Annotated in this window: 52 protein-coding genes and 1 pseudogene (2 of these 53 only partly in view); 21 read left to right on the forward strand and 32 right to left on the reverse strand. The window is 53.7% G+C overall.

Annotated elements, in window-relative coordinates:
• The 7 genes from LU684_RS08350 to LU684_RS08380 all read right to left on the reverse strand — a co-directional run.
• Positions 1–211 carry the 5' portion of an efflux RND transporter periplasmic adaptor subunit gene (locus tag LU684_RS08350; RefSeq protein WP_095116299.1) on the reverse strand. Its footprint begins 1,253 nt before the window's first position, so the window shows 211 of its 1,464 coding nt (coding positions 1–211); the start codon lies at positions 209–211; its stop codon lies off the left edge, out of view.
• The gene (locus tag LU684_RS08355) at positions 208–1,458 is read right to left on the reverse strand and encodes a TolC family protein (protein ID WP_095116301.1); all 1,251 of its coding nucleotides are present in this window, start codon (positions 1,456–1,458) and stop codon (positions 208–210) included. Before LU684_RS08355 ends, LU684_RS08350 begins: the two co-directional genes overlap by 4 nt.
• Before the next feature lie 86 nt (positions 1,459–1,544).
• Positions 1,545–1,892 (reverse strand): hypothetical protein, encoded by a 348-nt coding sequence (locus tag LU684_RS08360; protein ID WP_095116303.1) that lies wholly within the window; start codon positions 1,890–1,892, stop codon positions 1,545–1,547.
• Positions 1,893–2,034: 142 nt separating this feature from the next.
• Positions 2,035–2,973 carry a CDF family Co(II)/Ni(II) efflux transporter DmeF gene (dmeF, locus tag LU684_RS08365; protein ID WP_095116305.1) on the reverse strand — a complete coding sequence of 313 codons (939 nt, stop codon included), beginning with the start codon at positions 2,971–2,973 and terminating at the stop codon, positions 2,035–2,037.
• A 7-nt stretch (positions 2,974–2,980) separates the two neighbouring features.
• A complete protein-coding gene (locus LU684_RS08370) occupies positions 2,981–3,256 on the reverse strand; it encodes a metal/formaldehyde-sensitive transcriptional repressor (protein ID WP_095116307.1) in 276 nt (91 codons plus the stop codon).
• Positions 3,257–3,336: 80 nt separating this feature from the next.
• Positions 3,337–4,746, reverse strand: coding sequence for a heavy metal sensor histidine kinase (locus LU684_RS08375; protein ID WP_095116308.1), 1,410 nt, complete (start codon positions 4,744–4,746; stop codon positions 3,337–3,339).
• Complete coding sequence (locus tag LU684_RS08380; protein WP_060519766.1) at positions 4,746–5,423, reverse strand: heavy metal response regulator transcription factor; 678 nt, start codon at positions 5,421–5,423, stop codon at positions 4,746–4,748. The genes LU684_RS08375 and LU684_RS08380 overlap by 1 nt, the downstream gene beginning before the upstream one ends.
• A gap of 165 nt (positions 5,424–5,588) precedes the next feature.
• Here LU684_RS08380 and LU684_RS08385 point away from each other — a divergent pair, with 165 nt between their 5' ends.
• The 6 genes from LU684_RS08385 (at position 5,589) to LU684_RS08410 (ending at position 10,646) form a co-directional block, all read left to right on the forward strand.
• A complete protein-coding gene (locus LU684_RS08385; protein ID WP_060519770.1) occupies positions 5,589–5,795 on the forward strand; it encodes a co-regulatory protein PtrA N-terminal domain-containing protein in 207 nt (68 codons plus the stop codon).
• Between the two features lie 181 nt (positions 5,796–5,976).
• The gene (locus LU684_RS08390) at positions 5,977–7,965 is read left to right on the forward strand and encodes a copper resistance system multicopper oxidase (RefSeq protein ID WP_232894453.1); all 1,989 of its coding nucleotides are present in this window, start codon (positions 5,977–5,979) and stop codon (positions 7,963–7,965) included.
• Positions 7,966–7,979: 14 nt separating this feature from the next.
• Positions 7,980–8,303: a hypothetical protein gene (locus tag LU684_RS08395; RefSeq protein ID WP_095116312.1), complete on the forward strand. Its 324-nt coding sequence runs from the start codon at positions 7,980–7,982 to the stop codon at positions 8,301–8,303.
• Positions 8,293–9,408 carry a copper resistance protein B gene (locus LU684_RS08400; protein ID WP_095116314.1) on the forward strand — a complete coding sequence of 372 codons (1,116 nt, stop codon included), beginning with the start codon at positions 8,293–8,295 and terminating at the stop codon, positions 9,406–9,408. The genes LU684_RS08395 and LU684_RS08400 overlap by 11 nt, the downstream gene beginning before the upstream one ends.
• A 10-nt stretch (positions 9,409–9,418) precedes the next feature.
• Positions 9,419–10,201: a c-type cytochrome gene (locus LU684_RS08405; RefSeq protein WP_095116316.1), complete on the forward strand. Its 783-nt coding sequence runs from the start codon at positions 9,419–9,421 to the stop codon at positions 10,199–10,201.
• The gene (locus LU684_RS08410; RefSeq protein ID WP_177434965.1) at positions 10,191–10,646 is read left to right on the forward strand and encodes a DUF411 domain-containing protein; all 456 of its coding nucleotides are present in this window, start codon (positions 10,191–10,193) and stop codon (positions 10,644–10,646) included. Before LU684_RS08405 ends, LU684_RS08410 begins: the two co-directional genes overlap by 11 nt.
• A gap of 115 nt (positions 10,647–10,761) precedes the next feature.
• Here LU684_RS08410 and LU684_RS08415 read toward each other — a convergent pair whose 3' ends face one another.
• From LU684_RS08415 to LU684_RS08435, 5 genes are all read right to left on the reverse strand, one after another.
• Positions 10,762–11,034, reverse strand: coding sequence for a hypothetical protein (locus tag LU684_RS08415; protein ID WP_269803271.1), 273 nt, complete (start codon positions 11,032–11,034; stop codon positions 10,762–10,764).
• Positions 11,035–11,234: 200 nt separating this feature from the next.
• Positions 11,235–11,882, reverse strand: a complete 648-nt coding sequence (locus LU684_RS08420) for a hypothetical protein (protein ID WP_095116318.1) — start codon at positions 11,880–11,882, stop codon at positions 11,235–11,237.
• A 197-nt stretch (positions 11,883–12,079) separates the two neighbouring features.
• The gene (locus LU684_RS08425; RefSeq protein ID WP_095116320.1) at positions 12,080–13,423 is read right to left on the reverse strand and encodes a transposase; all 1,344 of its coding nucleotides are present in this window, start codon (positions 13,421–13,423) and stop codon (positions 12,080–12,082) included.
• Between the two features lie 2 nt (positions 13,424–13,425).
• Positions 13,426–15,426: a transposase gene (locus tag LU684_RS08430; protein WP_232893800.1), complete on the reverse strand. Its 2,001-nt coding sequence runs from the start codon at positions 15,424–15,426 to the stop codon at positions 13,426–13,428.
• Positions 15,423–16,382, reverse strand: coding sequence for a hypothetical protein (locus LU684_RS08435; RefSeq protein WP_232894454.1), 960 nt, complete (start codon positions 16,380–16,382; stop codon positions 15,423–15,425). Before LU684_RS08435 ends, LU684_RS08430 begins: the two co-directional genes overlap by 4 nt.
• Positions 16,383–17,001: 619 nt before the next feature.
• Between LU684_RS08435 and LU684_RS08440 the strand changes: the two genes are divergently transcribed.
• Together LU684_RS08440 and LU684_RS08445 are read left to right on the forward strand one after the other, a co-directional pair.
• A complete protein-coding gene (locus tag LU684_RS08440) occupies positions 17,002–18,645 on the forward strand; it encodes a TnsD family transposase (protein ID WP_232893844.1) in 1,644 nt (547 codons plus the stop codon).
• 137 nt (positions 18,646–18,782) lie between these two features.
• The gene (locus LU684_RS08445; RefSeq protein ID WP_095116326.1) at positions 18,783–19,175 is read left to right on the forward strand and encodes an antitoxin Xre-like helix-turn-helix domain-containing protein; all 393 of its coding nucleotides are present in this window, start codon (positions 18,783–18,785) and stop codon (positions 19,173–19,175) included.
• A gap of 36 nt (positions 19,176–19,211) precedes the next feature.
• Here the strand turns inward: LU684_RS08445 and LU684_RS08450 are convergent, their stop codons facing one another.
• A complete protein-coding gene (locus LU684_RS08450) occupies positions 19,212–20,471 on the reverse strand; it encodes an abortive infection family protein (RefSeq protein ID WP_095116328.1) in 1,260 nt (419 codons plus the stop codon).
• A gap of 199 nt (positions 20,472–20,670) precedes the next feature.
• Here LU684_RS08450 and iteA point away from each other — a divergent pair, with 199 nt between their 5' ends.
• Both iteA and iteS read left to right on the forward strand, forming a co-directional pair.
• Complete coding sequence (iteA, locus tag LU684_RS08455) at positions 20,671–21,849, forward strand: anti-phage ATPase IteA (protein ID WP_095116330.1); 1,179 nt, start codon at positions 20,671–20,673, stop codon at positions 21,847–21,849.
• Positions 21,800–24,079, forward strand: coding sequence for a S8 family anti-phage peptidase IteS (gene iteS / locus LU684_RS08460; protein WP_095116332.1), 2,280 nt, complete (start codon positions 21,800–21,802; stop codon positions 24,077–24,079). Before iteA ends, iteS begins: the two co-directional genes overlap by 50 nt.
• Before the next feature lie 50 nt (positions 24,080–24,129).
• Here the strand turns inward: iteS and LU684_RS08465 are convergent, their stop codons facing one another.
• The gene (locus tag LU684_RS08465; RefSeq protein ID WP_095116334.1) at positions 24,130–25,275 is read right to left on the reverse strand and encodes a TniQ family protein; all 1,146 of its coding nucleotides are present in this window, start codon (positions 25,273–25,275) and stop codon (positions 24,130–24,132) included.
• A gap of 558 nt (positions 25,276–25,833) precedes the next feature.
• Between LU684_RS08465 and LU684_RS08470 the strand changes: the two genes are divergently transcribed.
• The 4 genes and pseudogenes from LU684_RS08470 to LU684_RS08485 all read left to right on the forward strand — a co-directional run bounded on the left by LU684_RS08470 (position 25,834) and on the right by LU684_RS08485 (position 30,008).
• Positions 25,834–26,466, forward strand: a complete 633-nt coding sequence (locus LU684_RS08470) for a hypothetical protein (RefSeq protein WP_197888184.1) — start codon at positions 25,834–25,836, stop codon at positions 26,464–26,466.
• A 36-nt stretch (positions 26,467–26,502) separates the two neighbouring features.
• Positions 26,503–26,673 (forward strand): annotated as a pseudogene (locus tag LU684_RS08475) (pirin family protein); the annotation flags it as partial.
• The gene (locus LU684_RS08480; protein ID WP_197888186.1) at positions 26,673–26,924 is read left to right on the forward strand and encodes a hypothetical protein; all 252 of its coding nucleotides are present in this window, start codon (positions 26,673–26,675) and stop codon (positions 26,922–26,924) included. The pseudogene LU684_RS08475 and the gene LU684_RS08480, both read left to right, overlap by 1 nt.
• Positions 26,925–28,313: 1,389 nt before the next feature.
• Complete coding sequence (locus LU684_RS08485) at positions 28,314–30,008, forward strand: DUF262 domain-containing protein (RefSeq protein WP_232894455.1); 1,695 nt, start codon at positions 28,314–28,316, stop codon at positions 30,006–30,008.
• A 438-nt stretch (positions 30,009–30,446) separates the two neighbouring features.
• Here the strand turns inward: LU684_RS08485 and LU684_RS08490 are convergent, their stop codons facing one another.
• Positions 30,447–31,364: a hypothetical protein gene (locus LU684_RS08490; RefSeq protein WP_197888188.1), complete on the reverse strand. Its 918-nt coding sequence runs from the start codon at positions 31,362–31,364 to the stop codon at positions 30,447–30,449.
• Between the two features lie 766 nt (positions 31,365–32,130).
• On the opposite strand from LU684_RS08490, the gene LU684_RS08495 reads away from it, so the two are divergent.
• Positions 32,131–32,316 carry a hypothetical protein gene (locus tag LU684_RS08495; RefSeq protein WP_232894460.1) on the forward strand — a complete coding sequence of 62 codons (186 nt, stop codon included), beginning with the start codon at positions 32,131–32,133 and terminating at the stop codon, positions 32,314–32,316.
• Between the two features lie 297 nt (positions 32,317–32,613).
• Here the strand turns inward: LU684_RS08495 and LU684_RS08500 are convergent, their stop codons facing one another.
• Positions 32,614–32,847 carry a hypothetical protein gene (locus LU684_RS08500; RefSeq protein WP_028700093.1) on the reverse strand — a complete coding sequence of 78 codons (234 nt, stop codon included), beginning with the start codon at positions 32,845–32,847 and terminating at the stop codon, positions 32,614–32,616.
• 44 nt (positions 32,848–32,891) lie between these two features.
• Entirely contained in the window at positions 32,892–33,674 is a 783-nt protein-coding gene (locus LU684_RS08505) for a DUF4238 domain-containing protein (protein ID WP_028700094.1), read from the reverse strand.
• A 216-nt stretch (positions 33,675–33,890) separates the two neighbouring features.
• On the opposite strand from LU684_RS08505, the gene LU684_RS08510 reads away from it, so the two are divergent.
• Positions 33,891–34,571, forward strand: coding sequence for an Abi family protein (locus tag LU684_RS08510; RefSeq protein ID WP_051564722.1), 681 nt, complete (start codon positions 33,891–33,893; stop codon positions 34,569–34,571).
• Positions 34,572–34,861: 290 nt separating this feature from the next.
• Here LU684_RS08510 and LU684_RS08515 read toward each other — a convergent pair whose 3' ends face one another.
• Positions 34,862–35,074: a hypothetical protein gene (locus tag LU684_RS08515; protein ID WP_141745126.1), complete on the reverse strand. Its 213-nt coding sequence runs from the start codon at positions 35,072–35,074 to the stop codon at positions 34,862–34,864.
• Between the two features lie 454 nt (positions 35,075–35,528).
• Here LU684_RS08515 and LU684_RS08520 point away from each other — a divergent pair, with 454 nt between their 5' ends.
• Together LU684_RS08520 and LU684_RS08525 are read left to right on the forward strand one after the other, a co-directional pair.
• The gene (locus LU684_RS08520; protein WP_141745125.1) at positions 35,529–36,362 is read left to right on the forward strand and encodes a TniQ family protein; all 834 of its coding nucleotides are present in this window, start codon (positions 35,529–35,531) and stop codon (positions 36,360–36,362) included.
• Positions 36,363–36,561: 199 nt separating this feature from the next.
• Entirely contained in the window at positions 36,562–36,954 is a 393-nt protein-coding gene (locus LU684_RS08525) for an antitoxin Xre-like helix-turn-helix domain-containing protein (protein ID WP_028700012.1), read from the forward strand.
• Positions 36,955–37,007: 53 nt separating this feature from the next.
• Here the strand turns inward: LU684_RS08525 and LU684_RS08530 are convergent, their stop codons facing one another.
• The 3 genes from LU684_RS08530 to LU684_RS08540 all read right to left on the reverse strand — a co-directional run bounded on the left by LU684_RS08530 (position 37,008) and on the right by LU684_RS08540 (position 38,123).
• Positions 37,008–37,244 (reverse strand): hypothetical protein, encoded by a 237-nt coding sequence (locus LU684_RS08530; protein ID WP_028700013.1) that lies wholly within the window; start codon positions 37,242–37,244, stop codon positions 37,008–37,010.
• Between the two features lie 130 nt (positions 37,245–37,374).
• Positions 37,375–37,659, reverse strand: a complete 285-nt coding sequence (locus LU684_RS08535; RefSeq protein ID WP_028700014.1) for a helix-turn-helix domain-containing protein — start codon at positions 37,657–37,659, stop codon at positions 37,375–37,377.
• Between the two features lie 137 nt (positions 37,660–37,796).
• Positions 37,797–38,123: a type II toxin-antitoxin system RelE/ParE family toxin gene (locus LU684_RS08540; protein WP_028700015.1), complete on the reverse strand. Its 327-nt coding sequence runs from the start codon at positions 38,121–38,123 to the stop codon at positions 37,797–37,799.
• Positions 38,124–38,980: 857 nt separating this feature from the next.
• On the opposite strand from LU684_RS08540, the gene LU684_RS08545 reads away from it, so the two are divergent.
• From LU684_RS08545 to LU684_RS08555, 3 genes are all read left to right on the forward strand, one after another.
• A complete protein-coding gene (locus LU684_RS08545; protein WP_028700016.1) occupies positions 38,981–39,658 on the forward strand; it encodes a DNA adenine methylase in 678 nt (225 codons plus the stop codon).
• A gap of 111 nt (positions 39,659–39,769) precedes the next feature.
• Positions 39,770–40,759 (forward strand): AAA family ATPase, encoded by a 990-nt coding sequence (locus tag LU684_RS08550; RefSeq protein WP_028700017.1) that lies wholly within the window; start codon positions 39,770–39,772, stop codon positions 40,757–40,759.
• A 188-nt stretch (positions 40,760–40,947) separates the two neighbouring features.
• Complete coding sequence (locus LU684_RS08555) at positions 40,948–43,272, forward strand: S8 family peptidase (RefSeq protein WP_028700018.1); 2,325 nt, start codon at positions 40,948–40,950, stop codon at positions 43,270–43,272.
• A 68-nt stretch (positions 43,273–43,340) separates the two neighbouring features.
• Here LU684_RS08555 and LU684_RS08560 read toward each other — a convergent pair whose 3' ends face one another.
• The 11 genes from LU684_RS08560 to atpA form a co-directional block, all read right to left on the reverse strand.
• The gene (locus tag LU684_RS08560) at positions 43,341–44,837 is read right to left on the reverse strand and encodes a TnsD family Tn7-like transposition protein (protein ID WP_070087353.1); all 1,497 of its coding nucleotides are present in this window, start codon (positions 44,835–44,837) and stop codon (positions 43,341–43,343) included.
• Positions 44,838–44,860: 23 nt separating this feature from the next.
• Positions 44,861–46,285 (reverse strand): ATP-binding protein, encoded by a 1,425-nt coding sequence (locus tag LU684_RS08565; RefSeq protein WP_028700020.1) that lies wholly within the window; start codon positions 46,283–46,285, stop codon positions 44,861–44,863.
• A complete protein-coding gene (locus LU684_RS08570) occupies positions 46,282–48,447 on the reverse strand; it encodes a Mu transposase C-terminal domain-containing protein (protein ID WP_028700021.1) in 2,166 nt (721 codons plus the stop codon). The genes LU684_RS08565 and LU684_RS08570 overlap by 4 nt, the downstream gene beginning before the upstream one ends.
• Positions 48,440–49,327: a TnsA endonuclease N-terminal domain-containing protein gene (locus tag LU684_RS08575; RefSeq protein WP_042132612.1), complete on the reverse strand. Its 888-nt coding sequence runs from the start codon at positions 49,325–49,327 to the stop codon at positions 48,440–48,442. The genes LU684_RS08570 and LU684_RS08575 overlap by 8 nt, the downstream gene beginning before the upstream one ends.
• A gap of 257 nt (positions 49,328–49,584) precedes the next feature.
• Entirely contained in the window at positions 49,585–51,420 is a 1,836-nt protein-coding gene (glmS, locus tag LU684_RS08580; protein WP_023048578.1) for a glutamine--fructose-6-phosphate transaminase (isomerizing), read from the reverse strand.
• Positions 51,421–51,423: 3 nt separating this feature from the next.
• Complete coding sequence (locus LU684_RS08585) at positions 51,424–52,200, reverse strand: DeoR/GlpR family DNA-binding transcription regulator (RefSeq protein ID WP_016489907.1); 777 nt, start codon at positions 52,198–52,200, stop codon at positions 51,424–51,426.
• A gap of 190 nt (positions 52,201–52,390) precedes the next feature.
• The gene (gene glmU / locus LU684_RS08590; RefSeq protein WP_060519796.1) at positions 52,391–53,758 is read right to left on the reverse strand and encodes a bifunctional UDP-N-acetylglucosamine diphosphorylase/glucosamine-1-phosphate N-acetyltransferase GlmU; all 1,368 of its coding nucleotides are present in this window, start codon (positions 53,756–53,758) and stop codon (positions 52,391–52,393) included.
• Positions 53,759–53,879: 121 nt separating this feature from the next.
• The gene (locus LU684_RS08595) at positions 53,880–54,299 is read right to left on the reverse strand and encodes a F0F1 ATP synthase subunit epsilon (protein ID WP_016489909.1); all 420 of its coding nucleotides are present in this window, start codon (positions 54,297–54,299) and stop codon (positions 53,880–53,882) included.
• A gap of 43 nt (positions 54,300–54,342) precedes the next feature.
• The gene (gene atpD, locus LU684_RS08600; RefSeq protein ID WP_016489910.1) at positions 54,343–55,719 is read right to left on the reverse strand and encodes a F0F1 ATP synthase subunit beta; all 1,377 of its coding nucleotides are present in this window, start codon (positions 55,717–55,719) and stop codon (positions 54,343–54,345) included.
• A 27-nt stretch (positions 55,720–55,746) separates the two neighbouring features.
• Positions 55,747–56,607: a F0F1 ATP synthase subunit gamma gene (gene atpG / locus LU684_RS08605; protein ID WP_016489911.1), complete on the reverse strand. Its 861-nt coding sequence runs from the start codon at positions 56,605–56,607 to the stop codon at positions 55,747–55,749.
• Positions 56,608–56,655: 48 nt separating this feature from the next.
• Positions 56,656–57,671: the 3' portion of a F0F1 ATP synthase subunit alpha gene (gene atpA / locus LU684_RS08610; protein WP_012274911.1), read on the reverse strand. Its footprint extends 529 nt past the window's final position; 1,016 of the gene's 1,545 nt are visible here — the last part of the coding sequence; its start codon lies beyond the right edge, outside the window — the gene reads right to left on this strand; it ends in the stop codon at positions 56,656–56,658.

The following is a 57,671-nucleotide window of genomic DNA, read 5'->3' on the forward strand; positions in this document are numbered from 1 at the left end:
TGGGCACGAGCGGCATGTCCATGAAGGGTGATTTTCCGGGCGCCGGGAAGTGCTGCTGGGGATACATCGGGTCATACCAGTACAGCGCTTTTTTTTCCTCACCTACTGGCTGCGATGGGGAATACGCACCTCTTCCACCTAGCCAGAAGCCAGCGCCAATCCCAATAGCTAGGGCAGCAGCCACGAGCAAACCAATCGACCTATTCCTCATGCCCGCACCTCTCCATAAACGAAATGCAGACGCGCTGCTGTTGCCGCCAACTGTCCTTGCAGGTCCACATCCTGTAGCAGTGCTTCCACACGCTGCCGGCGTGCCGACAGCACTTCACTCAACGGAGACTTACCGGCGCGGTAGTCCGCCAGAGCGAGGCGTACCCGGTCCTCGGCCAGAGGTAGAAGCGTTTCGCGACTGCGCCGCACTGCCCGTTGCAAGCGGTGGTACTCGGCAAGGTCTGTTTCAAGCTGGGCTTGATGCTCGCGCAGGGCAGCGTCCTGCTCATCCTCCAGTTGTCGAACTTGTGCGCGTCGTGCCGCAATCATCGGGTCTTGCCGTGAGCTGCTGAACAACGGCAACTGGAAGCTGACCTGCAGGCTGACCATGTTGCTGAAATCCGGGCCACGGCGCTGATAATCCACCCCCCAGGACCAATCCGATTTCTTCTCCGCCTGAGCCTGATGTACCTGGGCTTGAGCCTCGCGTGTCATGGCGTTGTAGGTATTGAGCTCCGGATGGGCATGGACGGAGTGCAGGTATTCAGCTGCGTCTACAGGCCAGACAGGGAACGTCGGCGCGCCTACTTCGGCGTCCTGCCCAATCCAGCGCTTCAGCGCGGCTCGCGCCTGAGCTGATTGACTCAACAGAACGTCTTTCTGCTCGTCCAGCTGCGCGGCTTCTTGCTTGGGAGCCAGCGTATCGGCGGTGGAGCCTGCACCACCGGCCAGGCGGGCCCGCACCGTGGACGCCAGCAGCTGGTTTTCTTTGTAGAAGGCGTCGAACTGTTCAAGCTTTCGCTGCACGGTGTATGCAGCCACCCAAGCCTGGGCGGTTGCCGCCCGAACCTTGAGCCGTTCGAACACCGCCTCGGCATCGGCTCGCTCGACCGTGGCCTGCGCTGTCTCTATGCGAGCTTTGCGTTTGTCCCGGTTCGGTACTTCTTGGGACAGGCCAACCACCTGCATGGTCATGAAGTCTCTGTTCATGCTCCAGCGGTCGGTGCCTTCAATCGGCAGGTTCTGTACCCCGAGATTCAGGCGCGGATCGGGTAGTTCGCCCGCTGGAATGACTGCGCTGCGCGCAGCTGATGCCTGCTCCTGGCGGGCCTGTAGAGAGGGAGCGTTGCGTTCAGCCAGTTGCAGCGCCTCATCCAGCGACAGCGTTGCAGCCTGTGCCGAGACAGCCGGCAGCAGTATGGAAAGGACGGCCGTGGTTATCCGTCCCTGAAAACGTTGGGGAGTCATGAAAATGATTCCTCGAAAGATCAGCGCCCAGGCGCGTGCCATCGCCCCGCTGCTAGGCGGAACGACGGTGTGAAATTAAGAGGGAATCAGACGCGGGGAGGCCGCCATGGATCGGGGGGAGAGCCTGTTGCTATGCCTACCGCGTAGGTATCGGCAGGTCGTGGCTTGGCAAAGGTCAGCCCAGGCGTCAGGAAGCTGAGCTGTACGGTACTGGCAGTCCTGCACTCCTGGCCGACCTTGCAGGATTTGGCATGATCGCCAGTCTTACCCAGGTCGTGGTCCTGGCAGCAGTCATGGTCCATACCCGCCATCATTTCCATGCCGATGGCCTGCATTGGGCAAGGTTCAGTCGCCGAATCGACGCCCGCCATCCCGTTAAGCGGAAGCGCCACGATAAGCATCAGGATGGTGAGCAGTCGAATGAACCGATTCATGATGGGCGAGTATAGGTTACCGGGATGAGTTCAGCATTAAGGGGTTGGGGCTGCACTAACCAATCGTTTTGAACCAGTGGCGGCGCTTATGCCTGTGCTGGATGAGTGATGACTCCGTACAGCTTCGCCCATAACGAACGCCCTAACTCGCCGCAGCCCTATATTCCACCGTGAGATGGGCCACTTCATGAACAGGCGTCAGTGCTGCACGAATATCGTCGGCTGTGAAATCTAATGAGCCGGTTACGCTGACAATTGCCGCTCGGGCTTCAGGCCCCACCCTCCACACATGGAGGTCTGTGATCTGTAGCTTGCCGGAATGACTAAGTAATCCCCGAATTTCCTCGGCAACATGGTTGTCCGTCTTATCAAGCAGTACGGACGCCGTGTCTTTCATGAGGGACCACGCCCATCTTGCTATTACGACAGCGCCCACGAGCCCCATAACCGGATCAAGCCACACCCAGCCAAGAAACTTGCCTGCGAGCAGCGCGACGATTGCAAGGACTGACGTCACTGCGTCCGCAAGTACGTGGACGTACGCTGAACGTAGATTGTTGTCTTCGCCATGCATGTGGCCGTGAGGTCCATGCGAATGACCATGCGAGTGGCCGTGTCCATGATCGTGATGATGGCCCCCACCAGCCAGAAGCAAGGCACTGACGACATTCACAATCAGACCGGTGATAGCGATCAGAGTCGCCGTTCCAAACTGCACCTGGGTCGGCTCAAAAAGACGCAGTACCGACTCGATACCGATGCCTAACGAGATCAAACCAAGAATCAAGGCCGAGGCGAAGCCTCCGAGATCACCCACTTTGCCTGTGCCAAAACTGAAAATGGAACTCTCAGAATGCTTGCGGGCATAGGCGTACGCCGCAGCTGCAATTCCTAATGCTCCTGCGTGCGTTGCCATATGGAAACCATCTGCCAACAGCGCCATTGAGCCTGTGATATGTCCAGCGGCGATCTCACCTACCATCATGACGACGGTAAGCAGGACTACCCACAAGGTGCGCTTGGCATTGGCGTCGTGAGCAACGCCAAGAAAGTTATGGCTGTGTATGTATGTGGTGCTCATGCGTTTCTCACTTTGAATATCGGCGTATTGCTTCAAGAAGCTCTTCAAGACCTTGTGCTCGTTCCTGGTCAGTCAGGCCAGCCTTCGCTACATGTTCCCGAGCATGGTCCTCGATGATTTCGTCAAGCAGTCCGTTTATCGCCCCACGGGTTGCGGCAACCAAATGCAGGGTCTTTGCGCAATCGGCTTCGCCATCCAACGCACGTTCGATTGCTTGGACCTGTCCAGCGATACGTTTCACGCGCTTGAGCAGTTCATCCTTCGCCGCCTTTGTGTGAGCCATACCATACCCCCCTACCCTATAGTGGGGCGCATGATGAAGATTCGGATCTGAGAAAGCAACGGCCCGTTCAACTTACACGACTAGCTGCACATGCTTCGAGGCGATGAGCTTTCCTGGTCGATTGGGAAGCTGAGATGGAATTCAGTTGTGCCATTCGCTGAATCACACCACACCCGGCCCTTATGGGCTAAGACAATGGAACGCGTAATCGCAAGGCCCAAACCAACATTGGTAGGGGTTCCCTCCCGCCTGGCAGGGTCGGCCCGATAAAAGCGGTCGAAGATTTTTCCGATATGTTGGGGATCGATGGTGACTCCGCTGTTACGTACGGATAGCGTCACGGTTTCAGGTGTTTGCTCGATCTGCACTGATATCTCGTTGCCTTCCGGGGTGTAGCGCAACGCGTTCGATAAAAGGTTGGAAAGCGCTCGGTCAATCATCAGGCGATCGCCACGAACCTCGCCACGACCTTTGAGGGTCAGCTGAATGCCACGGTCCTCAGCCAGGAACTGGTAGTACTCAAACAGCTTGGATACGAGCTCGGAGAGTTCCACATCGATCTGCTCGGGCACGATCAGACCGTTATCCGCCTTGGCGAGGAACAGCATGTCGTCGATCATGCGCGACATGCGCTTGAGGTCTTCCAGGTTCGAATAGAGGTTTTCCTCATAAGCATCCAAGTCACGCTTCTTGGTGAGCACCACTTCGGTATGGGTCAGAAGGTTGCTGACTGGCGTTCTCAACTCGTGAGCGATATCGGCAGAGAAGTTGGACAACCGAACGAATGCATCCTCCAACCGTCCCAGCATCCCGTTGAAAGACAGGATGAGCTCCTGAAGCTCCAGCGGTACGGGCTCCAGCGGAATGCGTTCGCGGAGTGATCTTGCCGACATCCCGGTCGCCACTTTGGTGATTTGCCCAACAGGCCGAAGCCCACTCTTGGCCACGACCCAGCCCAAGCCTGCGCTCACAATCGCGCTGATCACCAGGCCAATTCCGAACCACCATTGTAGGGTGACAAAGAAGTGGGCATGAGTGGTGACATCGAGCATCAGCACGGCCGTCACCGGTTCCGGCTCGCCTGCAATGGTCAGCTGGGCGGTAATGCCGCGAAAGTTCTGCGATTCATCCTGCCATTCCCAGACCGCACCCCGGTGCGCCTGCTCGAATCGCTGAGGAATTTGGGAGGCTTTGGGGTCTGAAAAAAGGACCGTACCATCAGCCTTGGTGATTTTCGCCGACAAATCCTGATGTGCGCCGAGCAATGCCCGCAGCTGCTGCTCCTGATCGTCGAGCCCGCCTCGCGCTGCTGAGATGGACAGGATATGACGCGTTGACTCCAGCTTTTCGGAAAGCGCCTGCTCATCCAGCATCCGGAAATGGTGCTGACTGAGCCCGTAGAAAGCCACCCCGGCAACCACCAGGACAGCAGTCACCGCGAACATGAACATCAGGGTCAGTCGCTTGACGAGCGATGATTGCGGGCGCATCACTCCGGCACATCCATCATGTAGCCCATGCCTCGGGCGGTATGGATGAGCTTTGGCGCGAAGTCGTCATCAATCTTGGCCCGCAGTCGGCGAATCGCGACCTCGATCACGTTGGTGTCACTGTCGAAGTTCATGTCCCAGACCTGAGAAGCGATCAGCGACTTGGGGAGCACCTCGCCGCGTCGGCGCATGAGCAGCTCCAGCAGGGAAAACTCCTTTGCGGTAAGGTCGATCCGCTTGCCGTTTCGCGTAGCTCGACGCTTGAGCAGGTCTACCTCAAGGTCTGCCATCTTCATGGTGGTTTGAGCAGCACCACCGTTGCCTCTGCGCAACAACGTGCGAACCCGAGCCAGCAGCTCCGAGAACGCAAAGGGCTTCACCAGGTAATCATCAGCGCCCAGTTCCAAACCTTTCACGCGGTCGTCTACGCCGTCTCGGGCCGTCAAGAAAAGGACCGGCACATCCTGACCCGCCGCACGGATCTTGCGCAGGACATCCCAGCCATCGAGCCCCGGCATCATCACGTCGAGGATCAGCAAGTCATACGCTTCGCTCTGTGCCTGTTGCAGGGCGTCAGTGCCTGTCATCACCCGGTCAACGGTGAAGCCAGCTTCTGTCAGGCCTTGCTGGAGGTAGACACCGGTTTTCGGCTCATCTTCGGCTACGAGTAATTTCATCTGCTCTCATCCACGCGGGGTGCATCTCCAGTTTGCAGGAAAAAAGACGCCCAACCAGAAGCTGACGGAAAAGTAATGTCGAGATCAGTTTTCTGACAGCACCGCGAAGCTAACTTGACCCTGTACCTGACGCCATGAGGCGCAGAACCCACTGAGGATCTCCAGATGAACATGGTCAAAGCAATTGTGATGGTCGTTACCTTCGGCATGGCAGGCATCGCCCTAGCAGAGGGCGGCGCGGACCGGACCTTTGCGCGGATGGAAGCGGCTCGCCAAAGCTCCATGCAGGCATTCCAAGTTGCGCAGGAGAAGAAAGAGCAGGCGCCAGTTGCCGCCCAGTCCAGCAAGCATGCCGGCCACGAAAGCTGCTGATCCGAGCTTACAGAAATGTAATCACCCCGGAATCTGAACTATGGCAGTTTCAGACTACGGCCTCTCATCAGCCTCGCGCAGTGACGAAAGTCTACGAGACTGGTGAGAGCTCCAATGAACCCAAGGGCTGCCCCATCGAGCAGCCTGGATATCAGCGATCTACCTGACTGGACGCAACGGCATGCAAAGCAAAACCACGAGACGATCTTTCGTCAAAGGCCTGGCCGCTACCGGACTTCTGGGTGGGCTCGGCATGTGGCGCGCGCCGGTCTGGGCCGTGACCAGCCCTGGCCAACCGAACGTGCTGAGCGGCACGGACTTCGATCTGTATATCGGCGAACTCCCCGTCAATATCACGGGTGCAGCTCGCACGGCCATGGCCATCAACGGCTCGGTGCCAGGGCCGATACTGCGATGGCGCGAAGGCGACACCGTGACGCTGCGCGTACGCAACCGGCTGAAACAGGACACCTCCATTCACTGGCACGGCATCATCCTGCCCGCCAACATGGACGGTGTGCCGGGCTTGAGCTTCCACGGCATCGCTCCCGATGGCATGTACGAATACAAGTTCAAGGTCCACCAGAACGGCACTTACTGGTATCACAGCCACTCAGGCTTCCAAGAGCAGTCCGGGGTCTATGGGGCGTTGGTGATCGATGCCAAGGATCCGGAGCCGTTTGTGTACGACCGTGATTACGTCGTCATGCTCAGCGATTGGACGGATGAAGACCCGGCGCGGGTGCTCTCCAAACTCAAGAAGCAATCTGACTACTACAACTTCCACAAGCGCACAGTTAGCGACTTCGTTGACGATGTGAGCGAAAAAGGCTGGTCGGCCGCTGTAGCGGATCGGAAGATGTGGGCTGAAATGAAGATGAGCCCCACCGACCTCGCTGACGTGAGCGGGTATACCTACACCTACCTCATGAACGGCCAGGCTCCGAACGGTAACTGGACGGGTATCTTCAAGCCCGGCGAGAAGATCCGCCTGCGCTTTATCAACGGCTCGGCCATGACCTATTTCGATGTCCGGATTCCTGGGCTCAAGATGACGGTTGTGGCTGCCGACGGCCAGTACGTCAAACCCGTATCGGTCGATGAGTTCCGGATTGCAGTTGCCGAAACCTACGATGTCATCGTCGAACCTGAAAACGAGCAGGCCTATACGATCTTCGCGCAATCCATGGACCGTACCGGGTACTCCCGAGGCACCCTGGCAGTTCGTGAAGGCTTGCAAGCGCCCGTGCCGGAGGTAGATCCACGCCCGATTATCGCCATGAGCGATATGGGCATGGACCACGGCAGCATGGGCGGAATGGATCACGGCGGCATGGCTGGCATGGACCAGGGGAACATGGCCGGCATGGATCACAGCAAGATGGCTGGGATGGATCATGGCAGCATGGCCAGCATGGCCAGCATGGCCAGCATGGCCAGCATGGACCACAGCAAGATGGCTGGGATGGACCATGGCAGCATGGCCGGCATGGACCATGGCAGCATGGCCGGCATGGACCATGGCAGCATGGCCGGCATGGACCACAGCAAGATGGCTGGAATGGACCATAGCAACATGGCCGGCATGGATCACAGCACGATGGCTGGGATGAGTCATGAGGGCATGGCCGGCATGAGCGGTGCAATGCAGAGCCATCCGGCTTCCGAGACCAACAACCCGTTGGTCGATATGCAGACCATGTCGCCGACCCCGAAGCTGAACGATCCGGGAATTGGCCTGCGCAACAACGGACGCCGAGTGCTGACCTACGCCGATTTGCGGAGCACCTTCATCGATCCCGATGGTCGAGAGCCTGGACGCACAATCGAACTACACCTTACCGGCCACATGGAGAAGTTCGCGTGGTCGTTCGACGGTATCAAATTCTCCGACGCTGAACCGCTGCGGTTGAAATATGGCGAGCGTCTCCGCATCACCTTGGTCAACGACACCATGATGACTCACCCCATCCATCTCCACGGTATGTGGAGTGATCTGGAGGACGAGAACGGCAACTTCATGGTTCGCAAGCACACCATCGACATGCCACCTGGCTCAAAACGAAGCTATCGCGTCACCGCAGATGCCTTGGGACGTTGGGCCTATCACTGTCACCTACTGTTCCACATGGAAATGGGCATGTTCCGAGAAGTCCGTGTGGACGAATGAACTGGAGATTTGAAATGAGCAAACCAATGAAACGAAGCGCCTTTTTCCTCTCCGCTGCGATGGTCGGCATGTTGGCTGTTTATGCCCCGTCGTCGTGGTCTAGCGACAACCATGATCAGCATTCCCAGAAATCCACCGAGGCCGGTAAAACCAAAGGTTCGCAGGACAAGCAGGGTCAGGGGATGAACCATGAAGGCATGGACCATGGGTCCATGGAAGGTATGGACCACGGCTCGATGAAGAGGATGGACCATGGCTCGATGGAAGGCATGGACCACGACAAAATGATGGAATCGCATGGCAGCGACAAAGCTAAGGCAGGGAAAGATGGTCAATAGCTTTGGGCGGCCTTCGCTGTTGGCCCTGACTGTTTCAATTGGCATGCTGGGCGTAACGCCCAGCTTCGCCGCTGAAGAAATGGATCACTCGGGCATGGATCATTCGAAAATGGGGCACGGTTCCATGCAAATGGATGCTGCTCCGTCCGAATCGATGCCGGCGATGGATCACAGCAAGATGCGGGGGAGCAAACAGCAGAAACAGCCTGCCCCTGTTGATCACAGCCAGATGGGTCATGCTCAAAGCCAGAGCAAATCCAGGCCGGTGGACCATAGCAAGATGGACCACAGCAAAATGGGCCATGGAAACATGAAGGGCATGGATCACGGTTCGATGAAGGGCATGGACCATTCCCAGATGAATCATGGTTCAGCGACTTCTCCGACCACAACGAGCCGCACGCCGATTCCAGTGCTCACTGATGCCGATCGCGAGGCAGCCTTTCCCCCTTTGGGTGGCCACCAGGTGCACGACAGCGGAATCAACAGCTTCTTCCTGTTGGACCAGCTCGAATACCAGGACGCCGACGAAGGCAGCACGCTGGCCTGGGACGCTTCGGGCTGGGTAGGCGGCGACATCAATCGACTCTGGGTTCGCTCGGAAGGCGAGCGCACCAATGGAGTAACCGAAGACGCTGAGCTGCAACTGCTATACGGGCGCTCGGTCAGTCCTTGGTGGGACGTGGTCGCCGGGGTCCGTCAGGATTTCAAACCGGAATCACCGCAGACCTGGGCAGCCTTTGGTATTCAGGGCATGGCCTTGTATGACTTCGAGGCCGAAGCTACGGCGTTCATCGGCGAGAACGGCCAGACTGCTGCGCGTCTTGAGGGCGAATACGACATCCTGCTGACCAATCGCTTGATTTTGCAGCCCACGGCTGAGGCGAACTTCTATGGCAAGAACGATCCTGAGCGCGGTGTTGGCTCGGGTCTGGCCAATACCGAAGTCGGTCTGCGTCTACGGTATGAAATTGTCCGCCAGTTTGCCCCGTACATAGGCGTTACCTGGAGTCGCTCCTACGGCAACACCGCTGACTTCATCCGAGACGAGGGTGGAGATGTTAATGAGGCACGCTTCGTTGCCGGTATCAGGATGTGGTTCTGAGAATTCCAACATGAAAAGAACAATTACAACGCTGCTTGTGGCCGGTGCTGTCGGAAGTGCTGCGGTACTGGGCACGGCGTATTTCGGCTTGGTGAATGTCGGCGCCGATGATCCTCACTTCCCGGCTGTCCATTCGTTTCTCGCCATGGCTCGCGACCGGTCGATTGAGGTTCGAGCGCGAGACATTGAAGTGCCTGACCTGAAGGACGCCGCATTGATCAAGGCAGGCGCAGGCAACTACAACGCCATGTGCATTGGGTGCCACCTCGCCCCTGGCGTTGGGAAGACAGAACTTAGCCAAGCGCTATACCCGTCGCCACCTGACCTCACCAAGGTGGGTGTCGGAGACGATCCGGCTGCCGCATTCTGGACGATCAAGCACGGCATCAAAGCCACCGGCATGCCCGCTTGGGGCAAGAGCATGGGTGACGAGTACATCTGGGGAATCGTCGCGTTCCTGGATCAACTTCCACAGATGAATCCCGAGCAGTACAAGGCTTTGGTGGCCACGAGCGGTGGACACCAGCACGGCGGCGGTGAAAGCGATATGCATAACCATGAAGGCCAGCACGGCGAGAGCGGGCATGCCGAGCATGGCGATCACGACGAAGCGGCAGACGACGATCATGCCCAGGCAGCTCACGACCATGAAGCTGCACCCGCAGGCGCCGCCCAAGCGGCAGATCATCACGGTGACCACAATGCGGCCGAAGCCCATTCGGACGCCCACCCGAAATCGTCAACAAAGATGCATGTTCACAAAGACGGTAAGGAGCACACTCATGCCAACTAACCGGATACTCGTTCGGCTAGCCGCTATCGCTGGGCTGCTGGTGGCCTCGGCGGCCTACGCCGCCGAGCCATTGTCCATCGACGTCCACCGAGATGCGAACTGTGGTTGCTGCAAGAAGTGGATCGCGCACCTGGAAGCCAATGGTTTCAAAGTGACCGACCATGTTGAGACGGACATGAGCGCAGTGAAACAGAAGCTGGGCGTAGCGCCACGGTTGGCGTCCTGCCACACAGCCGTGATTGATGGAAAGTTTGTTGAAGGTCACGTGCCAGCTGAGCAGATTCGAGATTTCAAGGAGCGGAACGATCTGGTCGGGATCGCCGTGCCAGGAATGCCAGCTGGATCCCCAGGCATGGAGGTTGATGGCGTAAGCCATGCCTATCAGGTTATTGGTTTGACCAAAAACGGCGAGGACCTAGTAGTCGCCAACTATCCAGCCAAATAACGAACCAACGATGAGGACGGCAGTATGCTGACTGCCGTCCCATATATCCCCGCTAGAAAGCTTCATCAGCTCAACACGACGACACAGAGGGCCTGCAAAGCGTAGCTAATCAGATTCACAGCGCTCGCGGACAGGCTTGAGTACGATATCGCCGTTGATAAGCTTGATGGAGAGTCTGTCGCCCGTCGTGACCCCGAACCCGGTGAATTTCAGCCAGGCATGAAAATCCAGTCCCAGGGAAAAAGCGGATCTTCTCGCGGGTCGCCAGCTCTACCTGTGCAACACCGGCAAGCTCATAGGCAATCTGAACAGCCGAGTTCGCAGCTCCCGCAACGACAACACGCTGGCCGGCAAAGGCCTCAGGTATTCGATAAGCTGAGCTATGCAGACAGCGTACTGAAAAAAGTTCTCCAGCCTAGGAATATCAGGCATGAAAGGACGGCTGAAGCCCCCTGATGCCACCATCACAGCACGCGCAGGGAAAGTCGCTCCGTTGGCGGTGCGAATCTATAATGCATTGTCCTTCTGTACGACCGCCACCATACGGTTGCTGCAGCGGCCACCAGCTTTCTAAACCTACAGGGAGCGCTACACGGGCTTATCTTCTTTTTCCAGACGACTGACCATAGGAGAAAGCGAGATAACGGCTCGCAAGCCCTCATGATCGCCATCAGACCATGCCAGATCCTGTAAATCGTTGAGCGCGCCCTGCGTTGGAATTGACTGAAGAGCTTGCGTCGTCGGGTGGTACACGAAGGCGTAGAGACCTTTCTCAATCGCCCTGGAGACATGGCGGTGCCAATTAAAATTGCCGCCATCTGTCATCGTGTCCGCTGCCAGAAAGATGTCGTAGTACTGAACGATGTAGTTGAAAAGCACCTTCTGCGAAATATCGCGAAGAGCTAGGGAATGACGCCTATTCGCCGATCTCCAGACCAAGTTGCGCGCAAGGAGTCGGTTACTGACTCCTGGGACACACACGAGCGTGACCTTATCGTAAAAGGCTACTGATAACTCAATATCATCGACCAGGGCGATTTCGAACTCATTCTTTGCCGGTCCGAGCCGATGGTCAACTCGAACCAAACGATACCGAGGGTCAGCCCTAAGACCTGCTTGCTCATTGATCTCGCGCATCCCATCAGCCGCTGTGAGCGCGGTGTAGAAAGCAGAATTGTCAGCTGTGCCCGTAAGAAACGCTGAGAGAGCACTACGCTTTTGAGCTGAAAGGGACATATCGCCTTCTCTGTGAGAGCTATCGTCAGTGACCGACAAGCTATCCGGTGACCTAGGATTCCACAATCGTTCGAGGGGGATAGAACCTGCTTTGCCCCAAAGCTCCCCACCGGGGAGCCAGGTGATCAAGCACTACCTCTGGGCTTGATCACCCGAACACGGCAAATGGCTGGCCACCCTATAGTTGGTGGAATCCCTCAGCGCGTTTGCCGCTTCGCAGGCTGTTGACTCCTGCATTCATATTCGAAGTACAGTTTTCTCTGTTCCTCCTCAGTCAGCTTTGCTGCAGGCGGCCTCCGAGAGCTCTTGCTAGGCCTTCTGTCACTAGGCTCAACAATTTGCGCCTTCGCGGCGCGCTCTGCGGCGTTGAGGGCAGAATCGAAGATCGTTTCGGCCACCTGTCTATCTCGCTCGGCAATGGCCATCTGTGCAACGCTACTCGTATAAGCCGTCGGCAGATCAAACGGGCACCACAAATCGGGGCGAGACTTCTGCAATCGTCGTTCGCCTAATGCCAAATTATGGAGAGCTTGGACATCGCCCGCATTGGCGGAAAACTCCGCAGAACGAAAGGCGCTACCGAGGTCATCCATTTCAATCCAGGCTCGACCAGATTTTCGACTTTCGATGTATGCCTGCTTCAGTAGATGCACCGCGATCCGTTTAATCCCGAATGTGTATCTATGGAGCTCTGCGGCGAAATCTCTTCCTCGGGTGCGGATATGGCCGCCGCTGACCCTGACGCACTCATTTGCATATGCCTTCCAGTCCTTACTGCCAACCTCGTCGGGCAGCATGATCCGAGGTTCGGGGAGTAAACGCTGCTTGTCCTCATTGTTGCGTTTGAAGAGCTTATGCCCAAGACTGAAGTTCGATACGAAAACTGCTGGCGGGCCTATTCGCATCAATGTCAGCAAAATAGTAACAATCCTCGCTATACCTAAACCTAAACTGATGTGCTGAGTTTCATCGAGCAACAGCAATGAAACTATATCCCTGTATGCACGGCGCCGACACTCAAGCAGTAGCCTGTCAAAATTACCACTTTTGCGATCTGAGCCTCCAAACAAAAACCACAAGAGCAAGCTCTTGCCGCTTTCCTTTCCTTCCGCACTTGCGTACCAGTAGGATTCTAGATTGAGTGCCCCGTCAAAGTATGGCGAATGAAACTGAGATGGCGCCGGCATTACTTTTTTCAAAGCATCAATTGTTCGACTCTTACCCAATCCCGCCAAACCCGTTAGGCATATTGGTACAACCTCCGTTATGGGAGGAGTATAAATCTTCGCTTGGTGCTCGGCCTCACTTGGACAAACATAGCAGTGATGCATAAACGCTCGGCTAACCATTTCATGTATAAAATCCAGGGAAAATTGATTAGGTATGAACGATTGCTGCAACGCATCGGCTAGCAATGTTGCCGCCAAAAATGGCTCCGCGCTAGATAGCGAAGAAACGGGATCAGGCTTCACAGTAATCGCTTTCCGGACAAATTCATTATCCATAGCGAAAATGAAGCGTTCTTGCAGTGATCCGTTCATCTCTACTTCCCTCGGCTTCTATCGAAATCCGATTTATCACGCTTTGAAGCTTCGCTTTTTGTCGGCTTTCCCTTTATACGCTTAACTGCCTGCCAATCCTCTCCGGTTTCATGCTTGAAAGCGTCCCGCTGGACCTGCTGCAACGCCGCTCTCTGCTCCATTAATTTAGCGACTTCAGCGCGCCTGAGACCATCAATTTCTTGTAGCTTACGCAAGGAAATATTTCTTTCTCCCTCAAGGGTTCTAATAGTGCTTACCATATCAAGCTCGTACAAAACACCGTTTAAATCAAGCCAAATATGGCGAACACACATGGTAAGCACGTAGACACTTGTTTGTATCACTGAGTCTTTTGATACTCGGTCAAAAACCCCTGTAGCTTCAAGTTCGGGCGACCTGTATTTTCGGCCATAAAAATACACGGCGTCTTGCTTGATGGTTGCAGGATGCTGAGCTAGGAAGGATCTAACGGCAGTTTCGAACTGCATCCCGATAGATGAATCACGCCCGCGTCCACTCCAATAGTTCCAAACCCCGATAGGAGTGGCCTTTACTCCCGCCAGAATCAGGGCCTCCTCCATTCTACCGGTAGCATCAGACCCTAGATTGTCCTCCAACACCTGCCTGATCTCCCGCCTGGCCATGGTGACGAAATTCAGTTTGCTTTGGACAACTACCGGCTGCTCCAGATCCCTTTTATCCCGAGGGTGCGATGACTCGACAGTCGATTTCGATTGACCCGAAAATACCGGAGTAAGCTCAAGTTCACCAAGCCAGTTAACCTGTGGTTCGATATCATAGTTTGCACCGGGGCCTCTATCAAAGACGACGCTACCGGATAAGCCCTCGCAAGGCCAGTGTTGGGGCGCGATCTCAACGCCAAAAAGCTCACAGAATTTGACCTTATTCAAAGCCATGGAGAATAAACACATCCGGTAGGATTCCATGTTTTCCTTACCTTCGGAAAATCCAATTCCGACGATGGCTCCTGATACACCGCACACTGCGCGAACGACACAAAAGGAATCAACTACACTACCTTCAGTCAGGCCGCTTAATTTCTCGCTAATATAATATCCATCGAATTCAGAAAGCTGATTTACATTAATAAGCTTTTCTGAAAAACTTCCTTTATCACCTGCCCTGGCGCGCGCCTTATTTGCACCTTTCTGCGCGATTTCTCGCTTTCGTACGCTGAAATATTTTCTAATCCAATATTTGATCTGTGCGGGGGACGGGAAAGGAAGGCCCTCGGGATGACGAAAAATGTATTCCCCTGATTTTTCAATTGCACGACACCCAAATTCATTGATCAATATTTCACGTCGAATTCTATCCCAACTATGGGATGGCGATGTAAATCGCACATATCCTGAGCATATTTTCTTCTGCATTTGCAAATCGCAGGGATACCCTGCCTTTTTGCCAAAAGGCGAAGGCCGTCCAAGTTTTACCATTCGATTGGGTCCCATCCTGTCCCACCTACCTGTAGAGTGAGTTCGTGGCATCAACGCCCACTTGTTACGTCCAAACGTAATGTAAGCGTAGAACCACAGACGTAGCCGCGCGGCATTCTGTCTAGGGATGGAGGCATTGGCGCGAGCGTTGATCACGGCGTTGGGGTTCTTGCTGATGAGAATGTTTTGGGCGTCGCGAACTAGATCAGCAATCGCCAGAAAACGACGGTTAACCTTTTCGTCATAAGACTCCTTGGCAGAAACACGGCACTCCTCTAGATGGGATATGGCTACGCCTTCGATACGTTTCAGCCAGGGCGGATACTTTTCTACCACTCCGGTTTCCTGAAGTAATCCGATCTCTAGTGCTTCTTCGAATTGCGTTGAAGTTAAAGTAATCAGAACCGGAACAGGCTCTTTGCCAACGATGAACTCTATTAGCCGAGCCTGGTTGTGTCTTGGGTCATTCACAAGAAAATAGTAAGTAATACCTTTGCAGAGTTCTCCAAATCCTTCGGGTGCGATCAGCTGAGTACCGGTGATCATGATACTTGCTCCGTAAAAAGCGAGTCGTATACCTGCAGCAGATCCTCCCCCTCTGTTTCCAGTGGGTGATCAATGAGGATTGGCTGGAAAAAATTAACCTTCAACCTTCTTTCCCAAATATCCTGATAAAACCGCGCCGTAAACTGGTCTGGAGCACCCCAACGTTTACTAAATTTAGAAATCACCATAAAGGCGGGCTCACCCTTAGCGATGAATTCTTTGACCTCGGCACTGAAGTCGGCCAGCAGTTCAGCGGGGTGGGACAGCGACAAGCCATGCATCGGAAAAATCAGGGCAAGATTGGCCTGTACTGTAGGTGCAATGCTGTCCAAAGACGCTTTCACCGTCCTGATGCCAGCGCTCGCGTAGTAAGCGGCCTCCAGTTCAGCGCGTCCTACCGCGTAATCTCGATCTTTCCGTTGCTGGGCCGGAGTCTTCAGGCTGGACAGACGCCGCTCACCGAAAGCCGCGCCTTGATCCTTGATCGTCCAATTCACAGCGTAAGGGACGCCATTGGCACCCAGGAAATAGAGGAGTAGGTCGCCTTGGTAAGGGAACGGCAGCCTGCGCCAGACACCTCCAACTCGCACTGTTACTTCGAAATGCTTAAACCCGATTTCCTTGGCGATGTCTAATGTCCCACGAACAGACGGCGGGAACCTACCCTTCATAAGCGGATGGCCACTCAGCGGGTGGCGAGCTGCATATGGCGAGAGCATTCGTTGCTCATGCATATCAAACAAGCTTGGAGCGTGCAGAGCGAGCTGAATGAACACACGCTCAGGGTTGGACATCGCATGGATTGCACGATTGAGTTTTCGGCTGTTCAGACGCGAGATACGAGACTTTTTAGGAGCTTCTCGTGGAAGCGCCAACGTCGAAGGGACGTACTGATCGCCCCACTGAAAGTCTCTTTGTCGACTCATGATGAGGGCGAATTGCTGCTGCCTGTTCATGTTTTTCTTCCCTTTGTCATGGGGAAAGCAGCCGCAGCGCTGACTGGGGATAATTTGTCAGGACTGCAGCAAACCCTTGTCAGTCGGGCATCCGCCAGCACCTTGCGCTGTGGATAACGCCAACTTTCTTGTGGATGAACGAAGTCGTGCGGGACTTGACGTCCCACATGCAAGGGATAGACAATGGAAGGGTCAGGGTTCGAAAACTGACTTATCCACAGAGACCCCAGGTCGCACTGGGGTCTTTGTCTACCTGACTTCTAATAGCTCTCTTGGCTAGCTTCTAGATGTCATGTGATCTCCTATCATTTGAAAAATGGCGGTTTGCGTGGATCGCCGGCCGTGATGCTGGCCATTGCGCCGCTTCTGTACAACTGGCAATAGTACCGCTGCATTTTCCCGCCTGACAATAAAAAGTTGGTAACTGGATTAATTACTTGAAGCGGATGCCGTTTGTTTTTTGACCTTGCCCTCATGCAACCTCGAAGCAGGGCTAATATATAATTCTGAGAATTATATAATGAGCTAATGATTATCATTCCCTGATACTTCTTGCGAACCGCGACAGTGCCTACTATGCTAATCGATAAAATTAATGTATTGAGCGGTGGTGAAAGCCATGGTGCGATTTGCATTAAATTGGCTCGAAGACGAAACATTCTTCAGCATCTGCAGCAGGCAACATGCGTACCTTTGCAGCATTGACTCAGCCGCTACTTGTGAATGGCTATTCGGCACTTACAAAGGATATGTTCACGACCTTAATTACAACTTGGGTGCTTTAAATAAATTTACCACTAATTGGGGTACGCCTGAATCCATCATAAATGATCATACCATTGCTCCATTTTTCTTTCCTTATCAATCTCTGGAAAATGTGCTTGCTGCAAAGGAAACACTTTTAGGCCCGAGATTGGGATCATTGAAGTACCGCCTCGGCTTGCTAACAAACCGCTTCGGTGCAGAACACCCCTTAAAAGCGTGCATTGCATGTATGGTATGCGACCGTATACGTGTCGGCGTGGCCTACTGGCATCTATCTCATCAGTATCCAGGGGTAACAATTTGCCCTGTGCACGGTTTGTATCTCCGAGAAAGTACAAAGAATAGACAGTGGTCAGGTCAATTCGAGTGGTTACTGCCAGGAGAAGAAGATCTCTTGCCAGCACCTCGAATTGAAACGACGGCCGCGACCCGGAAAGTGCTGGAAGATCTTGTCGAGGCTATCATCGCCTTAGCAAGTTTCGGATGTCAGAGGATTTTTGATCCAAGCGCTGTCAACGCTGTGTACAGGACAGCGTTGGCTCAGTACGGTGAACGCAGTTCTGGACAGGAGGCAGCTGCCAGTGCGCTTTGGCTCCACATCAAAGGGCTTCATGCCTACCAACCATTCAGTTGCATGCCTAGAAGCCCCGAGGAGGCCCTCACATTTTTGAGGGGTCTTGTGCGCAGCCCACGGGGGCACGTCCACCCCTTGAAGCACCTCACGCTAATCACCTGGCTGTTTGGATCTCTCGGGGCTTTCATCAAGTTACACGACCAGATAGTAAATTCTAAGACGCCATCCACAAATGTTTTGTCAGGCATTGTTAATTCAGATAAACGTGTCATAGAGATAAACTCCTCCTCAGATAGGACATTGATAGCGGCTAGGCGCCCAAAGATTTTAAAAAAAGATATCAGAGCTGCGATCTTACTCAGCCTGTCCCAGGGTCAATCAAAATATAGCTTGTGCGAGGGTTTCGGTATAACGATATCGACTCTTAATAAACTGATACGATCAGAGCCATCAGTAGCTAACGCATGGAAAGAAAAAACTACATCTACAGAGAGGTTGAAAAGAAGGTCGATCTGGGAAAATACGGTTAAAGGATTCTCAAAGGATAGCGCGAAGAAAATTAGATGCCGTGTCCCGTCAGTCTATGCTTGGCTTTACCGCAACGATAGGGAATGGCTGAACAGTAGACTTGGAGAGCTACCAAACGGGCGAATTGGTAATCACTCTGCCGTTGATTGGAGCAAGCGTGATCAGCATTTGCTAGAAGCTCTAAAATCAACCGCTGACTATTTGTTGAAGTCTCATGAGCTTCCATTGAAGAAACAGCAAATTTATTTGGCACTTCCAAGGCTGGCCAGCGCTTTGCAAAAAAGACAAGCCTACGAGCTAACCCGATCTTTTCTCCAAGCGATCACCGCGTCAGCTCCAATAGACAGTGGGAGTGCTTCGGCTGGTTGCGGCACTGAAGCCCTCCAGTCCTCATGATCCTCCGCATCCATTTCCAGATGGCCTGGACTGGTGAGAAGATGGGCAAGAAGCTTATGGTGAGGAAACCGGTCCTCATGATCAGCTAGTCCAACGGCGGTTTGGCCTGTAGATAGGCGGCAATGGAGAGATTTCAAATGACGGGCGCCAATGCTGAGCTCACTCAAAATCAGTTGGCCGTAGGGTTAAGGGCAGCCCTGCGAATTCTTGATGGATGGAACGCGACCGCCGAGCAGGTCCGAAGCATTCTTCGCATATCCATCGCGACCCGCCAGAGGATCTCACGGGATTCCAGCGCCAGCGTACGCCTAGATCTGGATCAGCAGCAGCGAATCAGCTTGGTGCTCAACATTCATGCCTCATTGCGAGCGGTCTTTGCAAATCAAGAAAACGTTCAAGGATTCCCACTCCTGGAGAATGCCAATGACTTCTTCGAAGGACGTTCTCCCCTGGAAGTGATGGCCCAAGGGGACATGATCTCGCTTTATGAGACCTACAGACGAATTGAACATCTGCACCAGTCGAGCTGAACCTAACCGGTCAGCCCCTTGGACCGCCTACTCAGTTCATGCTTTCTCGGCGTTTTCCGTGTGTTCCCGGTACCGGTGCGTCTCGGACACAAAATCGATAAACGCGACGGCAGCCGCAACAGCCAGCCGAGCGTGTCTCGGCTGGAGACCGCGATACTGGCCATCCTTTCCGTGTCCCGTCCCATACAGACCTCTCAGCTGAGTCAGATTGCTCGTGATCTGCGTGAGGTTGCGCAGGATCAGTCGAACGTTCTCAGCCCCTTTTGCAGCATCACTCACACCCTCAGGTACAAGTTGGAGGGCTTTGGTGAGCTTCTTCGTCAAATCGCCCATGTCATCTGACTTGGTGAAGGCAACGCTACGCTTCGTGAGAATCGACTTGCAACAGGTCTCCACAAGCTCTTTGGCTGTACCGATCGCCAACTCTGGATCAGTATCCACGGCGAGCTCAAGACGTTCGATTTGCTTAGCCATCCAGCCTGCATTCAGTGCGTCTGCGACAGCTTTAGCACGGAGTACCGAGCGGCCGCCATTGTGCTCCAGAGACCGAAAGGCAAATCTCGGTCGGCCAGCAATGAGCTCAGCCTGGTACAACTCCCATCCGGCGCCCTTCAGTTGATCATTGAACTGCTCCGCCAGTTTAATCGCGTCATCTCGATTGGGGCGTACCACGGGATGGACCATTTCACACAGAAAGCGCAGGAAGTGATCGGCACTCCCTTCAGCCAAGCGGAAGCGACTGTCGCTGTAGATCCAGTCGTTTTCCCAATCGTCGTTGTTACAGCGATGCTGCCAGATATCGCCAACAGCATCCTTATAACGGCTATCCGTAGAGGGCATTTCTTCCAGGTCATACAACCGGCTCAAAAATTCCACATCGTTGAGCCGCCCGCTCCAGTCGACATCATCCAAGCGCAGACCATCCAAGATGTTTTGTCGCACCTTTTTAGGCAGTTCTGACTGGCTCGAAGACCGCCAATCAGCGCGGAACTCCCTGTCTGGGACGATCACTGCAGAGTAGCAATCACTCTCCTGATGCTCGGTAACGGTCCGGAGCTTGGCTGTAATCTGTTCTTCCAGCTGGTTGCGTTTCCCGCCAAGGCGAGCATAGTCCGAGGCAGGCATCTTGAACTGGATGTCCCAATAGTCGGTTCCGCCGTTCCAATTGTCATACCCCGTCTGCTCCGCTGTGGCGGGGTATTTCTGCACGATCTCGGCAGCATCATCCGCACCATCTGCTCGCAAGAGAGCGTGTACGGTCGCCAGTAGCGGCTCGATTTGGTCGTTCTGCTCCATACCTGCCTCAAAAAAGCCAATCCCATTGGCATTGCTCGCCAGGCCGTAACCCTAGGGCGCCGCCACTTTACGACAGAAAATCAAGATTCCACATGTCACTATAGTGAATCAGAAGCACAGTAATGCGAAACGATTTTGACCAGATACGCTACACTCACGCCGAAATCCGAAACAGATAACCCTTTGAGCGAATCATCCCGTGGAATACCTCTCAGAAATCTTGAAGATCCTGGACGGAGCTCTCAAGGCGAATGCCAGCATGGCCTCGAATTATGCCGGCCTCCTGGCAGACAAACTGGAGAGTGACGGCGACAAACGACAAGCCCGAATGATCAGAGAGCGCCTTGCAAGGGCTCCTGCAGCGCTAGCCAGTGCCCAAGATGCTGCCCATGGTTTCAGCTTCTCGAACCTGCCTACAGATGGTGAAAGCCATCTGCATACGGTGGACGTAAGCACCCCTGCGCTTGATAAAGGCTCGTTGCTGCTGCCCAGTGCTGTCGAGAATCGAATCCAGGAGTTTCTGTCAAATATCCGCCGATACGACGACCTTGCACGCGTGGGCGCTGCCATGCCGAGCCGCTTGCTGGCATACGGCCCGCCCGGTACGGGAAAAACTAAGCTTGCCCGGTATATCGCCGGCCACCTTGAATTGCCACTGCTAACGGTCCGGTGCGACACGCTTGTGAGTAGTCTGCTGGGACAGACCAGCCGGAACCTCCGTAGGGTGTTTGAGTACTCCCAGCAGCGCCCCTGTGTACTGTTCCTAGATGAGTTCGATGCCTTAGCGGGGGCTCGGGGGAACGAGCGTGACGTCGGGGAGCTCCAGCGAGTGGTGATCGCACTGCTGCAGAACATAGACGCCATCCCAGAAAGCACCATTCTGGTCGCTGCAACCAATCACGATCAGTTGCTGGACCCAGCCATCTGGCGCCGTTTCAGTTTCCGAATTCCTATGGCTGAGCCTGATCTGGCATTGCGCCGAATGCTGTGGAAACAATACCTGGAGCCGTTTAGCGCCGAGCAGTTGGATCTGGATGTCCTGGCTCAGCTGTCTGACGGAATCACAGGGGCAAACATTGAACAGGTCTGCCTCGATACCAAGCGCGGGGCTGTTTTGTCGAACGCATCAAGCGTCGATGAAAACCAACTCATCCGACGCCTAGGTTTAAATCTTGCACTTACTGGTGGCCGAGTGCTATCTACTGTCGAGTCAGAAGTTCGGTGGCTTAATGGATGGGCACCAAAGTACTTTTCCCTGAGAACATTGGGAAGGCTGTACGACCTGTCGACTAGGCAAATCACGAAGATCCTCAAGGAGGAGACCAGTAGTGGCCCGCAAGAACACGTCCGCGCAACCGCTGTTGAATGCGAGGGTTGAGAATCCGTTCATACATGTCCCGTTCCAGCCTGGGGATCTCTCGTCAATTGAGGGTGGCGGTGGCGGTGGTGGCAAAGAGCTCGTAGAGGTCAACGCCGCTTACCGTCAGGCACTTTCAAGAACACTCGCAGGTGCTTCATCGGCGCTCTCCCGCGAGCAGGTGCTTCATCCCCAAGCTTTGACGCACCTGGTACTCAAGCTGCGGGAAAAGGGAATCGCAAAAACCCACCGCCCCATCTTGGTCGCAGAGGAAGCGAAGCTACAGCCGGCTGGCCATGGTCAGATTGACGAGATGCTCGTTGGGGCCTCTGCCAACAGTCTGGACGTGTTTGATCGTGTGATCCTGCACCGCGACACCAAGAAAATTCGATCCCAACTGAGTGTGATCGAATCCATTGAGCCTTGGGATCGCCAACGACGAAACCCGGAAGGAAGCCACCGGCTCCTGGAAAATGGTCGTGCCGTTTTGCGACTCTTCCAGTACCAACAGGGCAGCTTCAACGCGTTCAATTACGAGACCTTAGTGCGGATTTTGAAGTCCCTATCGCTGCCGTTCGTCCAAATCGACCAAGGACGTGGCCTGCCGATATTTGGCATTCGAGACCTGGACAAGATCCAAGACGATGCTCTTGAGCAGATACTGGATTTCCCTGGCATTCGAACAATTTACGCGGAAAAGCTTTTCCTTCCCGTTACAACTGTCCAAATGCCTATGAGCGGCGCGGTAGCCACCCAAGCTCAGCCAACTCCACAACCCGTCACGCTGCCCACGGTGGCCGTCTTCGACTCCGGTGTGAGCTCGGATGCGAAGCTGATTGAGCACTTCGTCAAATCGAGAGACCCCTACGTCCTACCTCCAGACACCAATTATGAGCATGGAACAGCGGTAGCCTCTCTGGTCGCCGGAGGGGCATTCTTCAACGATAAGCACGCTTGGATCCCAACAACGCCAGCATACGTACACGACGTCTGTGCGTTGGAAGTTTCTGGCTCTTACATGTCCGATCTGGAGCTGCGGCTTCAGTCGGCCGTGAAAAAGCGCCCGGATGTGAAGGTATGGAACATATCGATTGGTGGTGAGGCTTGCGACGACAGCCAATTCAGTGACATTGCCATGGCGTTGGACCAACTCAGCGATAAGTACCAGGTTCTCTTCGTAGTAGCTGCCGGCAACTACAACGACCTCCCTCGGCGTGAATGGCAAAAGTTTTCGACGCTAGCTGACCGTATTTCGAGTCCAGGGGAGTCGGTTCGTGCATTAACTGTGGGTTCTATCTCCCACATTGATGCTGCGGGCGCGCTCAGCGCTATTGGCCACCCGGCACCTTACTCGCGTTGTGGTCCTGGCCCTGTCTTCACTCCGAAACCAGACATCACGCATGTGGGCGGAGGAGTACATGCTCCGTGGAACGCCGGCTCGGCTAGCCTCAAAGTCTTGTGGCCCGACAATCAGCTGCGCTTGGGTTTTGGTACGAGTTACGCGGCCCCCCTCGCATCGTGCATGGCAGCCCACGCATGGCAAGCTGTGGCTGGGCGTCCATCGCTAAATCCGTCGCCTTCGTTGGTCAAGGCATTAATGATCCATGCAGCGCAACTCTCTTCGCCTGATTACGATTCTTACCATCGCCGATATCTAGGTGCAGGCCGCCCTGAAGACGTACTCAAAGCCCTTTACGATTCAGACGACAGTTTCACCCTCGTTTTCCAGGCGAATCTGGTACCGGGCAACATGCGCTGGCGGAAAACACCTTATCCGATCCCAGATGTTTTGATTGAGGACGGAAAATTTCGGGGCGAGGTGATCATCACGGCGGCATATGCCCCCCCACTGGACCCCAACTCGGGCAGCGAATATGTGCGCGCTAACGTTGAGTTGAGCTTCGGTGCGATAACGGGAGATACCATCCAAGGCATGGTTCCAATGGACAGCGATGAAGGCCAGAGCGGATATGAGATCGCTCAAATTTCCGCTGGAGGTAAGTGGTCGCCAGTGAAGGTGCATAGGGCAAAATTCCCCAACGGCACAGCGGTCCTGCAATGGGGATTACAGGCAAAGGCTCGACTACGTGCATACGAACCCGAGCTAACAGAGGCGTTGCCGGTCAACATAATCGTAACTTTGCGATCACTGGATAGAGATCCAAAGGTACGCGCGGCAGGACTCAAAGCGCTGAGCCAGTGCAACTGGGTCCATACTCCTCTACCTGTTCGCGTACCGATTCGAGTGTAGAACATTGGCTGCCTGCACTAGGCGTCGCAGCGGGTGAAGGCTTGCGGCGTCTATTTTATGATCCCGACAGCTCGCGCTTTTGCTAAACCGATCTTGGGAATGCTTGGCGAAGCAGCGACGGTGGTATTCCGCTGCGATGATCCTTCATGAATGGACAGCGGGGTGTTGCAGCAGGGATAGTGCTTGGATGTAGGCCAAGGCCAACCTACCTGGACTACCACGTCATCCAACACAATGCGCGGGGTGGACCAAACCCCCAAACCCTGGACATAGTCTTCTTCTACAAAGTGGACATACTTTGTGTCCTCTATCCGATAGCTGCTCCAAAGCGAATCAGTGCATCGAGCGCTCCCCGCTAGGGACATTAATTCACGTTCGAAATCGTCATAGCTGTCATAGAGCGCCACGACAGCATGAATGAATAATGCTGTGATGGTCCCAGCTCGACTTTCAAGGCTCGGTGATGGCACATCGGCGAACCCCTTTACAAGATCGCTCATGGTCGAGGCTATCGCCTGCATTTTTGACCTTTCCTCGCCACTGAGCTGCGGGCTCAAAGCGGTAGCCTTATCCAGCAGCACCTTGGCGGCATGCAAACCAGAGATGATATGGGGCGACCTGCACAATCGCTGGTACACCTCAGCACGCTTGAGCGCCAATGGGTCGTGGTTAGCAACAACTTCAGCTTCGGCGAGATGCCGGCCGCCGCAAGTGCGCCACATCACATCAAGGTCATGATCTATGCGAGTGAACAACTTACCGCAAAAAGGACAATCCCTAAGCAAGACAGCGTTGTGCTTGGGGCACACCGACACCTTTGACGCGCCATAGCGCCTCCAGTATGAAAACCCATGGATCTTGAGGTCTTCCCTAACGCATTCAGGGCAGAAGGAAGCATCCCATTCACTGAAGTGCTCCCCCTCAGAAAGGTACTGAGTGCCTGAGTAGGCAAAATCCCAGTCACTTTTGATGACGTGGAACGCTGCGTTCAGCGTGTGATTGTGAACAAGTCGATTGAAACCATAGCACCCAGGCCAGCCGATGGCTGCTGCGAGCCTTCTCACTTCGGCCGTCTTTATCACATGACGGGTACGCAGGGCTTCGAAGATCTCTGCCTTGGGCTCGGCCCAAAGGAGCAGCAGGTTCCTTCTCACATATGACGGAAGAGTTTCATCAGGCAGAATCGAGAGGTGCATGTCAAAACGCCAGTATCAGGTAGGGAGGGGTCACGCGGGGAGGCTGGTGTAACCGCTCGATGAAGGGGAGCAAGCGCTTCCCCCTCTACCGGCGACAGTTTTAATTCTTCGAAAACCGTTTTAATTCAACAAAACCACTTTTTTGTCTGGAAACAATAAAGATTGTCACAGCCCCACCCCAATTACGCGGGCTGGCGGCGCTTCACGTAGCGAAGCCGCACAAAAAAGGTTGTCACAAAATCGACGAAAACCCAAAAAAACGGCCCCACTGAAAACAATAAACGTTGTCACAAGCCGACTAAGATCTCAGTTCACACCTTAGGAAAGCTCAAGAGGTCCATTCCAATAGCCCCCGTGAGGGGGCGGAACCGTGCATTTTCTAAAGGGGTAACAAGGGAGGATGGTCTAAATTCTAGTCTGCACCTACGACCAGGTGAATGCCTCCAGAAACCTCAACCTGTGAACAGCGCCGTGATTGTGTTCGTCACGAGCCTTTGTAGAGGCTTTGCGTTTCCGATAGCTTTAATAACTGGAATTAGCTCTCAGCGAGACGCCGCCATGCCCCTTGTCGCCCGAGAGCACACTGCTCTTACAAGTCTCCTCACGCGCACCGCAGATAATGCCGCTTTCTACGCGGTGCTTACGGGGGCTGACGCCGTGCGCGACATCAGTGAGAAGATGGGTTACTGCGATGAGCCCAGATACCGACTGATCCGCGTTGATCGTCGGCTGGATAAGGCGGGTGACAACGAGTTCGAGATCGCCCTGGTGGACGATGCCGAAAAAACAGTGGCCTATTACGACAAGGTCACGCTCCTGCATTTTCCCAAAGTCAGTAGCCGATACGTTGCGCGAAACCAGGTCTGGCGATCGGCAGCCATGCGTCATTCCCTAGTGCTTCGGGATGTTTCGCTGAAAGTGCTTTTCAGGTATCTCGTTCAGGAATACGACCTCCTCCTGACGGAGGACGCTGTAAAAGGTGTTGGCAAATTCTATTGGCACAGGCAGGTATCTCGTGCGATTGCACTAGGCCTTCACGTGTACACCTACGAGGATGCGGCGCAATCGCTTCGGCCCATTCCGACCCAGCGCGTACTGAACGATATAGTGGACCTGGCTTGGTCAGGGGCCGATCAGGGGTCATTGCAAGCCCTGATCTCCAGGTTTCCTCTAGCCAGTCAAAAGGCATAGATAAGGATGGTGAACCCCCTTCAAATGCACGCTTCGTATGCCTACGTGCACGTAGCGCGTGGGCGCATCGAGCTGAATGGCCAGCTGCTCCGCGAAGGGGATGGTGTTCGGATGCGGAAAGAGAAGGTGATCGAGCTCTCCAATGGCCGTGATGCAGAAGTGCTCGTGTTTGATCTACGACCTAATGAGTTGCCACGCATGCCTTAATGCATGAAATTCATTTGCACACAAGGAAGCACTGCAATGCGCGGAAACTCACCATCGTCTTTCTAGCCACCACCCTCGGTTCGCAGGCATTCGCCGTCACGCAAGCCATCACCTACGCCATCGAGAACCCGCTGCGCCCCGGCGCCAAAGCTGCGCATTGCCCTTCACAGGCCCAGGTCATTGATGGCTGCACCTTCCACAGCGTGGCCGGCGACATGCGGGAAATTAAAAGAAACGTTGTGGCAACCTAGCGCGTCTTTGTGGCTCAACTAAAGTGACTGGGATTTCCAGAGAGATTGACGAGTGAGGCGACCGCTTTGGGTTGTGGTGATGGCTGCAGTGTCCCAGATGTTGTTGAGTAGCGGAGCTGCTCATGCTGAGATTGGTGTCGTGGCTTACTACAAGTCAGGCTGTGACTACTACATCGTGGCAGCATCGCAGGGGTATGCAGTCTTGGAATGGTACGGGGGGATGATCCTTTGGAGGGCGGCAAGCTCGCAGGGACTCTTTCGTACGGTATGCAGACGCTGGTGAACCTGCGAACGGAGTCAGAAACCCAGGCTTGGGTTGAAGAATTTATGCTTTCAGAAGACGATGCAGTAAATACCTACTCGGAACAATGCGACTAGGGAAGACCTGACCGCTCGGCGTGGCTTGGCCAGGCTGATTCACCTTCCCGTGTGGATGGAGAAAGTAGTTCAGCATAGAGACGCCTTTAAAGATGCCCCTAAGGGCACTACCCATGATCGACCAGCAAGAGCCCCAGTACGCCCCCCACCCCCATCGCTGGCGGTGTAGGTGGTCTGTGGTCTCGGTGGTCGCTCACGGGTAGATAGCCCATGATCAGACGCAGCGAGGATGCCACAGTCCGGAACAAGTCCGGCACCACGTAGAACGTTATGAAGCACCCGGATCACGACTGGGTGATCCTAATGTTGTACCTCGGGAAGGCTTCAGGTGTACCACCTGCGGGTTACTGCCAAGGATCAGGTAGTATTATCTCTTCTCGTCCCATCTCGATTTCCATGCTCAACACTGCCCCGAGAGTGTTCGCCACTGTCTCCCAGTGTGCAGCTTTGGCCTTGTACTGATCAACGTCAGTCCAGCCTCCCCGCTCTGCGTTCAGTGCAGCAACAGCGCAAACGGATGACTTTTCACAAGCAACCCCGTACGCAGCCAGCAAGTGGCGATTTCGTGGAGTATCCGGCCATTGTTGATCCTGCTCGAAGTCCTGCCTGCTGATTGCGTGGGTGCTTCCTGCTAAGGATAAGGTCGACATGTCTCTACCCCTTCCATGTTGGAGTTGCCTAGGGAGTGCTGGTTACCGCCCTCCGTCTAAGCCAAGTACAAGACCCACGTATTTCCAGTGCCACCGGTCTCGGAAGACAAGCGCATCAACAGATGCCTCCTATGCCACCCAACACATCGAAGAAGCCCACAGCCGGAACAAGTGCGGCATCAGGCGGAACGTGATGAAGACCCGGATCACGGAAGGGATTTTACCGCTGTCCCTACGACGGGTGGTCGCCTACCAGGGCTTCACAGCGCCATTGCTCTAGTCTGCCACTCTTTCACCGCTCTCAGGCTGCTGCTATCTTCTAGCTCTCGCAAAATAGCTGCCATGGTTAACTGGTGACCCGATGAAGATCGAATCAAAAGATACGGATATTGAGAGCTTGCTGGACGGGAGCTATTTTCACATTCCGCGCTTCCAACGGCCCTATTCGTGGGATGATGACAACATAAATGACTTTTGGAACGATCTGATCGCTAACAAAGGTGACGACTACTTCATCGGTTCCATGGTGGTATACAAACGTGCCAAGCAGTCTTTCGGCGTTGTAGACGGCCAACAAAGGCTTACAACAACTACGATTCTGCTTTGCGTGCTAAGAGATGCGTTCAACGATCTCGGCCACCCCGACTCCGCTATTGGCCTGCACCAACTGATTGAGAGGAAAGATCGGGACAATAAAAATGAGTTCGTACTCAAAACCGAGACCTCATTCCCCTACTTTCAAGAGCACATCCAAAAGTTTGGGGCACCAGAATTCGACACAGAAATACTTGCGGAAGAGCAAAACCTAAAAAGAGCTCACAAGATTTTTACTGGCTTGGTCAACGATGCATTGGGCTCCGTAGATAGCGACTCGACGATTCTCGAATCTGCAAAAGCAAAAGCTAAGTTCGATAAGCTCACTGAAGTTCGAGATACCGTCTTGAATCTGAACTTAATATTCGTAGTGCTCGATAGTGAAGATGACGCCTACCTAATTTTCGAAACCCTCAATACGCGAGGAAAAGATCTCTCCGTTAGCGATCTAGTCAAAAATCACTTCACAAAACATTTGAAGGCCCGCGGTACAGTAGACGTTGCAAAGCTGAAATGGGGTTCGGTTCTGGAAACGATCCACAATTCGTCTGCAGACCTGTCCACAGACATGTTCATCTATCACTATTGGGCCTCACGTTATGAGTCCGTCCCACTAAAGAAACTATTCCCAGTTATTAAAAAACGAATCACCAAAGAGACCGCAAAAGATTATCTGGACTCACTGGTATCCGACGCCAAACTTTACCGATCCATTCATGAGCCCGCCTATGAATGGAACAAGAACGAAATTGAGGCTGCGAGATCCCTTAACGCACTACAGCTTTTCAAGGTATCGCAACCAACTCCCGCTGTACTCTCATTAACGAGAGCTTACAAAGATGGAAAAATAAAATTCTCCAAGTTTAGAGACACCTTGAGTGCAATTGAAAAATTCCACTTCCTATTTACAGCCGTCACATCATCTCGATCATCTGGCGGCATATCAGCGATGTACTCTTCCTTTGCGAGAAAACTATTCGAGGCAACGGATTCGCAAGAAGCTGGAGATGAAATCAACGAGCTCGTAAGCAAACTCAGGTACCGCCGACCATCTTATGATGAGTTTGTTGTTGCGTTTCGAGACACCGCCTATACCAACACAAACTCCAAGCAAAAAAACTTGGTCAGATATATTCTCCGCAGAGTTTCGGAGCACAACAACTATAAATACCCCTGCGACATGGAAGAACTAACTATTGAGCATCTACATCCACAGTCAACATTAGTAAATGACTGGACGGAGACAAATGTCGGCCAGCTGGGGAATTTGATATTCTTAGATCAAAAACTAAACGGATCATTGAAAACCAAGGAAATCTCCGAAAAACTTTCGATTTTGGAGAAAGCTGGTTACGATATTCCTACCGAGTTACAAGGAGTAACCGAATGGACTCCAACGCTCTCACAATCCCGCACAGATAATATCGCCGAAATTTCTTATAATACGATATGGCGTTTCTAGCTCAAATCCTTTGTCAGGTGGCCAGACGATGGATGGTCACCGCATAGGCAAGAATAGCCGGGGCAAGCAAATTCCTCGGCTAAACCTTTTACTCTGAACAAATAGGAGCGCTAGGATCGAAAGGCGGCACTCCAGCCTAGAAGTGTTGATCCCAAAACAAGCCAAGCTCAGATTTATTCATCCATTCGCTCATGACCTTGAACGAGTAGCAGGCTCGTACCTTCGACTCGTAAAGGTGTCAGGCACTGGTTTGTGCTCCAAAAAAAATGGCTTCCGAATGAAAAGGGCTATGGTCTATCTCATCCTTGGATACTGAAAATATATGGCTTACTTAACGTAGTCGCGCGCGAACCGCATAGGGACGCAGCGTTGGATTTTAGCCGGTCATCGAGAGCTCAATACAAATTCTTCAGTTTATAGATCCACAACATCTTGATTTTATTTTTTTGGCTCGTAAATCCAAGGAGAAAGATCGGAAAACTTCACTTCTCTTTCCTTGATCACCAGTTCAGAGGGAAACAAATAACATTTGCCCTCCATCTCAATGAAGTAGTAGCGCCCACCCATAGCAATCTTTTCTTCTGGATCTGGATGCGTGACTCGGAACTGACATTCTGAGTTTTTTGGATCGTAGAGAGCACCTGCATGCACAAAAATAAAATCTAATATATAATCGCCAGGGGCATGCTTGTACTTATTATGAAGAGAGCACTTATATCTTTCAGGACTAGTTGAGAGTCTTGTGAAGTCTTTCAGAGAATTTATCTTGTCGGAAATTTCACCTCCTCCGCCTATTAAATAATCAAGAAAAAATAACATGGCATTTTGATTGTACCAAGGACGCCCCTCAAAACCATACGCAACATACTGATAGATAATTTCATTGATTATTCTAAAATCACTGACTCTTATTTTGCCCGCTCCATAGCTTAAACCTCCATCTTCATAAGCTATATTGTGGTGAAGCATTTTGTTTCTCAACCTTGTACAAAAAGTATAAAGCTCAAGCAGGAAGGCATCAGATATCAGTGAGGGGTCTATATTGTTTTTTATAATTTTAGCTTTTACATCAAAATACGAATTGGCACACCCAAACCGTTTATCTACGTGCAGATCCAAAAGGTCAAAAAAAATTGGGAAGGCCACCATTTTGGCATAGTCATTAACCATATGTTGCTGCCAACTAAAACTACCGACGCACAGAGCTTTATATACTCTAAAGCCTCCCTTGTCGCCAAACGGCTCCTGAAAAAGACTATGAGACCTATCAAACTCATTCAAAAAAGCATTACTGAGGATTGCTTGGGTGATACGCGCATGTTCAGCGATTGAATCGTGATCTATTTTTTTTGCCATTTTCCAATTTCCATTAGCTTCAACATGCAATAAGCAGTGTGTGGCGCCAATTGTACAATAAAGTTACGCCCGATAAACAAATGGCACCATGCGATACCGTATTTTGGAAGAGGATAACCCGCTCCGGAAGTCATTTATTTAACTCCCCCTCGGCTAAAGCCTGTGCCTATACAAGATTGATTTTCCAATGGCACTACCGGGTACCTCTTGAGGTTACTTGGGCGATGCTGTCACAGGTGCTCAGTTAGGCGCAATGCTCGCGGTGCCAGCCTTGGATGTAGATAGATCGCCTGCTGCCTTTAGATCTGATGGCTGTAGAACAGAGCGACGTATCGATACAGGCGTAGAATTGTCGAAGCCCAGCGTTGGAGTGATGAAACGAAAGGGTACCTACCCGCTGGGTTTCGCAGATTTTCGCCCCAGTCCAGATCAGATCTTGGAACTTGAAAGCCGAACCGAATTTCTGGCCGTCGGAAGAGGCTTCGGGCTAGACGGCTACACCGATACCCACCGTTCTGGTCGGCATAATTTTGCAGTGAGCTGCCTTCCACTGGTGGCCGCTGTGGGGCGAAATCGGGTCGTCGCCACTAATAGAGACGTGACTCTAGACATCAGCTAAAGGTGCTCACAACGTCACTGATTCGGCTTTATGAGTCATGTTGATGAAATTCAATACTCAGACTAATACTAAGGTATAAGCTTGGGGAGGCAAAGCATGCAACCAAGATTCGTTATCGTTCCTGCTGTACCGGTAGAAAAGTAGGCCATTCAATCAGGATCTCGCTTCTACGCGGTTACAGTGCCGGGTGGGTTTGACATTTACGATAATCAAGAAAAGCTTCGGCTGGATCCAAGCTATCCGACCAAGGCGCTAGCGGGAGCAGCGCGTGCAAGGCTGAGCAGCGAATGTCGTAATCCAGACGAACTTTTTCCAATTTTGCGTGTGGAATGATCCGGCCTGGAATGACACTGTGGAGGTTGTGCAGCTGGTTGTACCGGAAGAGTCGAAGTCGAAGCCGTAACTGATGTCGCGGGCGATATATGCCGTTGCTCAACCCGCTTGGGTACAGGCGGATATAAGTTCGGCATGAGGACGCCCTTAGGTTAAGGATACGGATCATGCCCAACCACCCGTCCCAGTGCCGTGTCGGTGCCGGCGCGCATGTCTATCGGCTCGGTGGCCAGCCATATTGCATCGATGCGGATCATCGAGTGACAGCCCAGATAAGTTGCGTGCAGCCCTTGCGATCTAAGATTGGTCTTCGCTCAACGACCAGCCCGGCACGTAGAGGATTGACTTGTCAGTGCTAGCCGGTGCCGTGGTCTGGGCATCGAGCACCACGTCGTCACGCTTGACCTTCTTCGGCTTGAACGATGACTCCAGACCGAGGCCGATGCGACCGCCAGCGCCGATACCCTTCTTCTTGTAGCTGCGAAGTTGCTTGGCCGCGTCTCGCATAGCCTGGTTGCGCTTTTTGCCCATGCCTCACTCCTTGAAGACTGATCAGATAATAGCCTAGGTGTAACTCACTGCGGGCACTTGTCCAGGTCACGGGCGAAGTAGTAGTCGATGCTTGACTCGATAGCGAGGCGGTTGATGATGGCCACGCCATCAGGGGGCAGCCTCGACTGGGTCACCTCGGGATGAGCGCAAAGGCAGGCGGTTGGCGACAGTGGCACGATCAGCCATTTGAAAAAGTTGTCCGGCACGACGAACTCCCCTTCCATTGCCCGTAGTATTTTCCAGCTTTCGCCATCCATCCTTCTGACCGCTTCGGAAAGGTTAAGGCGAATGGCCGGCGCCACCAGTGTGCGACTGGGTATCGTGAGGTCGGGGCGAATATAGCCGATACCCGCCGCCTCCAACTGCTCCTGCTCATCCTGGGTGAAATTGTGGCGGAGCCCGATGACCTCGAAGGCGCTGCTGACACTGGTGATTGACGGGTCTGCCATCCGCTCGTTCTTTTTCCACTGCGCGCGGATGTTCCACAAGCAGTAAAACTCGTTGATCAAGGCGAAGTGCTGCGGGCCAAGACGAAAGGCCGGATCATCGAGCACAGTGCTCGCCAAGGCCTGGAAGTCATCCTCGATGCCCTTCATGAAGCCGCCTTCCGCTTGTTGATCCCAAACGCGCTGGGCGCAGAAGATCTGGTCTGCCGGTTTTAAATGAAAGCGTTTACCCGTCGCTTTGCGCAGCACCTGCACTGCGCCTTTCTCATTCGCGAAGCGGGCGATGCTGGCGCGGGGTAAGGTGTGCTGGTTCACCGTCAGATTATGCGGATTGGTTTTCTGGGGGGCTTCGAAGGTCAAGGGCGGCTCCGTCGATTGCAGGATTATTCCGTTACCTCTGATTTTTCGCACGCCGCAAACGCAAAACCCACCTTTCGGTGGGCTTTGTGTGTACTGTCGTACATCCCTCGGCGAAATCAATCCTGCTATAGGTTTGACTCCTAACCAAGTGGTTAGTGGCCTAATTCTATGGCTAAATGACACCTTCGTCAACTTCGGCTCATAACCATGTCTTTCATGTCGCCTGATCTTGCCAAGCAGGCTGCCTTGTCCATGCCAAGGATGGGCACCTACCTGGCCGCTTGCCACAACCAGCCTTCCCCGCTGAGCGCCGCCATCAACCTGTACGCCTGGAATGCTGCGATTTCCGCCGCCTTCATCCACCCCCTTCATTTCTGTGAGGTGGTGGTTCGCAATGCTGTTTCGGAAGCCTTGACCGCGACCTATGGCGCGCAATGGCCCTGGAGCCAAGGTTTCTTCTTGAGTTTGCCTGAGCAAGCAGGCCCTGTCTTCAAGCCCCGCCAAGCTCTGCTGGCGGCTCGACAAAAAGCAGAACAAAGCGCGGGTGGCAACCCCCCTTCGACGGACAAAGCGATCGCCGAAATGAGCTTTGCCTTCTGGGAGTCGATGTTTACCGCCCGTTATGATCATGGGCTGTGGGACAACCACCTCAAACGCCTGTTCCCCCATGCCCCGGCCGGCCTGCAATATTACCAGCTGCGCTCACAAATTCGCTCAGCACTGGAAGCCATTCGGAAGTTCCGTAACCGTATTGCCCATCATGAGCCGATCTTCGCACGCCAGCTCGCGCAGGACTACGCCAGGATCCAGAAAGTCGTTAGGTATCGTTGCATTCAAACTGCTACCTGGATGTCCCAGTCTCAGACGGTCAATATGATTCTCGCCGCCAAGCCCTGACTAACAGTGGTAACTCCCTCGACGGCCGGTGGCGGAGGCTCGGCGGGCGTCTGAGGTGGGCGCGACTACATAACCGGCGATCATTTCGGCCAGGCGGGAGTCCTCGACGCCGTTGTGGCCTTGCTCCAGCGGCAGCAAGAGCCGCCCTGCCGAGGTCGACTGCTATGCAGGCAGATCCCCCGCCAAACGAATCCCTCGCGGCAAATCGAAGGCAAAGTAGTTGTCGTAGAACGTGTTGAGGTAGAGCTTAGGGTCCACTGCGAAGAAGCCGACATCAACCTCGCCGGAAATTACTTTTTCAACAGAAAACGTGCGGCATCAACTATGCAAATTTCCAGTGGGATTTCCAGCAGGTTCGCCAGCTCTTGGGAAAGGTCGACCGATACACCAGATGCAGTCGATGGCCCTTCTCGGCGCGCCAAGATCGGATTTCCAACATTGATTGCTGCTCGCAACCGGCCTGATGGCGCTATCAAATCTCTGACTTCTTTGGAAATGTTCAAGCGAACCACCTCATAATAATCAAGGAAATGGTGACTGTCGCTGCACCACCGAGTCGGGTCACCGCCCAGCAATTATTGAGACTGGACTTCAATATTTACAGCACCAACTACGCGGACGGCGCAACATCTGCGATAGCGATGGGAGGCGATGGGAATAACAGTCGCAACACCATTTGGAGTCAGGCCATCATCTATAATGCGGGCGCCCACAAGATCCAGCTTTATTGATATGCAGGCACGCGTCGCATTTGCTCAGATTTCCAGACTGATAACCCGATGCCTGAGAACATTGGGCTCTCTGACTGTAGACGCTTACTCAATCAGTAGGCATCATACCGAACTCACAGATCTAGAGCCCAGAGTAATGGGTACACTCATGACAACCACACTTTAATACATTTTCACTGTATTTTAATACAGAATTAGCCTCTCAACTCCCGCAACAGGTGCTTACATGACCTATTCTCCTTTACCAGGTGAATTCATCGGTTCAGCCTTCCGTCGAGGTAGAGAATTATTAGACACTAGACATGGTACAAAAGGCTGTGACTATTCGATCAAAGCCGTACTCAGCACAGAGGGACACCCTAAATACAAAATTGTATTTTCGGAAATACTTGTAGCGCATGGTGTTGCGGAACAGTCCTTGAGAGAGCACTCGCTATACCCCTACATTATGGCGCTTGGCCGACGACCCACCTCAGCTGCATTCACACCCACTCAGCGCTGGCGTATTTGTACAGTGTGCGTTCAGAATGACATAGAGAGGTACGGAGCTGCTTTTATTCACTCCTGCCACCTACCCAGCCTGGTAACCCATTGCAGGATTCATGCTACAGCCCTGCACATGGAATGCCCCACTTGCAAAAAAAGAATCACGTCACACAACCTGTCAGATCTACGAGAGTGTTCAGAAAGCTTCCTGAATGAGCCCACGTTTTTCGGATCACTGCAGCAGGAGTTTGCTATATTTGCTCACGACTTGTTCCGATTTCGAGGAGAGCCGCTTAAAACGCTGAGCTTTGATCGAACGCTATATGATAAATTCGTGAAAGCTGTTTATAACGATAATCACGCATTAGCTTACGATGACTATTTGTCTTTTATATATCGCTCCTTTGGATTGCGCTTTAACCATGAATTCTCCAGCGAAAATACGTTGAATCTAAGTTCTGCCATGGCATTTCTAACATTCAGAACAGCTGACTCTTTCTTTGAGTCCATGTACCAGATGAGCTGGCTTAATGAGCTGCCAAAGATGGACATGCAACCGAACAGGTTTGCGTAAGGATGGCAGCATGTCACCCCCTAGCAGAGAGGTTGATTAGTCCCCTCATAGACGCTGCGCACCCTCGACGGTAAGGATGCACGACCACCTGTTTAACCAGGCGTGCCCATGGATCGCACGTCCACCGTTACGCAGACAATTCCATCCGTAACGGATGCATCAGCGTTAAACTACCTCATAGGTTTGGAGGAGGTACACGATGAACGGCGAGCATTTGTCCAAGGAGCGGTCCTCGATCGGCCTGAAGGTAGCGCTGCGGATCATTAACGCTTGGCAAGCTACCCCTCAACAAGCATGCAGGATTCTTCGCATTTCCCGATCGACCTACCGTCGTGTTTCTCAAGGCCGAACGGCTGGTCGGAGACTCGATCTGGACCAGCTGCAGCGAATCGGCTTCGTACTCGGCATACACGCATCGCTGAGGACAGTCTTCAGCAATCAGTCCAATGTCCATGGCTTTCCGAATTGCACGAATGACAATGATTTCTTTGAGGGCCGAACGCCTTTGGAAGTCATGTCCCAAGGCAACCTGATATCGATTTATGAAACCTACAAGCGCATTGAGCTATTGAAGACACTTGGCCAGCGCTGATGAGGTAGGTTTAAAAAATCCAAGCCGGGTTGCCTGGGAGCGGCATCAACCAGTTACAGCTCTTGCAGCACCAACTCACATTGAGTCAGCGGCTCGCCAGGAGGATCATCCCGAGTGATAGTCAGGCCATCAAGCCTCCCCCCGGGCTTGCCGTTGTAGTGGAACACATCACCTTCAAACCAACCGATAGCGCTACCAGACTCGTAATAGAGCCCTTTCCGAACCTCACCCAGCTTGATGCCTTCTGGGTCGATCAGATCATAGCTGGCTAGCGGGTCAAATTTACTCATGGATTAAGCTCCTTGATGATGGCCAAGGTGACGTACCAAGGCACAATGCAAAACCGTTGAAAAAATATCGCGGGGCTTAAAAGCAAAAGGGCCAGCCACCAGGCTAGCCCCATGCTGATCGCTGCCTAGATCAGGCGGTTTTCTTCCTTACAACGAAATCAATTTCCAGATCTGCGTTGGCCGAGAGAATCACCAGGGCATCCAGGGAAAATTTGTCGATTTTCCCGTTCAGCAGCTCACTCAAACGCGGTTGAGTAACGTGCAGCTGTCGAGCCGCGTCCTTCTGCGGAAGGTCCCACGACTTAACCGTCTTGGTCAGGACACGCATCAGTTGTGACCGCAGCCGAAGGTTCACGGCTTCTTCTGGCGAATCAACCAACGCATCCCACACAGAGGCAGAGCGTTCGTTTGCCATCGTTAACACCTCTAGTACATCGATAGTTTGGTAGCAATCTGTCGAGTTAACTGTAGGCAGACCGTACCCCTGCACTAGCGCGTGAGGGGTCAGTCGTCAGTCCCCCTCATCTGCTAGAAATGGGGGATAGCACTCCATCAGTCCAGCAAACTGAACCTGGCTTTCGCCAGATCAAGATCGCGCTTTTCCGTCTTTTCAGTGGTCTTACGGAACGCATGCAGGACGTAAACAGCCTCCGGCTTGCTCACCACATAAAACACGCGAAAAGCCCCGTCTTTACATTTGATACGGATTTCCCGCACCCCTTGCCCAACCGATTCCATCGGTTTCCAGTCGGCAGGTTCTTCACCTTCTTGGATCAATTCCAGCTGATAACCAGCGCGCTGTCGCGCCACCGGCGGAAAGTCCCGCAAATCTTCCTTACTGCTGCCCAACCATTCGATTGGCTTCTGTTCGACCGGCATTTGTCACACTCCTACATCGTCTGTGACGACGCGCAAATTGGTGCCTACTCATGGGGGCTGTCCTCGCTGTCCTACCGAATGCTGGCTCTACCCTTGGCATAGCTGCCTCGGGACCGGCCTAAAAAGAATTTCAAGTTATATCGATATCGATATAGGGTCAAGTCATACGCACAAAAATATTCTGAAACCGAGATAGACCAAGATCGTTGTGCCTGTCGTACGCCTGGAGCTGGACCGAAGGCATCGGACCAGTAGCCTCAAGACGGTCTGGCCCCTAATGAATCAGTTCTCCAAACCATCCACCTCCAGAAGCCCTGGACTCCTAAAAAAGGGGGGCAAGGACATCACGTTTGTGTCATCACGAGAGGCTGAAAACCCTGAGATGCCCGCTCTCTATCAACCTGAAGTCGAGCTTACACTGCACCTGGCCCAATGGAGCTAAGGGGCACACCCGGCTAACTGCCGGGTGCGCTATTTCAGTTACCAGCGTGCGTAGACAACGTTTTGGCCCGTCGAACAGAACGCGACGCCACAGACTGGAAAAGGCTGAGGACGAACTGCTTTGCTGATCGATTTCTTCTGGCCGGAACGTACCTTTGAGGGATTACCTTTAGTTGACGGTTTGAGTTTCGCTGGTGCGTTTTTTTTGCGTTTGGTGCTGCTTGGGGACTTGCGACGTTTAGCGGTAGGCATGTGACTGCTCTCCAATTTAGTGAGTTTCGAGGTCGATGCAGCATGGCCTCACCGCTAAATTAGGATTCGCAGAAAAATCAGAACGCCTGCTTTGAAGCCTGCGGTTTCTGGCCGTCGGGCGACTAACGATTGACATCATCGCCATTTCTGACGATGCTTAGGCCATGAAATATCCAGGCGGAAAAGGCAAGTGCTACCAGCGCTTGATCAACCTGATGCCACCGCATCAGACGTACATCGAATCGCACCTCGGCGGGGGTGCAGTCATGCGCAACAAAAAGGCCGCACAGCGAAATATCGGGCTGGAAATCGACCCGGTCGTCATTGAGCAATGGCGTGCTGAGCAGCTGGGCTTGTGTGAATTGCATCAAGTGGATGCTGTCACTTTTTTGGAAAGCTTTCCTTTCACAGGAAATGAGCTGGTGTATGTTGACCCCCCGTATGTTCCCGAAACCCGTCGTCGGGCTAAGGTGTATCGGTGCGACTACACCTACGCTGATCACCAAAGGCTGTTGGATTGCCTGGTCTCGCTACCATGCAAGGTCATGCTGTCAGGCTACGACAACGAGCTGTACAACAGCGTGCTCTGTGGGTGGCGTAAGGTGCAGTTCTCCGCCAAAACGCATACGGGTGTACGGAAGGAAGTGGTCTGGATGAATTTTGATACTCCAGACCGACTGCACGATTGCCGTTACCGTGGCGAAACATTTAGAGAGCGGCAGAACATCCAACGTCGCCAGGCTCGCCTACGCTCTCGGATCGACGATATGGATGCAATGGAGCGATCAGAGCTGCTGCAGTGGATGCAGGAAAATTACGGAAATGCCGGCGAAGCCGCCTGACAAAGGCATCCGCAATTTTCCAAAGAGTGACCAACGGCTTCGTCTGGAAGACGTAGGTAAGGAAGACCTAAGGTCACAACGTTTACAACACTGAATTCGAGGTAACAGATCATGGCCAGCGGCGAGCAACTCAAAGCACTCGTGCGTTCTCACATCAAAGGGGATGACAGCCATTTCCTTGCTGTGGCCATGCAGATGGCGGCGCACGAGGCGAAGCAGGGTCACGGTAAGCTCGCCCAGGATCTGCGCACGCTAATCGACTCCGCTCAGTCCAAACGGACCCAGCTTCCGCCATCTAGCCCAGTCCCCATAGGTTTGCCGCGAGGCGAACTGAGCAATCTGCTGGCGGTGGGAACGGCCAGCACTCGCCTTTCCGAAATGGTCCTCGACGAAAACACCCAGCAGCGTCTGGCACGGATCATTAGCGAGCAGCGCAATTTCGAAAAGATTCGCGCTCATGGTCTATCTCCACGCCGAAAGTTGCTACTCGTAGGGCCACCAGGCACAGGCAAGACGATGACTGCGTCCGCGCTGGCTGGCGAGCTGGGCATTCCTCTCTATGTCGTGCGCCTTGATAGCCTGATCACAAAATTCATGGGTGAAACGGCAGCCAAGCTTCGCCAGGTTTTCGATGCGATACGAGATACGCGCGCCATCTACTTTTTCGATGAGTTCGACTCAATTGGCTCCCAGCGAGGACTGGCCAATGACGTTGGTGAAATTCGTCGGGTGCTGAACAGCTTTCTTCAGATGATTGAGCAGGATCAATCCAACAGCTTGATCCTCGCAGCGACCAACCATCCCGAAATTCTCGACTACGCCTTGTTCCGCCGCTTTGATGATGTTATCGAATACGGGCTTCCCAATAGAGACCAAATCGAGGCAGCTCTCAAAAGCCGCCTGGCCAATTTTTCGAAGTCGTTCAATAGCTGGCAGTCGCTTACTGAGGCGGCAGATGGTTTGAGCTACGCGGAATTGGCAAAGGCTGCGGATGACGCGATCAAAGACGCAATCATCAACGATCGTGCCTCGATAGAAGCTAGGGACGTGGAAAGGCACCTTGGGGAGCGTAAAGCCTTCCACCAACGAAAACGTATATGAGCCGGTAGAGCTTATCAATGACGGAACATAACGCAGGACAGCGCCCACACTTTCACTTCAAGGAAACAGGGAAGGCAGAAAGATTCCAATCCACGGCATCGCCCACTCGTGACCCCAAGTATCCAGCCCGCGACAGGCGAGGCCATGCGACTTTGCTGTTAACCCAGCTTGGTCGAGCCCGAGAGCAAATGACCCATGCTATCGCATCCCAGCGCCAAGCGGGGCAAGAAAGGGGGTTCGGCTTACAGCTTGAGTTCATCAGTGAGCCAGGCTTCGAACTGGCATTTGAAGGCCTTGCACGCGGCCCGCAGAAGATCGAGTTGCTCAACGTGCGATACGATGAAGCAACGAAAACAAATTTCGCCACTGTCTTCGTACCCGATGGGAAACTCAGCGCCTTCGAGAGCCTGGTTAACCAATACCTTCAGAGCGACACGAAAAAGGGGCTTCCTAGAAACACTCTGCTGTTGAACCCCATCCTGGAGATCCGGATTGCCACCTTCGATGCGCTGTGGACTGACGACCCGGCGATACTGCCAGCAAATAGCGCAGAAGAGATTTGGTGGGAGTTCTGGTTGCCGGTTCGTGACGACCAGGCAGCTGTGATCCAACGCTTCAAAACCGTTGCGGAAGCGCTGGGCTTCAAGACTTCAGAGCATCTGCTAACGTTCCCGGAACGCTCAGTGATTAACGTCTTCGGCTCGAAGGCAGCGATCATGGCCTCGATGGCATTACTCAACGAGGTCGCTGAAATTCGTCGAGCCAAAGAGACAGCTGAGTTCTTCGACGCGCTGCCTCCGACCGAGCAAGCCGAATGGGCTGAGGAATTGGCAGGTCGCGTTAATGTGGCTGGCGACAATAACCTTCGAGTCTGCCTACTCGATACAGGTGTGAATCCAGGCCACCCGCTCCTTTCAGCCCACATCGACATCACTGATCTACACTCGGTGGACGCCGCATGGGGAGTGGATGACACAGTGGGCCACGGTACTGGGCTTGCGGGTGTCGCGTTGTATGGTGATTTGGTCGGGCCTCTTTCATCGGGCGGACCAGTCTCGGTTTCTCACCGAGTAGAGTCAGTAAAGCTGCTGCAGGCTGCTCATGGTTCTCCAGGTGAACCATACGGGTCCCTCACCATGCGAGCTGTGGCTTACCCGGAGATCAAAGGTCCCGATAAGCAGCGAATCTTCAGCATGGCCATCACCAGCATTGATGACCGCGACCGTGGAAGACCGTCAGCATGGTCCGCTTCCGTCGACATGCTCACAGCTGACTATTTTGGGAATCGGGCAAACCCTCGCTTGATGATCGTTTCTGCAGGCAATGCTAAGTCAACCGAATACCTCAATTATCCCCACAGCAACCTCACCGACGGCATTCACGACCCAGGACAGTCGTGGAACGCAATCTGTGTTGGGGCTTACACCTTAAAAGATCGGCTGGACCCACCGTCCGCGACTTCCCAACCGCTGGCCGCTCACGGTGGACTGAGCCCATACAGCACAACATCTCGAAGCTGGACACGTACACCATGGCCGCTGAAACCAGATGTCGTCTTCGAAGGTGGTAACCTGGTGCGTGATGTCCATGGGGCGTTTGGGCACACATCGCTATCGCTGCTTACAACCTCGCACACCCCAACCAAACGCCTGTTTTCGACTACCTGGGCTACAAGCGCCGCGTCGGCACTCGCGGCAAGAATGGCAGCGCAGATATCAGCTGCCTATCCTGGACTGTGGCCGGAGACAGTCCGAGCGCTCATGGTGCACTCTGCTGAGTGGACCCCTCAGATGAAAGCGGATTTCTTAACGGGCACCACAAAGGCCGACTACGAAGGTCTCGTCCGTACCTGTGGTTTCGGGGTGCCGGATCTGGGGCGGGCGATCTGGAGTGCGGCAGATTCGCTGACGCTGATCGTGGAAGACAAACTTAGACCCTTTGGGCGTCAAGGCACCAACCCGGCAACTGCTAGGGACATGCACCTTCACCAGTTGCCCTGGCCTAAGCAATCGCTCATCGATCTGGGAGATGCTGAGGTCGAAATGCGGGTCACCCTCTCCTACTTTATCGAGCCCAACCCAGGCGTAGTTGAACGTGGCGTCAGCGGACGCTACCGGTATGAATCACACGGCCTTAGATTTGAAGTGAGCCGCGATAGCGAAGACGTGACTTCATTCCGTCAACGCATCAACAAAAAGGCGCGCGATGAAGATGATGGAATACCGTACGTAGGTAGCGCATCAGATGATAGATGGAGGATCGGTGTACGGGGTCGGCATCGTGGTTCCTTGCACTCAGACATCTGGCATGGACCTGCCTCTGCATTGGCCGGTCTCGGACTGCTGGGGGTCTACCCGGCTCCGGGATGGTGGAAAACCCTGGTGAAAAAGAATCGCTACAACGAAGACGTTCGGTATAGCTTGGTGGTCTCGATCAAGACTCAGCAAACCGATGTGGACCTCTACAACGCAGTGTCTACAGAGATTGCTAACCGTAACGTGATTGTCACCTGACTCCGTCAAGGAAGCCCAGTAACCGCTGGGCTTCCTTGGAGCATCCGGTTCTTTTGACCGCAATGACCTCACGAGATATCAACAACCGGTCGGCTGGCCTGGATGATATCCGTCAGCTCGCTGTCTTCGAATTTCCGCAGCCTGATACCGGCCTGCCTCACCACGAGGCTTGGCTGAAGCGACATCGGGTAAGGCAAGGTCCTTACGGCCCACGTCAGCTTACGAATTTGGAAGTCGTGTTCACTTTCAACGACTCGACTCAATACTTGAGCACTGTGGGGAAGCTTGGAAATACACCGAAGCATCATAAACCCATTCTGAATGGCCCGAGCAAGGGACGATCTGGTTACCTTGATCGGCTTTAGCTCAGTCGTGAGCAGGTCGTCGCTAGTTTTAAGAATTGAATTGGTAAACACATAGTCTCTCAGAGCCCAATCTACTCGTGAATGGCTACTGCTACTGTTTTTTAAGCCTCTCAAATTTTTAATTAACCAATTACGATCATTGCGATATAGCCAAAAATAGCCCGTCCGATCATGGCACCTAATTTTGGTGTCTTTCAAATACGCAATCCGATGATCACGTATGGACTGTGAGGGCGGTACGTAATCGGTTTTTTTCGTGACTTTCTTAAAGCTTGCCGCCAACGTAAGCTCTGAATGTATAAAGCTCCGAATAGAGTCCAAATTTTTCTGCATGAGCCAGAGAAAGAAAAAGTAACTGAAAGGCTGGACAATTTTACCCCTAGGACGAAGAAGTCTAATTATCCAGTCCGAGCTTTTAACCAGTTCAGCGAATTCGCCTACAGGAGGACAGAGTGCTAGCTGCAGCATCATCTGCTTCGCGATTGACTGTTCACACAATCGAGCTCTTCTAATCAGTCCCTGTTCTTCTAGACAGTGCCTAATGAACCCACGCTCGATGAGTATCTTGACCTGGTCGGGGTTGGCTAACCCCCACTGCTGTAGCTTGGCGACTTCGACTGCCGGGCCAAACCCAGAACACTCGGATATAGGAGTACCAATACCTTCTGCAGGGAGAAGCATGCGGCGCCAATCTCCAGCCCCATCAGAAACCTGAGTCATCAACCAACGTTCATGAAGCGGACATGCGCAAACACCTGGAAGCATATGTATGCGATGCCAATATGCAACACCATGATTGAGATTGTCTGCGAGAACGCAATCTTTACAGTAACGAAATGAAGCGTGCTTCAAAAAACCCGAGGCGGTGAGGCCTAGCCTCAATTTGATACCTGTACCCCAGTTTCCTTCCATGCCAGATACCACAGCGGTAAAAGCATGCTCGCTCGCAAAAGGCCGATAAATAGGCAGTAGAGTATTTTCCTCGATCAGTTCCTCAGCAGTGAACAACCCCCACAATCGCTGGACTAAAGCATCGATGCCGCAGGGAAATATTGATCCACAGGTGCGAGAGTAAAAACCAAAAAGCTCTGCACTGGTCCGCCGATAGCTATCATTGCAAAGCGTTCTATGATACCTAACTGCCAGGCTGTACAACGTTTCGTCGGGTAATGGAGTAGGAAATGATAGTAATCGTTCCATGTGATTGCTCCATTGATTTTCAGCTACCACTCAGAGCTTTCATCTACCCAACCTCGTTCCTGTAGGGCTTTAGCCACATCGGCCCCAGGAGACAAATGAATATTGCTAGGGACATCGACAGCGACGACAGGTTTGCCTACTGCCTTCGGCTTGGTCGCCGTGGGAACTACTGATGAATTATTATAGATTGACATATCAGCCCGCTGAGCTCTTCGCTTCAGGTCGTACTTCATCATTAGAGAAATTTGATCTTTCGTAGGCATCAGATCTTCAAATTCTGCAATCTGGAGTGGATCACCACTTCGCAGGGCCTCAATTGGCTTGTGCAACATCCTCATCTGATTATCATAGACTCGCTGCATGACGGTTGTGGTAAGCACAGTAACTCCCTCAGCGATTGCATACCGTTGGGTTAGCATGATCAGCTTAATCAAAAAATCTGTATTGCCTTGGCTAAGATCGTAAATTTTATAAAAAAGCTCCTCGCTCAGCGCAGTTGATCCACCCGTCCAATCATATTCCCACACCCGATTAACTAAAAGCTCCCAGAAAGGTGAGTCAACACTGAACCGATCAAAAGTTATTTCTCCCATACCCACAGCACGTCTGGCATTACGTAAGACACCAGAGAAAAGGGGCAGCATTGCATTTGTCCCTACGTAAACCAGAGGGACCCCGGTATCATTGGACAGTGTTACGAAGAAATTGAGCAACTTCTCCCTATCTCTACCTCCTCGGGTGTTCAGGTGCTGCATTTCGTCAATAATTATAGCGCCAATATAAAATGCCTTGCACAGCTGAGATATTATTTGCAGCATTTTACTAACGCTTGGATGCTTCACTACAATGTCGGAGTACTTATGGATACCCAAAGCAGTATCTAATGAAGCGAAAAACGCTGCGCAGAATCCTCCAAGAGATCCGTCATGTGGGCATTCAAGCTTCAACCACACTACTTGTGTTTCGATGAAAATATTACCTTTGTATTTACTATGCTGAATCACTTGGGGATATAGCTTGGAGATCGCATCCAGAGCAGTGGTTTTTCCCATACCACTCAGGCCAATGAGCGTCATGATATTCGCAGAAGACTTAAACCCGTTAGAATGAAGGCCATTTTTCGCAGGCACTCTATAGCGAATCGTCGAGGGACTGAATGGTTCGCGAGCAGTGTATCCATAGCGAATCAGCTGGCTGAAGCTATCTTCTAGCTCCAGATGTATGTCCATCGGTACGACCAAGTCTCTTAGTCGATTGATGCCATGGCTACGCAGCTTTGGGGATAGTGCGAGCTCTGCCTGATCCGGTTTGGGAGGAGTATGACCAACGTATCGAACAACCTCGATTTCAGTGAGGATCGCTGGCAGAGCCTCTATCAAAGGGTTGCCATCATATTGGGGCATTCCTGTCTTTCTGTAGGTTGCTTCTGTGTATCGATTTTTAATCATTCCCCAGACTCCTGAGCCTCGGCAATTACCAGCTTGAGAAATGCTGCACTGCGCGCCGAGGGCGGCTCACCGACATGTGACGAATTGATAACTGCCTGATCCTTGGTGGACTGTACCAATCGGAGATGACCAAGCTCGACCGTTTCTGCGTGCTGGATAGCGGCGATCTCAGTGTCCCGTTTTGCTTTTTTGTCCCTCTTGACATCCGCCTTAGACTTAGGAGTGCCAGCCGCCTTTTTCTTCGCCTTCGCCGACTTTACTAATTCATTTTGAAGACCCTTCAACTTAGCGGTGCTATTCAATTCCTCATACCTGGCGTCTGGTGACTGCTGAGTTTGAAGACTTATGACGTCCTGAACTTCTTCCAATCTATACCCAGCGTATTTCTCCCTCATGTATGGAACGATTGTTAGTGACAGAAATTCAGATCCAATTTTTATCCAGCAGTTCTCTATAGAGTTTGGGTCATACCAGACCCTGACATATCGGGTCTCTAGATTGTGGGAGCGGGCTGCCCAGTTCTCTCTCTCAGCAAGGTCACAGGTATAAAGGATGCCATTGAACTGGATTCCGCCTCTGGTTACTCGACATTCCTGAGAGGGCAGTAAAGCAATTTTAAGCTCTGCGGGCGTGACGATCTTCGAGTGAACCATGTTCTGCCGCATCCCCCAATTCCATATGCTCAAGGGGGTTGGCTCCAAATCTTCCTTGAGCATCTGTTTTGTTAACACATGTGGAACACGTAGATGCCTATTATGGTGAAGGACAGCTGCAATCATCATCTGAGTAAAATCATCCAGATCTAATATTGCGTCCAATTCATAGTCGCGATCACCTCTTTCCATGCGCCTCGCATCCACGCCACCAGGCAGGAACCGGATATCTAAGTTGTTATTCAGTAATCTGAAACGGCTTTCGACAATCGCCTTCCAGTCAGGTCGATAGGGTGGCGGAATATTAATCACCGTACCAAGGGTATTGCTCATCGTCTCACCAGCCTGACTAAGCAACTCGGCCCGATCAGCGGTCAACTCAACAGGCAGATGAAAGCAAGGCCAATCTTCAGGGTCAATTTCAATACCATACCGCTTACAAAAATCTACTTTGGGAGTATAGGCATTATACAGGGCATGCCTCGCACCATTCCAACTGGGTCCTTCAAGCCCTACATGTATTCCTACAATCATTCTAGAGTAGCTGTCGACCACCACATAAACTATCGGCCGTCCAATCAGCCAGTTACGGTTAATACGGTGAACGAGATAAACATCAGCGGGAGTTGAGTCAATTTCGTAGCGATGACATGGACCGGACAGACCTTGCGACGCCAAGCCGACCAAAGGCCGATGGTCTTTGTTCCAGTTGATATTTCCGCGCCTGCCTTTGAAAACATACAAAGTATCGAAGTGTTTTTTACCCTGATACTCAAACTGGCGCTTAGTTGGGTGACTTCCGCGAACAACGTCTCCTTTAGTCCCATCAGATTTTACGCATCTATAAAACTTTTCTATCATCCAACTATAACAGTCAGATATTGTTCCGCACTTCCGGCTCGCAAACCGTCCGTATGACACAACGATTGCAGACATGTGTCGTTCGTTCAAGATAGCCGCACGATCTTCAGTCACAACTCCCCGGTACTTAGGCTTGCGCCCTGGGATTACTCCTGACTCTCTGTTTTTTTTCTTACCTAGTCCTCCACAAGTAGATGTATTCCAAAGAAAAGCATTTTTTACTTGACCTAAACTCCAATACCTGTAAAGCAAGCGATAAATCTGTTTCCGATCGACACCCACTAGATCTGCGTGCCTCTGCACATCTGTTCCGAACGTAGATATCAATATATCAACAGGAGTACGGTCTTGGACGAAATTTTCTATTAGAGACCAATTACGATCCCTAGCCTGTTTTTCACGCTCGCCGATTTCATCGTCAGTACGAACCATGAAATCTGCTGGCTGCTCTGTATTAAGAGCGGCAAGGCCGGAAGCGATTTCTGACATAATCGCACTCTTATCAAGCAGCCATGGTTTTGTTGGATTTTTGATCAGTTCGATTACTACACACTGATCACCTTTAATACCCAGCACCCGGACAGGTTTTTTAAGCATCGCCGATCCCTCAAGAGGCGACACTATAGAATTTAATCTAATTTCATGCATGGCGAGCCTCCACGCTGATCTGTTGTGAACTAGATACTTTTACGCAGAGTGGTTCAGCCAAGCTAATCAATTTTGATCGTGAGTCGAACTCTAAGAGTCTAGTCCAGAGCAAATGGAAAAACAGATGCTTTACGCTAATATAGTCAATATAAATGAATTTTGAAATTTTCTTGAGAAGAGTCTTGAGTGGTAGACTATCAGTCGAGGCGCACTCAACAAAGGTTAGAACATTTCTGATATTCTTTTCGCTAGCCAGTTGTGGTGATATGGCGGCATAGCTTCTTAGAGCTAAAAGATTCCTTATGTGGTTCTGAGATAGATTTTCATAGAGGACCAATTTCCACTCAATACCTCTCCGCTCCCAGTACAATCGCTCTATGTCAAGCTTTTCAAGTATCCTGTCCTGTACTTCCTGCCGTGCGTCCTGAATTTCTTTAGCGTATTTCATAGATCTGGCGACTAACCGCTCTGTGCCATTTTCGTCCAATTTCGTGACAAGGAAGTCAGTTGTCATAACCAGCGGCACGTCCGTGCCGGGATAAAGCGGAGGCCTAAAGTTTAGGCTTGTGGCAATAGCATGAGTTTCGCTTTGGGGAAATAATGGAAACTGCTCTCGAATATCGATAATTGATCGGTCATATTCGAGAATCACATGGTAATGGTATTCGGCATTTGAGAGGAGATGATGAGTTCGTTGAACTCTCACACCTGGAACCATGTGCGAGTTGCCTTTAGAAGCAATCGCACGGACTTTAATCCAAGGTACGTAGTCCTCCCTTACTCCTTGCCCGTCACCGGCATTAATGCGCTTGTCAATTTTCTTCTGCGTGACAGTCCCACGCGCGGTCGGCTGGGGGGATGGTTTTTTTACCTGGCTCATCGGTAACCGGACAACCTTTCAGAAATCGCAAAGCCCGAAGGCATCGCTTAAAAAGGGAGATCCCGCCGACATCGCAGGATCATTCGAATCACGGTCAGTAGGCTGACGATGATTTTGAACCTGAAAATGCGAAGCGGGTACGATCCCGACAAAGGGAGGTACCCGCTTGTGACAAGCTTTATTGTTTTGTGACAGCCTTTATTGTTTCGTGACAACCTTTATTGTTTTCAGACATTTTTACCGGTCATGACAGCCTCTTACTCAACAGTCACCGACTTGGCCAGGTTACGCGGCTGATCCACGTCGGTGCCTTTGAGCACGGCCACGTAGTACGACAGCAGTTGCAGTGGAATGGTGTACAGGATCGGCGCCAGCGCATCGGCGATGTGCGGCACCTTGATCACGTGAGTGCCTTCACCATTGGTCATGCCAGCGTGCTCGTCGGCGAACACTACCAACTCGCCACCACGGGCACGCACTTCCTGCAGGTTGGACTTCAGCTTCTCCAGCAGTTCGTTGTTCGGGGCAACGGTAACCACCGGCATGTCGTTATCCACCAATGCCAACGGGCCGTGCTTCAACTCGCCTGCCGGGTACGCTTCAGCGTGGATGTAGGAGATTTCCTTGAGCTTGAGCGCACCTTCCATCGCCACCGGGTACTGTGCACCCCGGCCGAGGAATAAGGTGTGGTGCTTGTCGGCGAACAGCTCGGCGATTTTCTCGACAGTAGCGTCCATGGCCAGGGCTTCACCCAGGCGGGTCGGCAGGCGACGCAGCTCTTCAACCAGCTCGGCTTCGACGCCCTCTTCCAGAGTACCGCGCACTTGGCCCAGGGCCAAGGTCAGCAGCATCAGCGACACCAGCTGAGTGGTGAAGGCTTTGGTCGAGGCCACACCGATTTCCGGGCCGGCCAAGGTCAGCAGAGTCAGGTCCGACTCACGCACCAGCGAGCTGATGCCCACGTTGCAGATTGCCAGGCTGCCGAGGAAGCCCAGCTCCTTGGCGTTACGCAGCGCGGCCAGGGTGTCAGCAGTTTCGCCCGACTGCGAGATGGAGACGAACAGGGTATCCGGCTGCACCACGACCTTGCGGTAACGGAATTCGCTGGCCACTTCCACCTGACACGGGATGCCAGCCAGGCTTTCCAGCCAGTAACGGGCAACCATACCGGCGTGGTAGCTGGTACCACAGGCAACGATCTGCACGTTGCGCACTTTGGCGAACAGTTCGGCGGCCTGCGGGCCGAAGGCCTGTACCAACACGTTGTCCTTGCCCAGGCGGCCTTCCAGGGTGCGCTGGACCACGCTTGGCTGCTCGTGGATTTCCTTGAGCATGAAGTGGCGATAGTTGCCCTTGTCGGCAGCTTCAGCACCTTCATGGTACTGCACGGTTTCGCGTTGAACCTTATTGCCTTGCTGGTCCCAGATGGTGACCTGGTCACGACGGATTTCAGCGATATCGCCTTCCTCCAGGTACATGAAGCGGTCGGTGACTTGGCGCAGCGCCAGCTGGTCGGAGGCCAGGAAGTTCTCGCCCAGGCCCAGGCCGATGACCAGCGGGCTGCCGCTGCGTGCAGCTACCAGGCGGTCAGGCTGCCCGGCGCTGATCAGTGCCAAGCCATAGGCGCCATGCAGGCGTTTCACCGCGGCTTTCAGGGCATCGGCCAGGTCCGGGATGCTCTTCAGGGTGTGGTGGATCAGGTGGACGATGACCTCGGTGTCAGTCTGCGAACTGAAGACGTAGCCCAGGCCTTTCAGCTCTTCGCGCAGCTCTTCGTGGTTTTCGATGATGCCGTTGTGCACCACAGCCACTTCATCGCCCGAGAAGTGCGGGTGGGCGTTGCCTTCGGTCGGCGCACCGTGGGTCGCCCAACGGGTGTGGGCAATACCCAGCTGACCTACCAGCGGGTCAGCGGCGACAGCAGCTTGCAACTCGCTCACCTTGCCGATACGGCGACGGCGCTCAAGTTCACCCGCCTGGGTCAGAACGGCCAGGCCGGCGCTGTCGTAACCACGGTACTCAAGACGCTTGAGGCCCTCGATCAGGATGGCTGTGATATTGCGCTCGGCGACAGCACCAACGATTCCACACATGTTTTATTTCTCCTGGCTGATCGCGGCGCAGATCAGGTTGATGCCGCGAGCTTGAATTTGTTCGCGTGCCGCTGCGGGCAGGCGTTCGTCTGTAATAAGGGTGTGCACGCTGCCCCAGGGCAGCTCAAGGTTGGGGATCTTGCGCCCCACCTTGTCCGACTCGACCATCACGATCACTTCACGGGCGACTTCGGCCATGACGCGGCTAAGCCCGAGCAGCTCGTTGAAGGTGGTGGTACCCCGGCCCAGGTCGATGCCGTCGGCGCCGATGAACAGCTGATCAAAATCGTAAGAGCGTAATACCTGCTCGGCCACCTGGCCCTGGAACGACTCGGAATGGGGGTCCCAGGTGCCACCGGTCATCAGCAGCACCGGCTCGTGTTCGAGGTCGCAAATGGCTCGGGCCACGTTCAGCGAATTGGTCATCACCACCAGGCCGGGCTGGCGCCCCAGTTCGGGGATCATGGCTGCCGTGGTGCTGCCGCTGTCGATGATGATGCGCGCATGTTCGCGGATACGCCCGACGGCGGCACGCGCAATGGCCTTCTTGTAGGAAGACACAGGCTGGGCCGGCTCACCGAGCAGTTCTTGCGGCACCGGTACCGCACCGCCATAGCGCCGCAGCAACAGGCCATTGGTTTCGAGGGCAGCGAGGTCTTTGCGAATGGTCACTTCCGAAGTTTCGAAACGCTTGGCCAAGGCGTCCACGCTCACCTCACCCTGTTCGCTGAGCAAAGCCAGGATATTGTGCCGCCGCTGGGGTGTATTTCGTTTCGACATTTGCTCTTAAGTTTCGTTTCGAAAGATAATGGTTGCAATCAAAACCTAACACGCCCGTTTCGTCAAGCAGTTGCTGCCCTGTGGATAGTTTTGTCAGATTTGGCGCGGTCCCACTGGATTACCGATCGGCCAATAAAAAAGCCGACTTACTCGCATAAGTCGGCTTTCGATCGAAGCAGCTGTGGATAACTCAGCTCTTCTTGATTTTCTCCGGCCGCTTCCAGCCCGAGATATTGCGCTGGCGCGCACGGCCTACAGCCAGGTCGGCAGCTTCGACGGTCTGGGTGATGGTTGAACCGGCTGCGGTGGTCGCGCCGGCCTTGATTTCCACAGGCGCCACCAGCGAGTTGTTCGAGCCGATAAACACGTCCTCGCCCATTACCGTCTTGAACTTGTTGGCGCCATCGTAGTTGCAGGTGATGGTGCCAGCGCCGATATTGGTGCGTGCACCGATTTCAGCGTCGCCCAGGTAGGTCAGGTGACCTGCCTTGGCGCCTTCACCCAGGTGGGCGTTTTTCAGTTCGACAAAGTTACCCACATGGGCCTTGGCGTCCAGCACGCTGCCCGGGCGCAGGCGGGCGAACGGGCCGGCATCGCTGCCCTCGCCCATCACGGCGCCTTCAAGGTGGCTGTTGGCTTTGACCACCGCGCCTTTGCGCAGGGTGGTGTTCTTGATGACGCAGTTAGGGCCGATCTGCACATCGTCCTCGATGACCACTTTGCCTTCGAGAATCACGTTGATGTCGATCAGCACATCACGACCAACGGTCACTTCACCCCGTACGTCGAAGCGGGCCGGATCGCGCAGGGTCACACCCTGAGCCATCAGGCGGCGGCCTTCACGCAGCTGGTAGTGACGCTCAAGCTCGGACAGCTGACGACGATCGTTGGCGCCCTGCACTTCCATCGGGTCGTGTGGCTGTTCAGTGGCCACCACCAGGCCGTCAGCCACTGCCATGGCGATGACGTCGGTCAGGTAGTACTCGCCCTGGGCGTTGTTGTTCGACAGGCGGCCCATCCAGTCGGCCAGGCGCGCGGCTGGCAGGGCCAGAATACCGGTGTTGCCTTCCTTGATCGCTTTCTGCGCATCGTTGGCGTCCTTGTGCTCAACGATGGCAGTCACCTGGCCTTGCTCGTTCCGCACGATGCGGCCATAGCCGGTCGGGTCGTCGAGCGTGACCGTAAGCAGGCCCAGCTGCTGGTCATTGGCCTTGGCCAACAGGCGTTGCAGGGTCTCCACTTCGATCAATGGTACATCGCCGTACAGCACCAGCACGGTGTCGGCGGTCACGGCTGGCAGAGCCTGAGCTACCGCATGGCCGGTGCCCAACTGTTTTTCCTGCATGACGAAGTTCAAGTCGTCAGCGGCCAGGCGCTCGCGAACCAGCTCCGCACCATGGCCAATGACCACGTGGATGCCTTGCGGCTGCAGTTGGCGCGCACTGTGGATAACATGGCCAAGCATGGAGTTGCCGGCTACCGGGTGCAGCACCTTGGGCAGCGCCGAGCGCATGCGAGTGCCTTGGCCCGCGGCAAGAATAACGATATCGAGTGACATTACTGGCTACCAATCCTGGGCGGTCAGTGAAAGACCGAGGGGAGAAAAATCAGAAAAAGAAAAAGGGTAGCCGAGGCTACCCTTTTACTCAATCGCAACAGAAGTTATCAGCCGAGGCCGATTACTTGCCTTTGCGCATTTGCTGGACGGTACGCAGCTGGGCTGCGGCCTCGGCCAGACGTGCGGCGGCGGCACCGTAGTCGAAATCCGCGCCTTTCAGATTCAGGGCGTTCTCAGCAGCCTTGAGGGCTTCCTGAGCTTGCGCTTCATCCAGGTCTGCAGCACGTTGCACGGTATCGGCAAGCACCTTGACCATGTTCGGCTGAACCTCGAGGAAGCCACCAGAGATGTAGAACACCTCTTGGGCGCCACCCTGCTTGGTCAGCGTGATCGGACCTGGCTTCAGATTGGTGATCAGCGGCGCGTGGCCTGGAGCGATACCAAGATCACCCAGGTTACCGTGCGCAACCACCATCTCGACCAGACCGGAGAAAATTTCTCCTTCCGCGCTGACGATATCGCAATGGACTGTCATAGCCATCTGCTTGCCTCAACCTGATAGCGCCCCTTGCGGGGCGCAGGAATTACAGTTTCTTGGCTTTCTCGATCGCTTCGTCGATGCTGCCGACCATGTAGAACGCTTGTTCTGGCAGGTGGTCGTAGTCACCTTTGAGGATGCCGCTGAAGCCAGCGATGGTGTCTTTCAGGGAAACGTACTTGCCTGGCGAACCGGTGAAGACTTCGGCCACGAAGAACGGCTGCGACAGGAAGCGCTGGATCTTACGAGCGCGGGCTACCAGTTGCTTGTCGGTCTCGGACAGTTCGTCCATACCCAGGATCGCAATGATGTCCTTCAGCTCTTTGTAGCGCTGCAGAACATACTGAACGCCACGAGCAGTGTCGTAGTGCTCATTGCCGATCACGTTCGGGTCCAGCTGGCGCGAAGTCGAGTCCAGTGGGTCGACCGCTGGGTAGATACCCAGGGAGGCGATGTCACGGGACAGAACGACGGTGGCGTCCAAGTGGGCGAAGGTGGTCGCTGGCGACGGGTCGGTCAAGTCGTCCGCAGGTACGTATACGGCCTGTACGGAGGTGATCGAACCTTCCTTGGTGGAGGTGATGCGCTCTTGCAGAACGCCCATCTCTTCAGCCAGGGTCGGCTGGTAACCTACTGCCGAAGGCATACGGCCCAGCAGTGCGGATACTTCGGTACCGGCCAGGGTGTAACGATAGATGTTGTCGACGAACAGCAGAACGTCGTTACCTTCGTCACGGAACTTCTCAGCCATGGTCAGGCCGGTCAGCGCTACGCGCAGACGGTTTCCTGGTGGCTCGTTCATCTGACCGTAGACCAGCGCTACCTTGTCGAGAACGTTGGAGTCCTTCATCTCGTGGTAGAAGTCGTTACCCTCACGAGTACGCTCACCCACACCAGCGAACACGGAGTAACCGCTGTGTTCCATGGCGATGTTACGGATCAGTTCCATCATGTTTACGGTCTTGCCTACACCGGCACCACCGAACAGACCAACCTTACCACCCTTGGCGAACGGGCAAACCAGGTCGATAACCTTGATGCCGGTTTCCAGCAGGTCGTTGCCGCCTGCCTGGTCAGCGAACGAAGGCGCTGGCTGGTGGATACCGCGACGCTCTTCTTCGCCGATCGGGCCGGCTTCGTCGATCGGGTTGCCCAGTACGTCCATGATGCGGCCCAGGGTGGCCTTACCAACAGGAACGGAAATGGCAGCACCGGTGTCGACGACATCCAGACCGCGCTTCAGGCCTTCGGTCGAGCCCATCGCAATGGTACGAACCACGCCGTCGCCCAGCTGCTGCTGGACTTCGAGGGTGGTTTCCGCGCCTTGTACTTTCAGCGCGTTGTATACACTCGGCACGACGTCACGTGGGAATTCCACGTCGATGACGGCGCCGATGATTTGAACGATACGTCCGCTACTCATAGCTGGATCCTCTGAATATTTGAACCGTTAAACCGCGGCAGCGCCGCCGACGATTTCCGAGATCTCCTGGGTGATCGCAGCCTGACGCGCCTTGTTGTAGATCAACTGAAGCTCTTTGATCAAATCACCGGCGTTGTCTGTGGCGTTCTTCATCGCGATCATCCGGGCCGCTTGTTCAGCAGCGTTGTTCTCGACCACCGCCTGGTACACCTGCGACTCCACGTAACGCACCATCAAGCCGTCCAGCAGCTCTTTTGCGTCGGGTTCGTACAGGTAATCCCAGTGATGCTTGAGATCCTGATCCGGGGTTGCCACCAACGGTACCAATTGCTCGACCGTTGGCTTCTGGGTCATGGTGTTGATGAACTTGTTCGAAACCACGGAGAGGCGATCGATACGGCCGTCCAGGTAGGCGTCCAGCATCACTTTGACGGAGCCGATCAGATCGTTGATCGATGGCTCTTCACCCAAGTGGCTGATCGCTGCTACGACGTTACCGCCAAAGATGCGGAAGAAAGTCGCACCCTTGCTGCCGATCACGCACAGGTCGATTTCCACGCCCTGTTCGCGGTTTGCGTTCATGTCCTTGACCAGGGCCTTGAACAGGTTGGTGTTCAAGCCACCGCACAGACCACGGTCACTGCTCACCACGATATAACCGGTGCGCTTTACAGGGCGCTCGATCATGAATGGGTGGCGGTATTCCGGGTTGGCGTTGGCCAGATGACCGATCACCTGGCGGATACGCTCCGCGTAAGGACGGCTAGCAGCCATGCGCATTTGTGCCTTGCGCATCTTGCTGACCGCCACTTTCTCCATGGCGCTGGTAATTTTTTGCGTGCTTTTGATGCTCGCAATCTTACTGCGAATCTCTTTTGCGCCTGCCATGTATCACCTATCAGGTTAGCAAGCGGGGGCCTGAGCCCCCGCTGCGGCTTACCAGGTCTGGGTGGCCTTGAACTTCTCGATACCGGCTTTCAGGCCTGCGTCGATTTCGTCGTTGAAGTCACCCTTCACGTTGATCTTCGCCATCAGTTCAGCGTGATCACGGTTGAAGAAGGCGATCAGTGCTTGCTCGAAGCTGCCGATCTTGGAGACTTCTACGTCAGTCAGGAAGCCACGCTCAGCGGCGTACAGCGACAGAGCCATGTCCGCAATGGACATCGGCGCATACTGCTTCTGCTTCATCAGCTCGGTAACGCGCTGACCATGCTCCAGCTGCTTGCGGGTCGCCTCGTCCAGATCGGACGCGAACTGGGCGAATGCAGCCAGTTCACGGTACTGAGCCAGCGCGGTACGAATACCACCGGACAGCTTCTTGATGATCTTGGTCTGAGCGGCACCACCCACACGGGATACCGAAACACCGGCGTTCACTGCAGGGCGGATGCCCGAGTTGAACATGGCCGATTCCAGGAAGATCTGACCGTCGGTGATGGAAATCACGTTGGTCGGAACGAACGCGGAAACGTCGCCTGCCTGGGTTTCGATGATCGGCAGAGCGGTCAGGGAACCGGTTTTGCCAGTGACAGCACCGTTGGTGAACTTCTCGACGTACTCTTCCGAAACGCGCGATGCACGCTCCAGCAGACGGGAGTGGAGATAGAACACGTCGCCTGGGTACGCTTCACGTCCTGGTGGACGGCGCAGCAACAGGGAGATCTGACGGTAGGCAACGGCCTGCTTGGACAGGTCATCGTAAACGATCAGTGCGTCTTCACCGCGGTCACGGAAGAACTCGCCCATGGTGCAACCGGCGTATGGCGCCAGGAATTGCAGTGCGGCGGATTCCGAAGCACTGGCAACAACCACGATGGTGTTGGCCAGGGCGCCGTTTTCTTCCAGCTTGCGAACGATGTTGGCAACGGTGGAACGCTTCTGGCCGACAGCTACATAAACACAGAAAATACCGGAGTCTTTCTGGTTGATGATGGCGTCGATGGCCATGGCGG

Source organism: Pseudomonas sp. NMI542_15, assembly GCF_021283425.1.
In the GTDB taxonomy this organism is placed as follows: Bacteria; Pseudomonadota; Gammaproteobacteria; order Pseudomonadales; family Pseudomonadaceae; genus Aquipseudomonas; species Aquipseudomonas fortuita.

Bases quoted from the DNA above. Each gene is read 5' to 3' on its own strand.
- LU684_RS08355 (WP_095116301.1), bottom strand. From the start codon at position 1,458: ATGACTCCCCAACGTTTTCAGGGACGGATAACCACGGCCGTCCTTTCC.
- LU684_RS08360 (WP_095116303.1), bottom strand. From the start codon at position 1,892: ATGAATCGGTTCATTCGACTGCTCACCATCCTGATGCTTATCGTGGCG.
- dmeF (WP_095116305.1), bottom strand. From the start codon at position 2,973: ATGAGCACCACATACATACACAGCCATAACTTTCTTGGCGTTGCTCAC.
- LU684_RS08370 (WP_095116307.1), bottom strand. From the start codon at position 3,256: ATGGCTCACACAAAGGCGGCGAAGGATGAACTGCTCAAGCGCGTGAAA.
- LU684_RS08375 (WP_095116308.1), bottom strand. From the start codon at position 4,746: ATGCGCCCGCAATCATCGCTCGTCAAGCGACTGACCCTGATGTTCATG.
- LU684_RS08380 (WP_060519766.1), bottom strand. From the start codon at position 5,423: ATGAAATTACTCGTAGCCGAAGATGAGCCGAAAACCGGTGTCTACCTC.
- LU684_RS08385 (WP_060519770.1), top strand. From the start codon at position 5,589: ATGAACATGGTCAAAGCAATTGTGATGGTCGTTACCTTCGGCATGGCA.
- LU684_RS08390 (WP_232894453.1), top strand. From the start codon at position 5,977: ATGCAAAGCAAAACCACGAGACGATCTTTCGTCAAAGGCCTGGCCGCT.
- LU684_RS08395 (WP_095116312.1), top strand. From the start codon at position 7,980: ATGAGCAAACCAATGAAACGAAGCGCCTTTTTCCTCTCCGCTGCGATG.
- LU684_RS08400 (WP_095116314.1), top strand. From the start codon at position 8,293: ATGGTCAATAGCTTTGGGCGGCCTTCGCTGTTGGCCCTGACTGTTTCA.
- LU684_RS08405 (WP_095116316.1), top strand. From the start codon at position 9,419: ATGAAAAGAACAATTACAACGCTGCTTGTGGCCGGTGCTGTCGGAAGT.
- LU684_RS08410 (WP_177434965.1), top strand. From the start codon at position 10,191: ATGCCAACTAACCGGATACTCGTTCGGCTAGCCGCTATCGCTGGGCTG.
- LU684_RS08420 (WP_095116318.1), bottom strand. From the start codon at position 11,882: ATGTCCCTTTCAGCTCAAAAGCGTAGTGCTCTCTCAGCGTTTCTTACG.
- LU684_RS08425 (WP_095116320.1), bottom strand. From the start codon at position 13,423: ATGAACGGATCACTGCAAGAACGCTTCATTTTCGCTATGGATAATGAA.
- LU684_RS08430 (WP_232893800.1), bottom strand. From the start codon at position 15,426: ATGATCACCGGTACTCAGCTGATCGCACCCGAAGGATTTGGAGAACTC.
- LU684_RS08435 (WP_232894454.1), bottom strand. From the start codon at position 16,382: ATGAACAGGCAGCAGCAATTCGCCCTCATCATGAGTCGACAAAGAGAC.
- LU684_RS08440 (WP_232893844.1), top strand. From the start codon at position 17,002: ATGGTGCGATTTGCATTAAATTGGCTCGAAGACGAAACATTCTTCAGC.
- LU684_RS08445 (WP_095116326.1), top strand. From the start codon at position 18,783: ATGACGGGCGCCAATGCTGAGCTCACTCAAAATCAGTTGGCCGTAGGG.
- LU684_RS08450 (WP_095116328.1), bottom strand. From the start codon at position 20,471: ATGGAGCAGAACGACCAAATCGAGCCGCTACTGGCGACCGTACACGCT.
- LU684_RS08465 (WP_095116334.1), bottom strand. From the start codon at position 25,275: ATGCACCTCTCGATTCTGCCTGATGAAACTCTTCCGTCATATGTGAGA.
- LU684_RS08470 (WP_197888184.1), top strand. From the start codon at position 25,834: ATGCCCCTTGTCGCCCGAGAGCACACTGCTCTTACAAGTCTCCTCACG.
- LU684_RS08480 (WP_197888186.1), top strand. From the start codon at position 26,673: ATGCATGAAATTCATTTGCACACAAGGAAGCACTGCAATGCGCGGAAA.
- LU684_RS08485 (WP_232894455.1), top strand. From the start codon at position 28,314: ATGAAGATCGAATCAAAAGATACGGATATTGAGAGCTTGCTGGACGGG.
- LU684_RS08490 (WP_197888188.1), bottom strand. From the start codon at position 31,364: ATGGCAAAAAAAATAGATCACGATTCAATCGCTGAACATGCGCGTATC.
- LU684_RS08500 (WP_028700093.1), bottom strand. From the start codon at position 32,847: ATGGGCAAAAAGCGCAACCAGGCTATGCGAGACGCGGCCAAGCAACTT.
- LU684_RS08510 (WP_051564722.1), top strand. From the start codon at position 33,891: ATGTCGCCTGATCTTGCCAAGCAGGCTGCCTTGTCCATGCCAAGGATG.
- LU684_RS08520 (WP_141745125.1), top strand. From the start codon at position 35,529: ATGACCTATTCTCCTTTACCAGGTGAATTCATCGGTTCAGCCTTCCGT.
- LU684_RS08525 (WP_028700012.1), top strand. From the start codon at position 36,562: ATGAACGGCGAGCATTTGTCCAAGGAGCGGTCCTCGATCGGCCTGAAG.
- LU684_RS08530 (WP_028700013.1), bottom strand. From the start codon at position 37,244: ATGAGTAAATTTGACCCGCTAGCCAGCTATGATCTGATCGACCCAGAA.
- LU684_RS08535 (WP_028700014.1), bottom strand. From the start codon at position 37,659: ATGGCAAACGAACGCTCTGCCTCTGTGTGGGATGCGTTGGTTGATTCG.
- LU684_RS08540 (WP_028700015.1), bottom strand. From the start codon at position 38,123: ATGCCGGTCGAACAGAAGCCAATCGAATGGTTGGGCAGCAGTAAGGAA.
- LU684_RS08545 (WP_028700016.1), top strand. From the start codon at position 38,981: ATGAAATATCCAGGCGGAAAAGGCAAGTGCTACCAGCGCTTGATCAAC.
- LU684_RS08550 (WP_028700017.1), top strand. From the start codon at position 39,770: ATGGCCAGCGGCGAGCAACTCAAAGCACTCGTGCGTTCTCACATCAAA.
- LU684_RS08555 (WP_028700018.1), top strand. From the start codon at position 40,948: ATGACCCATGCTATCGCATCCCAGCGCCAAGCGGGGCAAGAAAGGGGG.
- LU684_RS08560 (WP_070087353.1), bottom strand. From the start codon at position 44,837: ATGGAACGATTACTATCATTTCCTACTCCATTACCCGACGAAACGTTG.
- LU684_RS08565 (WP_028700020.1), bottom strand. From the start codon at position 46,285: ATGATTAAAAATCGATACACAGAAGCAACCTACAGAAAGACAGGAATG.
- LU684_RS08570 (WP_028700021.1), bottom strand. From the start codon at position 48,447: ATGCATGAAATTAGATTAAATTCTATAGTGTCGCCTCTTGAGGGATCG.
- LU684_RS08575 (WP_042132612.1), bottom strand. From the start codon at position 49,327: ATGAGCCAGGTAAAAAAACCATCCCCCCAGCCGACCGCGCGTGGGACT.
- glmS (WP_023048578.1), bottom strand. From the start codon at position 51,420: ATGTGTGGAATCGTTGGTGCTGTCGCCGAGCGCAATATCACAGCCATC.
- LU684_RS08585 (WP_016489907.1), bottom strand. From the start codon at position 52,200: ATGTCGAAACGAAATACACCCCAGCGGCGGCACAATATCCTGGCTTTG.
- glmU (WP_060519796.1), bottom strand. From the start codon at position 53,758: ATGTCACTCGATATCGTTATTCTTGCCGCGGGCCAAGGCACTCGCATG.
- LU684_RS08595 (WP_016489909.1), bottom strand. From the start codon at position 54,299: ATGGCTATGACAGTCCATTGCGATATCGTCAGCGCGGAAGGAGAAATT.
- atpD (WP_016489910.1), bottom strand. From the start codon at position 55,719: ATGAGTAGCGGACGTATCGTTCAAATCATCGGCGCCGTCATCGACGTG.
- atpG (WP_016489911.1), bottom strand. From the start codon at position 56,607: ATGGCAGGCGCAAAAGAGATTCGCAGTAAGATTGCGAGCATCAAAAGC.